Source organism: Cereibacter ovatus (assembly GCF_900207575.1).
Lineage (GTDB): Bacteria > Pseudomonadota > Alphaproteobacteria > Rhodobacterales > Rhodobacteraceae > Cereibacter_A > Cereibacter_A ovatus.
Window position 1 is genome coordinate 56007 of sequence record NZ_OAOQ01000001.1, and the last position, 57671, is coordinate 113677.

The window sequence follows — 57671 nt, forward strand, 5'->3', positions numbered from 1 at the left end:
TTGCCGCGCTTCATCGCCTTGTCGAGCAGCGCCTCGGCATGGGCCTTGCCGCGGTCGGCGGCCTCCTGGCCCGCGTCGATCAGCACGACCTTGATGCCGGCGCTGGCCGCGACATGGGCGATGCCCGCCCCCATCATGCCTGCGCCCAGCACGCCCAGCGTTTTCACCGACTGATCGGGCAGGGCAGGGCGGACGGCGCCTTTTTCCAGCGCCTCCTTGTTGATGAACAGCGACCGGATCATCGCCGAGGACGACGGGTTCATCAGAACATGGGTGAACCAGCGCGCCTCGATCTTCAGTGCGGTGTCGAACGGCACCAGCGCGCCTTCATAAACCGCCGACAGCAGCGCCTTGGCCGCGGGATAGACCCCCATCGTCTTGCCCAGCACCATGGCCGAGGCGCCGACAAAGGTCATGAAGCCCGCAGGATGATAGGGCGCGCCGCCGGGCATCTTGTAACCCTTCTGATCCCACGGCTTCACCAGATCGGCGTCCTTGGCCGCAAGAACCCACGCTTTCGCGCGATCCAGCAGGTCTTCGGGGGGAACCACCTCATCGACCACGCCCATGGCCTTGGCCCCGCGCGGATCGTTCAGTTTGCCTTCCAGAAGCAGGGGCGCCGCCATCATCGCACCCAGCTTGCGGGCAAGGCGCGTGGTGCCACCGCCGCCGGGAAAGATGCCGACCAGGATCTCGGGCAGGCCGATCTTGGCCTTGGGATTGTCGGCGGCGATGATGCGGTGGCAGGCCAGTGGCAGTTCCAGCCCGATCCCCAGCGCCGTGCCCGGCAGCGCGGCGACGATTGGCTTGCCACCCTTCAGCGTCTTCGGGTCCATCCCGGCCCGTTCGATCTTGCGCAGGACGGCGTGCATCCCCATCACGCCGTCAAAGACCGCCTTCGCCGGATCGGCGCCGCCTTCTTCTTTCATGCGGGCGATCACGTTCAGATCCATCCCGCCTGCGAAATCCTTTTTCGCCGAAGTCAGGACAATCCCCTTGACCGCAGGATCGGCCAGTGCGGCATCGATCAGCGCGTCGAGATCGGCAAAGCCGGCCATCGACATGACGTTCATCGATTTGCCGGGCACGTCCCAGGTGATGGTGCAGACGCCAGAGGCGTCGGTCTGGCTGGTGAAATCGGTCATGGTGTCCTCCTTCAGACCCGCTCGATGATGGTGGCGGCACCCATGCCAGAGGCGACGCAAAGCGTTGCAAGGCCGATCGATTTGCCGGTGCGTTCCAACTCGTCCAGCAGGGTGCCGATGATGATCGCGCCGGTTGCTCCCAGCGGATGGCCCATGGCGATGGCGCCGCCGTTCACGTTCACCCGCGACGGATCGATCCCGAACGCCTGCTGGAAGCGCAGAACGACTGCGGCGAAGGCCTCGTTCACCTCGAACAGGTCGATGTCGGAAATCTGCATGCCGCTATCACGCAAAATCTTTTCAGTGACCGGAACCGGGCCGGTCAGCATGATCGTCGGATCTGTGCCCACCTTGGCGGTTGCGCGGATGCGGGCCCGCGGTTTCAGGCCATGCGCCTCGCCAAAGGCGCGGTTGCCGATCAGCACGGCGGCGGCCCCGTCCACGATGCCGGACGAGTTTCCGGCGTGGTGGATATGCTCGATCCGTTCCAGTTCGGGATATTTCATCTGCGCCAGCTTGTCGAAGCCGGGCATCTGCTCGCCCATCTCGCGGAAGGCGGGCTTCAGCGCGGCAAGCGTCTGCATGTCGGTGTCGGGGCGCAGGTAGTCGTCGCGGTCAAGGATGGTCAGGCCGTTGCGGTCCGTCACCGGCACCACCGAGCGGTCAAACCGTCCCTCGCGCCACGCGGTTGCGGCCCGTTTCTGGCTTTCCACCGCCAGCGCATCGGCCTCGTCGCGGGTGAACCCGTAGCGGGTGGCGATGATGTCGGCCGAGATCCCCTGCGGCACGAAATACGTTTTCATTGCAAGCGAGGGGTCCACCGCGATCGCCGCCCCGTCCGAGCCCATGGCGACACGGCTCATCATTTCAACACCGCCCGCGATATAGGCTGCGCCCGCACCGGCACGGATCTGGTTGGCGGCCAGATTGACCGCCTCCATCCCGCTGGCGCAGAAGCGGTTGATCGACAGGCCAGGGATGCGTTCGTCCAGATCCGACAGAAGAACGGCCGAGCGGGCAAGACAGCCGCCCTGTTCCCCGACCTGTGTGGCATTGCCCCAGATGACATCCTCGATCGGGGCGCCATCCAGATTGTTGCGTGCGTTCAATGCGTTCAGCACGCCCGCCGACAGCGCAACCGATGTGACCTCGTGCAGAGCGCCATCGGGGCGGCCGCGCCCGCGCGGGGTGCGCAGAGCGTCGTAGATATAGGCGTCGGTCATCTGTCCTCCTTCTGCCGTGCGGCCGTTTGGGGGCGTTCGGCATGGTCTGGGGTCTGGGATCGGCGCGGCCTTCGCGCGCCGGAAGGGTTCAGAACGCGTCGGCGGAAAGCGCCATCACCGGGCCGGCGCCGCTTTCGATGCGGGCCAGATGTAGGGCCGTGGCGGGCAGATGGCGCAGCATGTAGTAGCGCCCCGTCGCGATCTTGGTGCGCAATGCCTCGGCATCGCCGCGGCCGGCGTCCAGCGCATCGGCGGCGGCTCGGGCCATCCGCGCCCACATGTAGCCAAGGCACAGATGCCCCATCATGGTCATGAAATCGTAAGATCCCGCCAGCGCCTCGTCGGGGTTTTTCATGCCGCGCTCGGCAAAGAACATCGCAGCTTTCTGGCAGTCCTTCGACGCCTGTTTCAGCGGTTCGACAAAGCCTTCAAGGCGCGGATCGTTTTCGTTTTCCTTCAGGAAGCCGCGGATCAGGTGAAAGAACGCCATCGCGGGCTTGCCACCCTCGGCGGCCAGCTTTCGACCCACCAGATCCAGCGCCTGAATTCCGTTGGCGCCTTCGTAGATCATGGCGATGCGGGCATCGCGGGCGAACTGGCTCATGCCGTTGTCTTCGATATAGCCATGCCCGCCCCAGACCTGCTGCGCGGCCACCGCCGATTCAAACCCCTTGTCGGTCTGGAAACCCTTGATCACCGGCGTCAGAAGCGAGATCAGCCCTTCGGCCTCGGCATCGCCCAACCGGACCGAGCGGTCGATCAGATGCGCGCCCCAGAAGGTCAGTGCGCGGGCGCCTTCCAGAAAGCTTTTCTGATCCATCAGGTTACGGCGGATGTCTGGGTGAACGATCAGCGGATCGGCCGGCCCGTCCGTGCTGCCCTGACCGGAAACCGAACGACCCTGAAGCCGGTCACGGGCATAGGCCACCGCATTCTGATAGGCGGCCTCGGCCACGGCATAGCCTTGCAGACCCACGCCCAGACGCGCCTCGTTCATCATGGTGAACATGGCGCGCATGCCCTTGTGCAACTCTCCCAGCAGCCAGCCTTTGGCGCCGTCATAGTTCAGCACGCAGGTGGCATTGCCGTGGATGCCCATCTTGCGCTCGATCTTGCCGACCGAGACGGCGTTGCGTTCGCCCAGCGACCCATCCTCGTTCACAAGGAATTTCGGCACGATGAACAGCGAAATGCCCTTGGTGCCCTCGCCGCCGCCGGGGGCCTTGGCCAGCACCAGATGCACGATGTTCTCGGCCAGATCGTGATCGCCGGCCGAGATGAAAATCTTTTCCCCTGTGATCAGATAGCTGCCATCCGCCTGCGGCTCGGCGCGGGTGCGCATCATGCCAAGGTCGGTGCCGGCGTGCGGCTCGGTCAGGTTCATCGTGCCGGTCCAGTCGCAGGTGACCATCTTCGGCAGCCATGTGCGCTTCTGATCTTCGGTGCCATGGGCATGGATCGCCGAGACCGCGCCATGGGTCAGGCCCTGATACATGTTGAAGGCCATGTTGGCCGAAACGAAGATCTCGCCCACCGCGGTCTGCATCAGATAGGGCAGCCCCTGCCCGCCATAGGCCGGGTCGCAGTCAAGCGCGGTCCAGCCGCCGTCCTTCATCTGGCGGAAGGCTTCGGCATATCCGGTCGGGGTGCGGACCACGCCGTTTTCCAGCCGGCAGCCCTCGGTGTCGCCCACACGGTTCAGCGGCGCCAGCACGTCGCGGGCCAGCTTTCCCGCCTCGTCCAGCACGGCGACGGTGAAATCGGGGTCCAGTTCGTCATAGCCGGGGATGCCGGTTTCGGCAGGTTTCAGAACTTCATGCAGGATGAACTGCATGTCGGCCACGGGGGCGTTGTAGATGGGCATCGTCTTCCTCCCTACTCGGCCGCGCGGCGGAAGGCGGCCAGCGCCTCTTCGCCCCAGGCGAGTTGTTCTTTCAGGTCTGCGATCGCTTCGTCCAGTTCGGCGCGCTGGCGTTCCATCTGGTCCAGCCGTTCGCGTGCGACCTGATAGGTGCGCAGAAGCTGCACCTCTTGCGTGCCGTCGCGGTCGTAAAGGTCCAGAAGCTGGCGGATTTCTTCCAGGCTGAAGCCGAACCGCTTGCCGCGCAGGATCAGCTTCAGCCGCGCCCGGTCGCGGCGGGTGAACAGGCGCCTTGTGCCGTCCCGGATCGGGAACAGCAGTTCCTTCGATTCGTAAAAGCGCAGCGTGCGCGGCGTCACATCGAACGCTTCACACATCTCGCGGATGGTCATCACGTCGCTGGTCATCGGCTCTCTCGCAGGGCTCTGGATCGGGGTTGCCGTTCCAGATGGATCGCAGAGGCAGAGTTACCAGATGTGTTGACGTTGACGTAAACGTGACGTGACGTCAAAGCGTCGCGTGACGCTGTGTCAGCTTTCCGAGGCCGCCAGTTCCGCCGCTGTCGAGTCGCGCAGCGCCTGAAGATCGGCGATGGTCACATCCAGTTCGGCCCGCTGACGGGCCAGTTCGGCCAGTTGCCGGTCGGCCATCTCGATCCAGGCTTCCTGCTGCGGGCGGGTGCCTTTCTGGCGATAGATCAGCAGCCACTGGCGGATTTCCTCCAGACTGAATCCGAAGCGGCGTCCGCGCAGGATCAGCGTCATCCGTGCCACCTCGCGCGGGCCATAGAATCGGGCGCGGCCGTCCTTTTCGGGCTGAAGCAGCTCGATATATTCGTAATAGCGCAGGGTCCGGGGCGTGACCTCGAAACGGGCGCACATTTCCTTGAAGTTCAGACGCAATTCCGACATGGGCACCTCCGGTTCGGGCAGGGTAGATGCATCGCGCGGCTTTCGCAATCTGGGCTTGCGGGCGGCGGTCGATGGGCGATGATGCAAGACCACCACGGAGGTTGCCATGACCGACATCGCCCGCGCCCGACAGTTCATCGAGGCGATCCCCCATTCCCGCGCCCTCGCGATGGAGCTTGAGGACATCGGCCCCGGCCGGGCGGTGATCTCGATGGCGTGGGATGCGCGCTTTGTCGGTGATCCGGCCACCGGGGTGATCCATGGCGGCGCGGTTTCGGCGCTGATGGATACCGCCAGCGGCGCGGCCGTGATGTCCCACCCCGAGGCCGGCGCCACCACCGCGACGCTGGATCTGCGCATCGACTACATGCGCCCGGCCACGCCCGGCCAGCGCATCCGCGCGGTGGCCGAATGCTATCACGTCACCCGCACCGTGGCCTTCGTCCGCGCCACCGCGATGGACGAGGATGCCACCCGCCCGGTCGCCACCGCCGCCGGCGCCTTCACCGTCGAACGCAAGGGGACCGCCCAATGACCCGTCCGCAGCCTGAGCCCGTCCAGGTGGTCAAGCAACGGCGCGACGCGGCGCTGAAGGCGCTGGTGGGGGGCGTGCCCTACATCACCTGGCTTGGCATCCAGTTCGACCGCCGTGGGGATGAGTTGACCGCGATCCTGCCCTTCGATCAGCGGCTGATCGGCAACCCGATGCTTCCCGCGCTGCATGGCGGCGCGACGGCGGCCTTTCTCGAGGTGGCGGCGATCATCGAACTGTCTTGGTCGGTGCTGTGGCACGAGATGGAGCAGGGCCGCCTTGACCCGGCCGCGATCGAGGCCCGCCCGCCACGCCTGCCCAAGACCATCGATTTCACCGTGGATTACCTGCGCTCGGGCCTGCCGCGCGATGCCTATGCCCGGGCGCGGGTGAACCGTTCGGGCCGCCGCTATGCCAGCGTTCATGTCGAGGCATGGCAGGACAACCGCGCCCGGCCCATCGCGCAGGCCACCGGCCATTTCCTGATGCCGGATCGCGAGGGCTGACCGGCGCCCCTCGGACCGGCTGCGCCGGGGCGCGGCGCCTGCGGCCGCCCGCTGCGTTCAGCGCACGAAGCGGAACGCAGCCGAGGCGCTCCAGCCCGCCACCACGGCCAGAACCAGTGACAAAAGCCCGTAGATCAGCGGCTTTTCATGGGCAAGCGCATGGATGAACCGCTCGATCCCGGCTTTCTGCACGCCGATCCGGTCTTCGAACATGTCGACCACGCGGCCGTCGCGGGTCAGGAACACCCGCACGCGGTAATCGCCTTCGGTCAGGTTCACCGGAAGCTGGATGTCGGTGCGAAACAGCGTGCCCTTGGTCAGCCGGACCGCGCCTTCCTGCATCGCATAAAGCCCCTCGGCCCGGCGGATGCGTTCCAGCGCCTCGATGAAAGCGGGGGAGTTCTCGGCCTGTGCGCTGATGCCGATGGCGCGGATCGCCCGCGGGATCGAGATCTGGTGGCGCAGGTTGTCGGTTTCGGACAGCACACGCTCCAGCGGGCCGCTGGTGGCGACGGCGTAAAAGCTGGGGGCGCGGCCGATGCGGACCTTTTCGCGGTTGATCCAGATGCCGAAGCGGCGTTCCTTCTTGCGCACCATCACCTGCGTCGGCGGGCCCTGAACGGTGACGATCACCCCCAGCGCGCCGTCCGGCTGCGGGGTTTCGCGCTGCACCGCGCCATAGATCATGATCTCGGAGCCCTGAAAGTCCGCGGTGATCGACACCCGCGTTTCCGACAGGCCCAGCACGATCCGTTCCTCCTGCGCCAGCGCGGGCGCCGCGATCAGCATCGCCAGCAGCACAAGCGCGCGGATCACGGCAGCACCCCCGACAGGCTGTAGATCTCGGACGGGCGGAACAACAGGTCGGTGGCGATCTTGGCGCAGACCGCCAGCACCAGAAGCGCCAGCAGGATGCGCAACTGTTCGGCCCGCAGCCGGACCCCGATCCGCGCGCCGACCTGCGCGCCGATCACCCCGCCAAGGATCAGCAGCAGCGCCAGCGCCATGTCGACGGTCTGGCTGGTCACCGCATGCATCACGGTGGTGAAGGCGGTGACAAAGATGATCTGAAACAGCGAGGTGCCGATCACGATCTTGGTCGGCATCCCCAGCAGGTAGATCATCGCCGGCACCATGATGAAGCCTCCGCCCACCCCCATGATCGCGGCCAGAAATCCCACGAAGCCGCCCACCATCAGCGGCGGGATCACCGAGATATACAGCCCCGAGGCGCGGAACTTCATCTTGAACGGCATCTTGTGCGCCCAGCCATGCTGACGCGAGCGTTTCACCGGCGCGTGTTTCGACCGCCGCAGCGTGCGCACGCTTTCCTGAAACATCAGCGTGCCGACAAGGCCCAGAAACAGCACATAGGACAGTTGCACGAACAGATCGACCTGCCCCAGCGTGTTCAGCCGGGCAAAGACCGCAACCCCGAAGGCCGATCCGACCACCCCCCCCGCCAGCAGCACCGATCCCATGCGGAAATCGACCGCCTTGCGTTTCAGTTGTGCCAGCACCCCCGACACCGACGAGGCCACCACCTGATTGGCCCCCGTCGCCACCGCCACAGCAGGCGGGATGCCGATGAAGAACAAGAGCGGCGTGATCAGGAAACCGCCGCCCACACCGAACATGCCGGACATGAAGCCGACGATGCCGCCCAGCCCGAGCAGCAGGAAGATGTTTACGGAAACCTCGGCAATGGGCAGGTAAAGCTGCATCGGGGCCGGTCACTTTGGGAAAAGCTGGGGGGTGGAAGGCTTGGGGGGATAGGCTGTCCCCAAGACATGCGCGCGGCGCCCTGTCTTGTCAAACAGCGGGCGGGGCAGGGGCCCTCATCGCAGCCGGCGCAGGAATTCGCGCAACAGCCGTTCCAGTTTGGCTGCGCCAAGGGGGGCCATGGCCTTGGTGTGGTCGTGGCTGATCGCCTCGTCCGACAGGCCCGCGCCCATGTTGGTGATGGTCGAGATCGCGGCGACCTTCAGCCCAAGGAAACGGGCAAGGATCACCTCGGGCACGGTGGACATGCCGACGGCATCGGCGCCCAGACGCTGGGCCATGCGGATCTCGGCCGGGGTCTCGAACGAGGGGCCGGAAAACCACGCATAGACGCCTTGGCCAAGGCCCACCCCGGCCGCCTCGGCGGCCGCAAGCAGGCCCGCGCGCAGTCCGGGGTCATGCGCATCGGTCATCGGCACGAAACGGGCATCCGTCCGCTCCCCGATCAGCGGATTGGCCCCCGCAAGGTTGATATGATCCGACAGCAGCATCAGGCTGCCCGGCGGCAGATCCGCCCGCAGGCTGCCGGCGGCATTGGTGGCGATCAGCGCCTCGGCGCCAAGCTCCTTCAGCACCGCCAGCGGTACCCGCATCGCCGCCGCATCGCCGCTTTCGTAGTAATGCGCCCGCCCGCCCAGCACCGCGACCCGGACGCCTTCCAGATCGCCGATCACCAGTTGCGGATTGTGCCCCGAGACCGTCGCCTGCGGGAACCCCGGCAGATCCGCATAAGGCAGGGCCATGCCTTCTACCGCTTCGGCCAGATGGCCCAGCCCCGATCCAAGGATCAGCCCCAGCCGGACCGGCTGCGCCCCCGCCCGCGCCCGGATCAGATCGGCAAGCATCTCGGGCGGCATGTCAGCGTTCCTTTACATAGGGTTGGCCGCCCGCGCGCGGCGGGATCGCCTTGCCGACGAATCCGGCAAGGATGACCACGGTCAGAATGTAGGGCAATGCCTGCATGAACTGCACCGGAAGCGGCACTCCCCACAGGTCAAGCGACTGATAGCGGTTGGCGACCGCTTCCAGCAGGCCGAACAGCATCGTGGCCGCCAGCGCCTGCCACGGCCGCCATTTGGCAAAGATCAGCGCCGCCAGCGCGATGTAGCCACGCCCCGCCGTCATCTCTTTCACGAAACCCGCCGACAGGCCGCAGGCCAGATAGGCGCCGGCAAGCCCGGTCAGAAGCCCGCAGATCGCCACCGCCGCATAGCGTATCCCCACGACCGAGACGCCCGCGGTATCGACTGCGGCCGGGTTCTCGCCCACCGCCCGCAGCCGCAGGCCGAACCGGGTGCGATACAGCAGCCACCACGACAGGGGCACCAGCGCAAAGGCCAGATAGACCAGCGCCGTATGGCCCGAGATCAGCTCGGCATAGATCAGGCCCAGCACCGGCACCTCGCGCAGCTCCTGCGCGAAGGGCAGGGTGATCGGCTGAAACCGCGCCGCCCCTTCCAGCGAGGGCGTCCGCCCCCCCAGCGCGAACCAGTACTGCCCCAGCAGCACCGTCAGACCCGAGGCCAGAAAGTTGATCGCCACCCCCGAAATCAACTGGTTGCCCCGGAACGTGATCGAGGCCAGCCCATGGATCGCCGACATCATCAGCGCGGCCACCAGCCCCGCCAGCACCCCCAGCCAGACCGATCCGGTGACGAAGGCCACCGCCGCCGACAGAAAGGCCGCCGACAGCATCTTGCCCTCAAGCCCGATATCGAAGATGCCGGCGCGTTCCGAAAACAGCCCCGCAAGGCAGGCCAGCAGCAAGGGCGTGCCCAGCCGGATCATCGAATCAAGGATTTGCAGGGCGGTCGGCAGATCCATCACTTCGCCCCCTTGCGCAGACGCAGGAACAGCGCCTCGACCGGCTGGCGCACCATGTTGTCGAGCGCCCCGGTGAACAGGATCACCAGCGCCTGAATGACGGTGATCAACTCGCGCGGGATCGAGGTCCACAGCGCCAGTTCCGCCCCGCCCTGATACAGAAAGCCAAACAGCAGCGCCGCCAGCAGCACGCCGAACGGATGGCTGCGCCCCATCAGCGCCACCGCAATGCCGATGAAGCCCGCCCCCTCGACCGCGTTCAGCATCAGACGCTCGGCCTCGCCCATCACGTTGTTGATGGCCATCAGCCCGGCCAGCGCGCCGGACACCAGCATCGCCAGCATGGTGATGCGCACCGGCGAAATCCCGGCATAGACCGCGGCGCGATCGGACTTGCCGAAGGCGCGGATTTCATAGCCTGCGCGCGTTCGCCATATCAGCAGCCAGACCGCGACGCAGGCGGCCAGCGCCACGAACAGGCTGACATTGGCCGGAGTGCTGCGCGAAAACGGGATGCCGATGGCGCCAAGGATCTCGCCCAGCGTCGGCAGGTTGGTGGCACCGGGAAAGCGCGCGGTGGCGGGGTCCATGCTGCCGGTGGGGCGCAGCACGTTGACCAGAACGTAATTCAGCACCGCTGCGGCGATGAAGTTGAACATGATCGTGGTGATGACGACATGGCTGCCGCGCCGAGCCTGAAGCCAGCCCGGCAGCGCCGCCCACAGCGCGCCGAAGGCCGCGCCCGCCGCCATGGCCCCGATCAGCGCCAGCGACCAGTGCGGCCATGGCACGAACAGGCAGGCCAGCGCCACGCCAAGGCCCCCCAGCGTCGCCTGCCCCTCGCCGCCGATGTTGAACAGGCCGGCATGGAACGCCACCGCCACCGCCAGCCCGGTGAAGATGAAGTTGGTGGCATAATACAGCGTATAGCCCCACCCATAGCTGGAGCCGAGCGCCCCCGTCACCATCAGCGTCATCGCCTCGACCGGGCTTTCCCCGATGGCAAGGATCACCCCGGACGAAATCGCAAAGGCGATCAGAACCGAGATCAGCGGCACCACGATCGCATCGGCCCACCCCGGCATCGCGTTCATCAGGCGGCCCCCTTGTCGTCATCCACACCCGCCATCAGCAGACCCAACGCGCGCTCGGATGTGGTGGCGGGGTCGCGGACCCCCATGATCCGGCCATCGAACATCACCGCGATCCGGTCGGACAGGCCAAGGATCTCGTCCAGCTCCACACTGACCAGAAGCACCGCCTTGCCGGCATCGCGCAGCCGCACGATCTGCTGATGAATGAACTCGATCGCGCCGATATCCACCCCTCGCGTCGGCTGGCCGATCAGCAGCAGGTCGGGGTTGCGTTCGATCTCGCGCGCAAGGATCAGCTTCTGCTGGTTCCCGCCCGAAAAGCTTTTCGCCGGCAGGTCGCAGATCGGCGGCCGCACGTCAAAACGCGCCATCTTGCCCGCGCAATCCGCGCGCAGCGCGTCATTGTCCATCAACGGCCCGCGCCGATACCGCGGGTCGCCCTGATAGCCGAAGGCCACGTTTTCCCATGCGGTGAAATCCATGATCATGCCAAGGTTCTGACGATCCTCGGGGACATGGGCGATGCCGGCCTTGCGTCGGGCATGGCCGTTGCAGCCGCGCCCCGACAGGTCCAACGCCCGCCCGTTCAGCCGCACATGGCCGGTGCCGCGGGCAATGCCGCCCAGCACATCAAGCAGATCCGACTGACCGTTGCCCGCAACCCCCGCAATCCCGAGGATCTCGCCCGCGCGCACCGTCAGACTGACCCCTTTCAGCCGCTCGATGCCATGCGCATCGCAGACGCGCAGATCTTCGACCTCCAGCACCGTGCGGCCGGGGCGGGCAGGGCCCTTTTCGACCCGCGACAACACCTTGCGGCCCACCATCAACTCGGCCAGCGCCTCGGGGCTGGTGTCGGCGGTGCGCATCGTGGCCACCATCTCGCCGCGGCGCATGACGCTGACATGATCGGTGATGTCCATGATCTCGCGCAGCTTGTGGGTGATCAGGATGATGGTCTTGCCCCGCTCGCTCAGACCGCGCAGGATACGGAACAGATGGTTGGCCTCGGCCGGGGTCAAGACGCCGGTCGGCTCGTCCAGAATCAGGATCTCGGCCTGCCGATACAGCGCCTTCAGGATCTCGACCCGCTGCTGATGGCCGACCGAAAGATCCTCGACCAGCGCATCCGGGTCCACCTCCAGCTCATGTTCCCGTGCCAGCGCCTGAAGCGCCCGCCGCGCCTTGGCCAGCGAGGGCCCAAGCCGCGCGCCGTCCTCGGCGCCGAGGATCACGTTTTCCAGCACGGTGAAATTCGGCACCAGCTTGAAATGCTGGAACACCATGCCGATGCCGGCCCGGATCGCGGCCTGGCTGTCGGGGATCGGCGTGGGGCTGCCGCCGATCAGGATCTGCCCCGCATCGGCGCGATAAAAGCCATAGAGGATCGACATCAGCGTGGATTTGCCCGCGCCATTCTCGCCCACGATGCCGTGGATCGTGCCGCGGGCGACCTGTAGACAGATGTCACGATTGGCCTGCACCGGACCGAACGCCTTCGAGATGCCCCGAAGCTCGATGGCGAAAGGGGCGGCGCCCGGCCGCCCCGCTGCCACATCGGCCTCCATTCAGAACGACGCGGCGGGGCAGGTGTTGTCGGTCATGTAGTCGTGAACAGGCGTCTCGCCCGATTTGATCCGGGCGGCGGCCTCGTCCACGGCGGCCTTCATCTCGGCGGTCACCAGCGCGGCGTTGTGCTCGTCCAGCGCATAGCCCACGCCGTCGCCCTTCAGATCGGCCAAGACCGTCCCGGTTTCGATCGCGGCGCCTGCCGCAAAGGCATCATGCACCGCGATATCCACCCGCTTGATCATCGAGGTCAGCACCTTGCCCGGATGCAGGTGGTTCTGGTTGCTGTCGACCCCGATCGACAGGATGTTCTCGTCGGCCGCAGCCTGCAACACGCCAAGACCGGTCGAGCCCGCCGCGGCATAGATCACATCCGCCCCCTGCGAGATCTGCGAACGCGCCAGTTCCGCCCCCTTCACCGGATCGGCCCAGGCGGCGGGTGTGGTGCCGGTCATGTTGATGACCACCGTTGCATCCGGCTTCACCGCCTTCACACCCTGCGCATAGCCACAGGCGAACTTGCGGATCAGCGGAATGTCCATCCCGCCGACAAAGCCCACCGTTCCCGATTTCGACGCCATCGCCGCCATCATGCCGACAAGGTAAGAGCCCTGATGTTCCGAAAAGATCACCGAGCGGACATTCGGCTGTTCCACCACCGCATCAATGATGGCAAAGCGCGTGTCAGGATAGTCCGGCGCCACCTCGTTCAGCACGTCGCCAAAGGCAAAACCCGTCATCACGATCGGATTCGCGCCCGTCTCGGCCAGCCGCCTCAGCGCCTGTTCGCGCTGGGCCTCGGACTGCATCTCAAGTTCCTTGTAGCTGCCGCCGGTCTCCTGCACCCAGCGTTGCGCCCCGTTATAGGCCGCCTCGTTGAACGACTTGTCGAACTTGCCGCCCAGATCGAAGATCAACGCCGGATCGGCCAGCGCGCCCGCTGCGGAAAGCGCAAACGCGGCCGCACTGCCGGCAAGGGTTCTGATACGGATCATGAAGCTCTCCCGGTTGTGTCTGTGTCGCGCGGCCGGCCATTCGGCTGTCCGTTCGCGGCAGCTTCGGGTCCAATCTAGGGCCGAAGCCCCGGACTGGGTCAACAGGATTCTGCGAGGCAGGCCCAAGACTTCCCGCCCCGTGCCCACCGCGTCAGGACAGCGCCCGGACCATCACCAGCGCATCCCCCCGTGCCCCCTCCGGCGTTGCGAAATAGCCGCGCCGCCGACCGGCCGCGACAAAGCCCGCGCCGCAGTAAAGCGCGATGGCCGCGGCATTGTCCGCCGCAACCTCAAGAAAGGCGTGATCCGCCCCCCGCGCCGCCGCCTCTGCCAGAAACGCGCCGACCAGACGCCGTCCCAGCCCCCGCCGCCGCGCCTCGGGCGCCACGGCCAGCGTCAGAATCTCGGCCTCGCCCGCGACGGCCCGACCCAGCAGGAAACCGCCAGGTTCCGCCAGCAGGAACACCGTCGCATCCGCCAGCAGGGCCGCAAACTCGGCCGCGGACCAAGGCCGGGGCGTGACGAAAACACGCCCATGCACCGCGGCCAGCGCGGCAGGGGTCACAGGATCACCGGCGGCGGATCGGCCGCCGGCGCCGCATCCGCCCCGCGCAGATAGAACGGCGCCGGCCGCGGCTGCGCGGTGCCCAGCCGGCCAAGCGCCACCCGCCCGATCGCCTCGGCCAAAGGATAGGCGGGCGCCACCACATCGGCAAACGCCCCGCTTCCCACCTGCCGGGGCGAACACACCGAAAGCCCGTCGACCGAGGCGATCCGCGCGGCCAGCCTCCCGTCTTGCAGATAGACCTCGCCGCGCCGCGCCGCCTCGATCACCGCGACCGGCGCGGGAAGATCCAGTGCCAGCGCCTCGAACCGCGTGACGCCGATGGCCGGTATCCCCAGCGACAAGGACAGCCCCCGCGCCGCCGCCACGGCAATCCGAACCCCGGTGAAATTGCCCGGTCCGGTGCCCACCGCCAGCGCCCCAAGGGCCGCCCAGCCAATTCCCCCTTCGGCCAAGACCTCATCCAGCAAGGGGATCAACCGCTCGGCCTGCCCCTTCTCCATCGCCTCATGCCGCAGCACGACCAGACGCCCACCACAGAGCAAAGCGGCCGCGCAATGCGCGGCCGATGTGTCGAACGCCAGAACGAAATGCTCAGGCCGCAACCGGACGAACCTCCAACACTTCGGGAATGTAATGCCGCAGCAGGTTCTCGATCCCCATCTTCAGCGTCAGCGTCGAGGACGGACAGCCCGCACAGGCCCCCTGCATGTGCAGATAGACAATGCCGCGATCGAACCCGTGGAAGGTGATGTCGCCACCATCCTGCGCCACCGCGGGCCGAACCCGGGTGTCCAGCAACTCCTTGATCTGCCGCACGACATCCGCATCCGGTCCCTCATGCGCCGCATGACCCGAGGCCGCCTGCTCGCCCTCGATCACCGGCGCGCCGGACTGGTAATGCTCCATGATCGCACCAAGGATCGCCGGCTTGATATGATCCCAGTCGACCGTATCCGCCTTCGTCACGGTCACGAAATCGGTGCCGAAGAACACCGCCGCAACCCCGCCCGCCGCAAAGATGCGCCGCGCCAAGGGGGATCCCGCTGCCGCCTCGGCGCTGGCGAAATCGGCTGTCCCCGCCTCCAGCACCGTCTGACCGGGCAGGAATTTCAGGGTCGCCGGGTTCGGCGTGGATTCAGTCTGGATGAACATGGGGCAGCCTCCGCGATCAGCCCCCGATATGCGCCCGACCACCCCCGAAGTCAAGAAACCGGCCGGCGCCGCTTTCATTCTGGCCAAAATATCCCGGGGTCCGGGGCAGCGCCCCGGCGGCCGGCCATCCGTCCCGACGCTGGCGCCTCAGGTGATCGCCTCCAGCCGCTCCTTCGACATCTCGCCCGGCACGATGGTGATCGGAACCGGCAGATTGCCCGAGTTCCGGCTCAACTGCGTGACCAGCGGCCCCGGCCCCGATTTCTCGGCCGATGCGCCCAGAACCAGAACCCCGATTGCCGGATCTTCCCTGACCTGCGCCAGAATCTCCTGCGCCGGATCGCCTTCGCGGATCACCAACTCGGGATCGATCCCCTGCCGGTCGCGCATCCATTTGGCAAAAACCTCGAAATGGGCCTCGATCCGCTCGCGTGCCTCGGCCCGCATCAGATCCGACACGCCCATCCAGTGCTGATATTCCTCGGGCGGGATGATCGACAGGATCTGCACCCCGGCGCCGGTATGCGCCGCCCGCAGCGCGGCAAAGCGCATCGCGTTCAGACATTCGCGGCTGTCGTCCAGAACGACCAGAAACTTGCGCATGAGGGGCCCCTCCTGGCCCGGGATGATGGCGAAGCCCGCCCCGGCTGACAAGGGTCAGGCGACCGAATGCGCCCAGTCCCAATACAGGCTGCGGGCCAGTTTCGTCACCGGACCGACCGGATAGGCGGTGCCGTCGAACTCGACCACCGGCGTCACCTTGGCGAAGTTGCCCGACAGGAACACCTCGTCTGCCGCGTGGAAATCCTCGAATGTCAGCACCGCCTCGATCACATCGACGCCGTCGCCACGCAGGTTGGCAATATGGCGCGCACGGGTGATGCCCGACAGGAAGGTGCCATTGGCGATCGGGGTAAAGACCACGCCATCCTTCACCATGAAGACGTTGGCGGTCGCCGTCTCGGCCACATTGCCCATCGCATCGGCCACCAGCGCATTGCCATACCCCTTCGACTTCGCCTCGACCAGCATCCGGGCGTTGTTGGGATAAAGGCAGCCGGCCTTGGCGTTGCAGACGTTGTCTTCCAGCACCGGCCGGCGGAACCGGGTGCGGGTCAGCGTGGTCGTGGCTTCGGGTGCGGGCATCGCCACCTCTTCCAGACACAGTGCAAAACCCGTCGCCCCTGTCTTTGGCGCCACCCCCAGGTCCGACCCGTCCAGCGCCCAGTACATCGGCCGGATATAGACCGACTGGCCCGCGCCATAGGCGCGCAGCCCCTCGCGGGCGATGGCCACCATGTCCTCGGTTGTCACCGTCGGCGTGATCATCAGCGCCTCGGCCGAGCGGTTGACCCGGGCGCAATGCGCCTCGAGATCGGGGGCCACGCCCTCGAACCAGCGCGCCCCGTCAAACACGGACGAGCCCTGCCAGATCCCGTGATCGGCGGCCCGCATCACGGCGACGTCGCCCTCGTGCCAGCGGCCTTCGAAAAAGGTGCGGATGTTCTTGCCGAATGCCATGGTGCTCTCCTGCGCTTCGGGCGCCACTTAACCACCGGCCGCGGGCAGGGTCCAGAGAGCGGCCTTTCGCCTCTTCGCGCGATCTCGCCGCAGTCAGGGTGCCTCGGCCAGCAGCGCGGCCAGATCGAGGCGTTGCGTTCCCATTGCCAACGCGCCCGCCGCGTCGCGCGGCCAGTCGGCCGGCGCCCGGTCGCGGTAAAGCTCGACCCCGTTGCCGTCGGGATCGCGCAGATAGACCGCCTCGGACACGCCATGATCGGCGGCGCCTTCCAGCGACAGTCCGGCCCGGATCACCCGTTGGACCGCCGCCGCCAGCGAGGCGCGGTCGGGAAACAGGATCGCGGTATGGTAAAGTCCGGTGGTGCCCGGCGCGGGCGGCCTTCCGCCAAGGCTGTCCCATGTGTTCAGGCCGATGTGGTGGTGATAGCCGCCGGCCGACAGGAACGCAGCCTGGGTGCCGAACTTCTGTTGCACCTCGAACCCCAGAACGCCGGCATAGAAGGCGATCGCGCGGTCAAGGTCGGCCACCTTCAGGTGGACATGTCCGATTCGGGTTTCGGGGGGCAGCATGGTCATGGCGATCTCCTTCAGGGGTTCGGCAAAGCTAATCGGGTGCCCGCCCGCAGGGTAGGTCAGCGCGCGCACAGTGTCTGAGCGGCAGGGCGCGGTTTGCCTGCCGCCCGCCGCCGTGGCATCCATGGCGGAAAGTTGCGCCAAAGGGTGCGGGTTTCGGCGGAATTCCCCCGGTGCAATCATTCGTGAGTTGCCGCCAGCCGGTTGCGGCCGCACCTATGGCGTAGGTCCGGGCAGGAATGTCGGGCCTCAAGAAAAAATCGAACGAGCGGGTATATCTGGATGGAAAAGCTGAACCTCCGCAGGCGGGGCGTTCTTTCTGCTGCCGTGGCATCCCTGACCGGAATTGTGCTTGCGGGCGGCACCAGCACGGGCATGTCCGCGCCGGCCCGCGTGGTTGACTGGCGCGAACATTTCGACCGTCTGAACAACGGTGCGATCCTTGCGGACCTGCGCGAAAGGATGCTGCATTTCTGGCAGGCCGAGGGCGGGGCGCCGCGCAGCTACCGCATTTCCGTTCCGCAAGGGCGCGACGTTCTGCGCCCGGGTATGACGCGGGTGATCCGCAAGGTCGAAGGCCCGACATGGCGGCCGACACCCGCGATGCGCGAACGCAACCCGCGCCTGCCGTCAAGCCTGCCGCCGGGGCCGGGCAACCCTTTCGGCAGCCATGCGCTGTATCTGGATTGGGATCACGTCCGTATCCATGGCAGCGCCGATCCGGCCGAGATCGGCCGCGAGACAGCGCATGGCTGCATAGGGCTGGCCAATGCCGATATCGTCGAGCTTTTTGTCAGCGTGACGGTCGGAACGCCGGTGCGCCTGATCTGAGACCGCTCAGGCGCGCCAGCGGCGGTGGATCCAGAACCACTGGTCAAGATGCTGGCGCACCACCGCCTCAAGCGAGTCGTTCAGCGCCTGGGTCATTTCCTCGGGCGTTCCGCGCGGGATCGGGGCTTCGACGCGGATCTCGAAATCCAGGCCGTTCTCGGCGCGGATCGCATAGACCGGAACAAGGGCCGCGTCATAGCGCAGCGCCAGTTCCGCCGCCGAAAGTGCCGTGCGCGCGGGTTGGCCGAAAAACCGCAGCACAGCGCCGGCGTGCATATGCACATCGACCAGAAGCGCCAGCATCCCACCGCCGCGCAGATGGCGCAGCATCCCGGCCAGCCCCTCTTTTCCGCGGGGAAACAGCGGGGCGCCGATCGCGGTGATGGCACGGACGTAATGGTCGTTGAAATATCGGTTGTTCATCGGCCGGTAGAGTGCCCCCAGCCGGTAGCCGCGCGCCATCAGCGCCGCGCGGCTGGCATCGTAGTTGCCGAAATGGCCGGTCACAAGGATCACCGGCTTGCCCTGCGCATGGGCCATGTCCAACGCCGCAAGGCCCGGCCCGTGGATCGGCTGACGCGCCGCGCGCCGGGCGAACTCTGGCCCCGAATAGATCTCGATCACGGCGCGGCCGACATTGTCGGGCACCGCGCGCGCAAGTCGGGCAACCTCGGCGGCAGGCAATTCGGGCAGCACGCGCGCAAGGTTCCGGCGCACCCGCCGGTCCCAGCCGGCGAAGGGCGCGATCAGCCGCGACATGACCCATCCGCACAGCGGCACACGCCAGCGATAAGGCAGCAGCAGTAGCGCACCGATCAGCATGCGCAACAGCCGGTCCTGCGCCCAGGCCGAGGGTCCGGTTCTTTTCGAGGCCATTCCTTCTTGCGGCTGGCGCCGCCTCCGTTCTGCACGGCCAGACATAGTGAAGCCGATGCCCGATCACAAGCGAGCCCGCACCTCCGCGGCGGGTGTGGGGCAGGGGGACGCGAGGTGTCTGGCCGCCGCCGCACCTCCACGGCGGGTGTGGGGCAGGGGGACGCGATCTGTCCGGCCGCAGCCGCACCTCCATGGCGGGTGTGGGGCTGGGCGGAAGCGAGGTGTCGCCGGCCGCAACCGCCCGGCGAGGCTTTTGCTGGAGACTGGCCTTACGGATCCTCTTCCTCGGAGACCAGAACGATCTCGCCGGCGGTTTCAAGCTGGCGGATTGCGGCCACGACGGCGTTTGTCGCGTCCTCGGCCTCTTTGTCCTTGATGCGGCCGCGGCCGGCGCCCTCTTCTCGCAGCGCCTGCGCCATGCGCTGGGACATGTTCGCCAGCATGAATTCAACCCCTTCGACCAGTTCGGGGCGCGATTGCGCCGCGGCCACCACCGCGACAAGCCGGGGCTGATCCACCGCGCGCACGATTTTCGAAATGTCGCGGCCGGCAACCCGCATCGGCACATGCTGGAAGGTGAAGATCGCCTTGCGCACCTGTTCGGCAAAGGCGGCGTCGGTCTCGTCCAGCCCTTTCAGCACCTCGTCGCGCGTCATCGCGGCCGAGACGTTCAGGATCGCCCCCACCCGTTCCACCGGAGTGGCGCTAAAGGCGCGTGGCGGTTCAGCCTCCAACTGGGTGACAAGCGAGCGGCCGATGCGGCGCACGGTTTCCGGTTCGACATTGCCGGTCATCGACACGGCATAGGCCACCCGCCGGGCCTTTTCGCCCGGAAGCCGCCCCAGAAGGTCCGCGGCCTTCGGCACTGGCAGCTTTGACAGCATCACCGCCGCCACCTCGATGCTTTCTTCCTCCAGCACTCGCAGCAGGCTTTCGGGCGGCATCGTCACCAGCCGTTCCCAGGGATCGCCCTTGGAACTGGCGCCCGCCTGACGGCGCAGCCGGGTCGCGGCGTCGGGGCTGATATGGCCGTCCATCACCGCAATCGCGCCTTCCAGCCCGCCGGGGAATGACAGGCCCACCGCTTCCAGTTCGTTCACGAATTCCTCGACCACGGCGGTCATGGTTTCGCGGTCGACCATTCGCATCCGTGCCATCTGTTCCGTCAGGCCTTCCTGCATATCCTCTGGCAGAGAGGTCAGCGGAATCGGCGTTCCTTCGGCCAGCAGAAGCCGCACGATGATCGCCGCCTTTTCACGGCGCGAGAGGGGGCGCGGCCCCCCCTCGTCCCGGTCGATGGAAACGGCCCGTTGCACGGGCCGGATTCTAGCCAAAGCCTGTGACATGTTGCCCCGAATCGTGATGTCGTTCGCAGGCAGCATGGCGCACGGCAGGTTAATGCCGGCTTAGCTTGATGTGGTCACGCAGGCCCGAAGTGCCGGATCGTAGGTCTGGCCATCGGCGCAGATCAAGGCCGAGTGCTGTTTTCCGGCGGCGCATTCCGCGAATGCCAGCGAAGGCGCCGCCACAAGGGCCAGTGCAGCGAGGGTAAGCTTTGTCATTCAGTCCTCCTGTCAGGGGTGGGATGGCAAAGTTGGCCGTAATCGCACCGGGGGACTGTAGCATGATTCGCCCCGCAGCAAGAGGCCGCGGGGCAAAAGCCGTCGTGAAAGATCAGGCGCCGAACACGCGGGCGAAGATCGTGTCGACATGCTTCAGGTGATAGCCGAGGTCGAATTTTTCCTCGATCTCGGCGGGCGAGAGGGCGGCGGTCACCTCCGGATCGGCCAGCAGCTCCTCCTTGAAATCCTTGCCCTGTTCCCAGACCTTCATCGCGTTGCGCTGGACCAGCCGATAGCTGTCCTCGCGCGAGACGCCCGCTTGCGTCAGCGCCAGAAGCACGCGCTGGCTCATCACCAGACCGCGGAACTTGTTCATGTTCTTCAACATGTTCTCGGGGTAGACCACCAGCTTTTCCACCACGCCGGCCAGCCGGTGCAGCGCGAAATCCAGCGTGATCGTGGCATCGGGGCCGATCGCGCGTTCCACCGAGGAATGCGAGATGTCGCGTTCATGCCAAAGCGCCACATTCTCCATCGCCGGGATGACGGCCATCCGCACCAGCCGCGCAAGGCCGGTCAGGTTCTCGGTCAGCACCGGGTTGCGTTTGTGCGGCATCGCCGACGAGCCCTTCTGGCCGGGCGAGAAGAACTCTTCGGCTTCAAGAACTTCGGTGCGCTGCATGTGGCGGATCTCGATGGCCACGTTCTCGATCGACGAGGCGATGACGCCAAGCGTGGCGAAGAACATCGCGTGCCGGTCGCGCGGGATCACCTGGGTCGAGATCGGTTCCGGCACCAGCCCAAGCTTTGCGCAGACATGCTCTTCCACCGCCGGGTCGATGTTGGCGAAGGTGCCGACGGCGCCGGAAATGGCCCCCGTTGCCACTTCGGCGCGGGCATGGACCAGACGGGCGCGGTTGCGTGCCATCTCGGCGTAGAAGCGGGCGAAGGTCAGGCCCATGGTGGTGGGTTCGGCATGGATGCCGTGGCTGCGGCCGATCCGCACCGTATCCTTGTGTTCAAACGCGCGGGTTTTCAGTGCGGCCAGCACCCGGTCCATGCCCGCCAGCAGCAGGTCGGCCGCGCGGACAAGCTGGATGTTCAGCGTGGTGTCCAGCACATCCGACGAGGTCATGCCCTGATGCACGAAGCGCGCCTGATCGGCGCCGACGATTTCCGCCAGATGGGTCAGGAAGGCGATCACGTCATGTTTGGTCACCGCTTCGATTTCATCGATGCGAGCCACGTCAAAGGTGGCGTCGGCGGCTTTCCAGACCGCTTCGGCGTTTTCCTTCGGGATCACGCCAAGGGCGGCCTGCGCGTCGCAGGCATGGGCCTCGATCTCGAACCAGATGCGGAACTTGGTCTCGGGCGACCAGATGGCGACCATGTCGGGGCGGGAATAGCGCGGGATCATCGGGGCCTCTCCATTTCCTGCGGGCGCGGTCGCCTTAGCGCCCGGGGGGGCGGCTGGCAAGGCCGCGACGGATCAGAGCGGTTCGGCGTCGCGGTAAAGCTCCCATTCCTCGACGGTGTGGCCGCCGGGAAGGTGACAGTAGCCGGACTGGCCGGCGCCCTCGGTGCGGATTTCCAGCCGCCCGCCGCGCTGGGCGCAATAGACCGAGGCCGGATTGGCCATGCCGGGCCGGTGCAACTGGGAAGGGGTCTGCGATGACGAGCCGCCCCCGCAGGCGGGCAGGGCAAGGACAAGGATCAGCGGCAGGGGCAGGCGGATCATCGGGCGGATCATGGGATGGCCTTGAAAAGGGGCGGGCGGGCAGGATGCCGCGCCGGGGACGGGCGAAGGACGGCGCGGATCGTCGCAGGTTCGCGCCCCCTTGGCGAGAGGCCACGACCGTTGCGGCAGCGCAGAAAGTTGCGGGCGTGGCGGCAGTGCACGCCGGCTGCGGATGTGCGGCTTGTGGCGGCGCCCCCGGGGCGGGGGCGGTTCGTCACTTTGCCGGCTGATCGGGCCGGATTGCCATGTGCAGTTCGTGCAGCAGGCGGGTCTGTTCCTCGGCCTTGGGTTTCGACAGCCCCGCCAGCAGCAGATAGGCCACCGGGGTCAGGTAAAGCGTGGCGATGGTGGCCAGCCCAAGGCCGCCGACGATGATCCAGCCCAGAACCTCGCGCGCTTCGGCGCCAGCGCCGAAGGCCAGAACCAGCGGCAACCCGCCCAGAACGGTGGCGATCATCGTCATCATCACCGGGCGCAGCCGGATCGCGCAGGCATCCTCGATCGCGCGGCGCACGGGCAGGCCCTCATCGCGCAACTGGTTGGCAAATTCGACGATCAGGATGCCGTTCTTGGCCATGATCCCCACCAGAAGCACCAGCCCGATCTGGGAATAGACGTTCAGGCTGCCCCCGGTCGCGATCAGCGCGAAGATCGCGCAGGCAAGGCCAAGCGGAACCGTCGCCATCACGATCACCGCCGAAACGAAGCTTTCGAACTGCGCCGCCAGCACCAGAAGCACGATCAGCACCGCAAAACCGAAGGTCACCACCAGCCCGGACGAGGTTTCGCCCAGCGTGGCGGCCTCGGCCAGCGGCTCGATCCGGCTGTCGGCGGGCAGGATGTCGGCGGCCAGCCGCTCGACCTCGGCCAGCGCCTCGCCCAGCGCCATGTCGTCGCTCAGACTGGCGCTGACGGGAACGGATCGCATCTGCCCCTCGCGCGAGAGTTCGGGCGCGACCGCGCGTTCCTGAAGCCGGACAAAGGTCGAGATCGGAACCATCCGGCCGTCGCCCGCCTGCACGAAGATCCGTTCCAGATCGGCGGGATCGTCGACCGGATCGGCGGTGGACAGCATCTGGATGTCATAGCTGGCCTCGTCCAGAAACACGGTGCCGACGGTGCGCCCGTCCAGCACCGCTTGCAGCGCCTCGCCCAGCCCGGTGATCTCGATCCCCAGATCCGAGGCGCGGTCGCGGTCGACCTCGATGAACAGTTGCGGCTGGGTGGTCTCATAGCCAAGGCGCACCTGCCCGAAGGCGGGGTTTTCCTGCATCCGGTCCGCAAGCGCCTGCGCCGAATCGGCCAGCCTTGCATAGCTGTCGCCCACCACCGCGAAACTCAGCCCCTGACCGGCGCCGCGCACGCCCAGCGAATTGGGCTGGATCGCGAAGGCGCGGATGCCGATGATGCGGCCCAGCCCCGCGGTGATCTCGGCCGCGATTTCCTGCTGGCTGCGGGCACGTTCGTCCCATGGCGCCAGCGAAACCACCATGAAGCCGCGGTTGTCGCGCCCGCCCTGTCCGACGATGGCGAAGACGTTGACCACCTCGCCGCGGTCGCGCAGGGGCGTCAGAAGATCCTCGATCTCGCGCATCTTGCCGTCGGTATAGTCCAGCGCCACCCCCTGCGGCGCCTGCACCGACAGCAGGATCACCGAGCGGTCTTCGGGCGGGGTCAGTTCCTGCCGGATGGTGCCGAACAGCAGCACCGCCGTGACCGCAAAGGCCGCCGACAACGCCACCACCACCATGGGCGCCCCCAGCGCCCAGTGCAGCGTGCGGCGGTAAAAGCCCGCAAGCCCCGCACCCAGACGCGCAACCGGACCGGGGTGGGCGGGTTCGCCGCCCGCCTGCAACAGGCGGCTGGCCAGCACCGGACACAGACTGAGCGCGGTGACCGACGACAGCAGGACCGAGATCGCCAGCGTGAAACCGAATTCGCGAAACAGCCCGCCGGTCTGGCCGGGCAGGAACGACAGCGGCACGAAAACGGCGGCCAGCGTCGTGGTGGTGGCGATCACCGCAAAGAACACCTGCTGCGTGCCCAGCACCGCGGCCGCCCGCGGCCCCATGCCCTGCGCGCGGCGGCGCACGATGTTTTCCAGCACCACGATGGCATCGTCGACCACCATGCCGGTGGCCAGCACCAGCGCCAGCAGCGTCAGGATGTTGATGGAAAATCCCGCCAGCCAGATCGCCGCCAGCGTGCCCACCAGCGCCACGGGAATCGCCAGCGTCGGGATCAGTGTGGCGCGCAGGTCGCGCAGGAACAGGTAGATGATCGCCACCACGATCAGCACCGACAGGCCCAGTGCGATCTGAACCTCGTGGATGGCGCCGTTGATGAAGGTGGCATCGTCCGAGGTGACAAAGATCCGCACATCTTCGGGCAGATCGCCTTGCAGATCCGCGACGATGGCGCGGATCGCGGCCGAGATTTCCAGCGTGTTGCTTTGTGCCTGCCGGATCACCCCCATGCCGATGCCGTTCTGCCCGTTGGCGCGCAGGAACGAACTTCCCGGCTCCGGCCCCAGCGACACCAGCGCCACATCGCCCAGCCGGACATCGGGCGCCACTTTCAGCGCCTCGAACTGGGCGGGCGTCCTGATCGCGGCGGTGGTGCGCACCACAAGGCTTTGCCGGTCCGAACTCAGCGACCCCGAGGGCGCGTCATAGGCCACATTGGCCAGCGCCGTGCGCAGGCTGGCCAGCGTCAACCCGCGCGAGGCCAGTTGCATCTGGTCGATATCCACCCGGAAGATCGGGGACCGGTCGCCGTAAAGCTGAAGGTCCGCCACCCCCGGCGCGGCCAGCAACCGGCTTTCCACCTGATCCTCGACCAGTTGGGTCAGTTCCTGCGGCGAGCGGCGGGCTGAGGTCACCGCCACGCGCATCACCGGCTCTGCGTTCGCGTCGGCCTTCACGATCCGCGGCTCGTCGGCTTCATCCGGCAGGCTGTTGCGGATGCGCGCGATGGCGTCGCGCATGTCGCTGGCCGCCACGTCCAGATCGACATCGTCGGCAAATTCCACCGTCACCCGACTTGTTCCGAACCGCGAGGTCGATGACATGGTCTTCACCCCCGCCACCCGGCTGGCGGCGCCTTCGATCTCGTCGGTGATCTCCTGATCGATGGTTTCGGGCGAGGCGCCGTCGAAATCGGTGGTGACGGTGATCACCGGCCGGTCCACATCGGGCAGTTCGCGGATGTCGGCGCCGTAAAGGGCGGCCAGCCCCGCCAGCAGGATCAGCGCATTCAGCACAAAGGCCAGAATCGGGCGGCGGATGAACAGGGCGGTGGCGGAATGGGCCAGTTCGCGCTCGTCGGGGTCGGGAAGGCTCATGGTGTCAGCTCCGCGAGGGGGCGAGGGTGGCGCCAAGGCTGCCGCTGGGCTCGACCACCTCGACCGAGGCGTTGGGGCGCAGCGCCTGAACGCCCTCGATCACCACCAGATCGTCGGGGCGCAGCGCGGCCTGTATCAGCACGGAATCGGCGTTGCGTTGCAAAATCTGCACCTTGACGCGCTGGGCGCGGCCTTCGCGCACCACCCAGACAAAGGCGCCATCCGATCCCCACTGGATCGCCAGCGGATCGACCGCGGGGCGCGGCTCGCCGGGCAGCGAAATGCGGATGGTGAAGGCCATGCCCGGACGCAGGCGGTCCTCGGGGTTGGGAATGGTGGCGCGGATTCGCAGCGTCCGGCTGGCCTCGTCCACGCGGTTGTCCAGCGCGCTGACCGTGCCTTCAAGGGCCGCGGCCCCGGCCGACAGCGGCGCGGCCTGAACCCGGTCGCCCAGTGCGATCCGCCCCACCAGCCGTTCCGGCACCCGGAAATCGACCTCGATGCTGGATCGGTCGTCCAGCCGGGTGATGACGGCGCCGCGGCTGACCTGATCGCCGACCTCGACTTCAAGGATGCCGACCCAGCCCTGCACCGGCGCCAGAACGCGGTGCTGCGACAACTCGAACCGGGCCTGTTCCAGTTCCAGTTCCGCCGTGCGCCGCGCCAGTTCGGCTTCGCGCCGTTGCAGGTCGGTGACCGCGCCCGACGTGCTGAGACGGCTGAGACGTTCCAGATCCTCGCGCGCGTCGGCCAGCACCAGTTCCGCCCGTGCAACCGCGATGCGCGCGGCCTGACTGTCCAGTTCCACCAGCACCGTGCCTTCGGCCACCCGGTCGCCCGAGGCCGCCCCCAGTGCCACCACCCGGCCCTCGATCTCGGGGGCGACGGTCACGCTGCGCCGTGCGATGCCGGTGCCGATGGCGGTCACGATATCGTCGATGCGGCGCTGTTCGGGCGGGCGGGCGATGACGCGGGCCGGGCCGCCCATGCCTGCGCTGCGCGGGTTGGGTGACGCCGTTGCGCCCGTGTCGCTGGTCACGATGCCGATCCGTTCCATCGGCCCCAGAAGGCCCACCCGGTCCAGCAGCGGTCGTGCGGCGGGCACATAAAGCACCCAGATCACCAGAACGGCCGCAGCGATCGCCAGCACCCAAAGGCCCTGTTTTGCCAGTGACATCGCCCCTCCATGTTGTGGCCCATTCCGCCTGACACGTTCGCCGGCGGGGTTTCCGTCGCGCCAGTTGTAGCCCGGAGCCGCGCCCCGGCGCGACCGAAAAGCCCCATCACCGCGACAGTCCGCCCACAATCGCGTGAGCCGCCGCCCCTTCGCGCCTCCATCCGATCACGGGCGGGAACTTGAAAGGCGGCGTTCCATCCTATTCTTCTGCAAACCCGCAATGAGGTTTTTCCATGTTTGTCGTCAGCCCCGCCACCGTCTGGAATCCCGGTGCACTTGACATGCAGCAGGTGCCGCGGCGGATCTTTGGCCGCGTCCTGCTGATCCCGCGCCGCGGCCTGCCGTTCGGGCTGATCTGGCGCATGGTGTTCGAGACGCAGATGCTGCGGTTCATGGCGGTGCTGGCGCCGTTCGTGGTCGCGATGCTGATCTGGCGCGACAGTGCGCTGTCGATCGCGCAGGCGCCGCTTGTGATGATCGCGCTGATCATGTTCTTCGAAACCCGGGTGCTGCGCATCCCCAAGGAGCGCCGGGCAAATATCATCGACCCGGCCGAGGCCGAGCGCGGTCTGGATCTGCTTCAGGTCCGGGGCAGGGCGATCCTGACCCGGATCGCTGCGGGCCGAAAACTGACGGAAGGCACACTGCATCTTGTGGTGGAACAGTCAGACATGGCCTATATCACGCCGCTGACTTTCGTCTCGGTGCAGTCCGAGGTCGGCCCCGAACTGCTGCGCCTGACGCGCGAGGAAGAGACACTGATCCGCCGCAAGCTGTTCGGCGTGCCGTTGACCGAGCGCAGGCTGCTGAAGATCAATCTTTCCCGGAATGAATTTCTGCGTGATGTCGCGCTGGATGTGCGCAGCATCTCGGCCCATGCCCGGCTGGCGGCGCTGGCGGGCTAAGGGCCGCGCGGCGGTCATTCGGCGGCTTGCAGAACCGGAACGCTTTGCCCGCCGACGGGACGTGCGCCCGCGGCCGTCCCGTCGGCAGGCCACCGGGTCGTGTGCGGTGTCGATCCAAAGCTGCCCGTCGCCATCCGGCAGGGCAAATCCGGCCTCGTCGCCCGCGTTCAGGATCATCACCGGATCGCGCCCGCCGGCAGATCCAGCCACAGCCCGAACAGGCGCAGGTCCGCATCCTGCCAGTCGGCTTCCTCCATTTTGCGGCCTGTGGAATGCAGCCATGTCGCCACTGGCGTGTCGTGCTGCACCGGCGAGCCCAGCAGCCGTAGCGACAGATCCGGCACCTGCCCCGGATCGCGGCGCCAGAATGCGCGCAGGTCGTTGCGCGCCGCATCCGCGCCCCGCCAGATGTCAGGCTGCCGCCGGTTGCAGTCCGGGGCCGGGTCCGGGCGGAAGGCGGGGCGGGGTCCGCTCTGAAAAGGGCCGGTTCCCAACCACCCCACCCGGCGCCGGTTCCGCATGGCGGCGCCCCTTCGGCTGGTTTGCGAAACCGATGGGCGGCGCGGGTCGTTGCCTGCCGTCCCTGCCGCACATGGGCATGATCGCGGACATGAAACCTGCCTTGCCGCTTCCGGCCGCTGGTCGGGCCTGCCCTTGCCACCGTCAGGGCAGGGCGGCCCGCATGCCTGCCCAAGCTGGGTCACGCCCTCGCCTGCGGGCCGTCAAGGATCGCACACCCTGACGTCCGCTTTCCCCGGCTGTCGCGAAAAAGCCTTCAGCGCCGGCTCTCCCATGCGCGCACCAGCGCCGCTGCCATCTCGGCCAACTGGCGCCGGCTGCCCATTTCCATGTGTTCGCTTACCGCGCCGATGCGCGACAACTCTCGCGAAAGCTGGTCGGTATGGCCGATGACGGCGCCGACCCCGGCCTTGCAGTGCCCCAGTTCGAACTGCGAGCCAAGAAAGTATTCCGGCGCGCCGGGGCGGCCGCCCACCGGATGCAGGAACAGAAGGTTGTCGAACGGGCTGCCGTCCGCGCGATGATTGCGCAGTATCACCTGCGCCTCGCGTCCGGCGGCCAGTGCGGCGCGGATCTCGGCCCGCGTGGCGGTGTTGTCGTCGTCGCACTGAAGAAAGCGGCAGTTCAGACCCAGAACCTGCCCCTCGGTATAACCTGTCAGTCCGAGAAATGCCGGATTGGCCAGAACCAGCGGCTGTTCGGGCAGCGACATGTCCACAAGGGTCAGCGCCACGCCAGAGCGTTCAAAGACGGCGCGGATCTTGTCGAACTGCTTCTGATCCATCATGCGGCGCCCCCCGGGAAGGCAAAGCCTATGTCCGCCCCGAAGCCAGTTCCAGACGAAAGTTTCAGGGCATGACGGAAAACCCTTCCACGCCGCTTGCAGAGGGCGGCGCCTCGGCGGTCGGACCCGAGGCGTTTCAAAGCCTGCCGGGCGCGCTACGCCCGTCGGATCGTTTTGCGCTGATCCTTGTCCAGCATCTTGATCGCGAACACGAAAGCCTGCTGCCCGAAGATGGCCGAATTTCGGGGCATGGCGGGCAACGCGATCATCGGCCGCTCGATGTCCGAGGTGCATCCCGATCTGGCGGGGCGGATGGTTGGCGCGATCCGGCGGGTGTTCGCCAGCGGGGCGCCGGTCCTGCGTCAGATGCTGCGCGGCCGCACGCCTTTGGCCCCCCTCCGAGTCTGCGAGTTCGACAGGTATCGCGTGCATCGTGCCGTGGGCCTGAACGTGGCCGAGATGACCCGCCTGCCGCAGCTTCAGGCCGATCTGCGCCGCATCATGCGAGAGTTGCAGCACCGGGGGAAGAACATGCCGTCCCATGTCATCGCGCTGATGAACCGGGCCCGGCGCGAACAGGGCAACCCGCAGGACATCCTTGATACGCTGGCGCAGCGCATCCGGGCGCTGGTCCACATCCACAATCGGGAACTCGGCCCCAACCTCGCTGCGCGACATTCCGGGGGTGGAATCGACCGGGGTTTACGGCGACGCGCCGGTGACGCTGCGCGGCCCCGACATGCGGCTGAATGCGGGGGCGACGCTCGGTCTTGGGATGGGTATTCACGAACTGGCGACCAACGCCGCCAAATACGGCGCCGTCTCGCGGTCCGAGGGGCATGTTGCGGTGCGCTGGTCGCGGGGGCAGCGAGGGATTCCGCCTGACATGGGAAGAACGCGGCGGCGCGCTGGTCTTGGCGCCCTTGCCCCAAGGGTTCGGCGGGCAACGGATGTGCTCGATGGTCGAGGGATCGTTCGATGGCCCCATCGAAGGCCATTGGGAACCCGTTGGATTGCGCCTCGTTGTCGCCTCGCCCTGGAATGCAGCAACTGAAGTGGATTGTGACAGTGACCTGGACCCCCTCCGACATGCGGATCCTTTACCTTGAGGACGAAGCGATCATCGCGATGGAGACGGTCGAGACCCTGCGCGAGATGGGGTTTCAGCAGATCGACATGGCCTACTCGCTGCCCGCGGCCGAGCGGCTCGTGGCCGATGCACGGCCCGACATCGCGCTTCTTGACGTGAACCTCAGCCATGGGCGCACCTCGATCGATCTGGGTCAGCGCCTGCTGGGCGAGGGGGTGCCGGTGGTGTTCGCCACCGGCTACGCCAGCGGCAGCCTGCCCGCCGACCCCCGCGCCACGGTGATCGAAAAGCCTGTGACGCCGGGCGCGCTGGAACGCGCCCTGACCGAGGCCGCCGCCCACCCCGAAAGCTGACGCCCCCGGGGGCCAAGCGGGTTCAGCGCGGGGCCATTTCGCTGGCTGCCCTGCGGTCCGGCCACGACCCGGTTCAACGGGAAAGCGTTGATGAATCGTCTGAGCATTCTTCTCATCGGGATGACTTGCGCTGTCATCGCCGGCGGCATCGTGATCCTTGCATTCACCTTCGGCTGGCATGGCTGGGCGCCGATCATGCGGGGCGTGGCGCCGGGGCTGTTCTGGCCCGCGGGCTGGATGATTTCTCGCCGGATCACGCGCACCGATCCGCAATGGGATGAACCCCGCGCCGAAATCGCTTCCCAAGCCCGACGCGCCCCAAGTCTGATGTGACGGGGCACGACCCTCGCCCGTCGCGTGCAGTCCGGCGGATCAAGACCCCGCCCCGTCGGCCGGGCGCGGCGGTTGCCACGGATGGTGAAAAATCCCATATCAAGAAAACATTTCGCACATGGCGCGATTCGCATTACGCTGGATAAGTCATGAGTTGTTAGTGACCTGCTCCATTCAGAGTAGAACCCGAAAGATCATCCATGACGGACGTGAAGGGTTCATCTGGCCAGAATTGGGCCGATTTAGATACATATGCCGGCTTTTCGGCGCTGACAGCCGAGAAGCCCAGCGATCTGGGTGCGATCGAGATCCCGGACCTGAAGCTGCCCGCGGGCGGCGGCGCGATCCGTGGTATTGACGAGAAATTCTCGGTCAATGCCGCTAACGGCACCGCATCGATCACCATTGCGCTGCCGCTGACGCCCGGGCGCGACGGGTTCGGGCCAAAGCTGGCGCTGGGCTATTCCTCGGGGGCGGGGGATGGGCCGTTCGGGCTGGGCTGGTCGCTGTCCCTGCCGGCGATCCAGCGCAAGACCGACAAGGGGCTGCCGCGCTATCTCGATCCGCCGGACGAGGATGTGTTCACCATCGCCGGGTCCGAAGATCTGGTGCCCGAACTGGTCGAAGCGGCGCCGGGCGACTGGCAGCGGGCCGAAGCGGTGGTGGGGGCGCTTCGGGTCTGGCGCTACCGCCCGCGGGTGGCTGGCGATTTTTCGCGAATCGAGAATATCGACGATCCCGCCCGCGGTGTGTGGTGGAAAGTGACCGATCGCGCCGACACGGTCACGATCTTCGGCCGCGACCCGGCGGCGCGGCTGGCCGATCCCGCCGATCCCCGCCGTATCTTTCGCTGGCTGCCCGAGTTCAGCCATGACAACCGCGGCAACTGGATCGCCTACGGCTACCGGGCCGAGGATGGCGCGGGGATGCCCGACACCTCGGCCGAGGCGAACCGCCGTTCGGGCCGGGCACGGTTCACCGACACGCATCTGAAGCGCGTCCGCTATGGCAACCATGTGCCGTGGTTCCCCGATCCGGCCGCGCCCTATGATCCCGCCGCGCCGGCCGATCCCGCCTGCCATTACGAACTGGTGTTCGACTATGGCGAACATGACGCCGCCGCGCCCACGCCCCTTGCCACCCCGGGTCAGGACTGGCTGTGGCGCCCGGATGCGTTTTCCAGCTACCGCGCCGGGTTTGAGGTTCGCACCGCGCGGTTGTGCCGGCGTATCCTGATGTTCCATCACTTTCCCGGCGAGGCGCTGGGGGCCGATGCCCTGGTGCGATCGCTTGACCTTCACTATGCGCCGGTCTCGGTCAATGGTGTGGGGCAGGCGGCGGCAAGCCTTCTGGTCGCGGCCGAACAGGCGGGCCATGTGCGCCGCGCCGACGGCAGCTATTCCCGCAAGACGATCCCGCCGCTGGGGTTTCACTATCAGCCGATCGGCTGGGACATGCACCCGCGCGAGATCGCGCCCGAGGATCTGGTCGATGCGCCGTCGGGGCTGACTGCGCCCTATCGTCTGGTCGACCTGTATGGCGAGGGCATCGCAGGCATCCTGTGCGAGGCCGGAAATTCGTGGATCTACAAGCACAACCGCGGCCCCGATCCGCTGACGGGCGCGCCACGGTTCGAACGCGGCCAGACTTTGGGGGCGCGGCCCAACGTGGCGGGCCTTGCGCAGGCGGCGGTGACGCTGGAAGACCTCGACGCCAGCGGACAAAAGCAGATCGTGGTGAACGCGCCGCAACGGGGTGGTTATTTCCAGCTTGACGCCGTGCAGCAGTGGCAGCCGTTCCGCGCCTTTCCGATGGCGCCGAACCTGGATTTCCGCGACCCCTTGCTGCGGCGGATCGATCTGACGGGCGACGGTCGGCTGTCGATCCTGCTGGCCGAGGACGAGGCGCTGGTCTGGCATGTTTCGCGCGGCAAGGACGGTTTTGGCCCGGCCGAGCGTGTGCTGCGCGCCTTCGATGAGGAAAACGGCCCCGCGGTGATCTTTGCCGAGGCGGAGCAGTCGGTGTTTCTGGCCGACATGAGCGGCGACGGACTTAGCGACATCGTCCGCATCCGCAATGGCGATGTCAGCTACTGGCCGAACCTTGGTCATGGCCGCTTCGGTGCCCGCGTCGCGATGTCGGCACCACCTTTGTTCGATCTGCCTGACAGGTTCGATCCTGCCCGTCTGCGGCTGGCGGACCTGACCGGCACCGGGCCGGCCGACCTGATCTATCTGGGGGTCGAGGGCTCGCGGGTCTGGTTGAATCAGGCCGGAAACGGTTGGGGCGATCCGGTGGCCATCCCTGGCCTGCCGCCGATCGACAGCGTTCACTCGATTGACATCGCAGACATTCTTGGACGGGGCACGCCCTGTTTCGTCTGGTCGTGCGCGATGCCGGATGCTGCGCTGCGCTTCATCGATCCGATGGGCGGGGCCAAGCCGCATCTGCTGACGCGCTACACCAACAACATGGGCAAAGAGACGCGGATCGACTATCGCTCGTCAAGCGTGGACTATCTGCGCGACCGCGCCGCGGGTCAGGACTGGGCCACCCGCCTGCCGTTCCCGGTGCAGGTCGTGGCCCGGCATCAGATCAGTGAGGCGATCTCGGGCGCCCGCGTCACCAGCCTTTTCAGCTATCATCACGGCTATTGGGATGCCGAAGAACGCGAATTCCGCGGCTTTGGTCGGGTTGACCGCACCGATACCGAAGATTTCACCCGCTGGGCCGAAGGCCAGCCGGGCGGCCCGCTGACGGTGGGGCAGGATCAGTTTCAGGCGCCGGTGCTGACCCGGACATGGTATCATGTCGGGGCTTGGGACGATGCGGGTCGGCTGGTGTCGCGCTTTGCCGCTGAATTCTGGCCCGCCGCGCATGACCGTGCCTTCCCCGCCGAGGCGCTGGGCCAGATCGAGCCTGCACTGCCCGAGGGGCGCCTTGTGGCCTCGACCCGCATTGCCGATCCCGCCGCCCTCGCGCGGCTGTCGCCCGCCGAACGCCGCGAGGCGGCGCGGGCCTGCAAAAGCCTTGTGCTGCGTCAGGAAATCTTTGCCCTCGATGCGCCGGCGGTGGGGGGCTCGGCTGAGGATCTGCGCCGGCAGATGCTTCCGTTCAGCGTCGATACCCACAGTTGCCACGTTCAGCTTTTGCAGCCGCGCGGGCCGAACCGCCATGCGGTGTTCGTCGTGGTCGAGGATGAAGCGATCAGCCTGCATTACGAACGCAACCCCGTTGATCCGCGCATCGACCATGCGATCAATCTGGAAATCGACGATCTGGGCAATGTGCTGGAAGCGGCGCAGATCAGCTATGGTCGCGACCCGGTGGCCGCGGCGGTGGCTGCGGATGCGATCTCTGCCAGCGTCAGCGATTTTTCCGGCTTTGACGATCCGGCCGCGCTGGATCTTGCCTTTTCGGGTGCCATCGACCGCGCCGAGGCAAGCCAGACCCGCACATGGATCACCGTGGCCCGCACGCGGTTTTCCAACGACATCGACACCCCCGCGCATTGGCGCACCCGGCTGCCGGTCGAGGTCGAACGCTTTGAGATCACCGGCCTGTTTCCCGCCGCCCACCTGTTCACGCAAGACGAGTTGCGCGGCGTTCTTGGCGATGCGCGCTCGGCCCTGATCGCCTATGACGCAGCACCCGCCGGCGGGGTCGAACGGCGCCGGATCGAACATTCGGTCAGCCTTTATTATGACGCGGGGTTGCAGGCGGCCCTGCCGTGGGGGCAGATCGCGGCGCATGGGCTGGTCTGTCAGTCGCTGACCAAGGCGCTGACGCCTGCGCTTTTGACGGCGCTGTTTGGCCCGCGCCTGCCCGCAGGCCCCGCGACCGAGGCGCGGATGCAGGCGGCGGGCTACCTTCACCACGACGGCGACGCCGACTGGTGGGTTCCCTCGGGCCATCTGCGCTATCTTGATCCCGGCGAGGGGCTTGCCGAGGCCCGCGCCCGGTTCCTGCGGCCACGCGGCCATGTCGATCCGTTCGGTGCCGAAACGCGGGTCGCCTATCACAAGGATTATTTCCTGCTGCTCGGATCGGTCACCGATGCTGCCGGCAACCGGGTTCTGGCCGAGGCGTTCGATTTCCGCGCCATGGCGCCGACCCGGCTGCGCGATCCGAACGACAACATATCCGGGATCGTGTTTGACGAACTGGCGCTGGTGACGGCGCAGGCGTTTCTTGGCAAGGATCTGGACGGCGACGGGCTGGCGGAACTGGAGCCGGCCGACGATCTGGCCGGGCACGGCGCCGACAGCGGCGCCGATGCCGCCCTTGTGGCGGACTTTCTGGCCGCGACGGATTCGCAGGTGATGGAACCCATCGCCCGTCAGCTTCTGCGTCAGGCGACGATGCGCTTTGTCTATGACCTGCACGCCTTCCGGCTGAACGGGCGCCCGGCGGTGGCGGCAAAGATCGTGCGCACCCGCCATCATGCCGACGATCCCGCCGCGCCCTTGCATCTCAGTTTCGACTATACCGACGGCTCGGGCGCATTGGCGATGACCAAGACCCAGGCCGAGCCGGGCCCGGCGCAGACTGCCGCTCTGAACCCCGATGGCAGCGTCACGGTTCTGGCCATCGACACCGCCGCGCAGGTGCCCCCCCGGCTGCGCTGGGTGGGCACGGGCCGGACGGTGTTGAACAACAAGGCAAAGCCGATCCGCGAATATCAGCCCTATTTCGCCGTCTCGCCTGCGTACGAATCCCTGCCCGAACTGGTGGCCACCGGGGTCAGCGCCACTCTGACCTATGATCCGCTGGGCCGGCTTTTGCGCACCGACCTGCCCGATGGCACCCATCTGGCCACCCGTTTCGATCCCTGGTCGGTCACGCGGTTCGATCCCGGCGACAGGGTGGCGGCATCGCGCTGGCATGACGACCGCATCGCTCGTCGCATCGATGCGCAGTTGCTGGCTCAGGGCCGCGACCCCCTGCGCGAAGCCGAGGCCGCCGCCGCCGCGCTGAGCTATGCCGACACGCCGGCGACGGTCCTGCTGGATTCGCTCGCGCGGCCGGTTCTGGCGCTGGATCACGCCGGGTTCGACGCAGGAGGGGGCGCGGTTCTGTTCGCCACCACGATCCTGCGCGATGTCGAAGGCAACGTGCATGAGGTTCTGGACGCCCGCGGCAACCGCCCCGTCGCCTGGGGTCACGACATGATCGGGCGCCGACTGGTGCAGCAGAACATGGATTCGGGCCGGCGCTGGGTGCTTCAGACCGTCACCGGCAACCCGCTGGTGAAATGGGATGAACGCGGGCACGAACTGCGGTTCGGCTATGACGCGATGCAGCGCCCGGTCAGCCAGCATGTGCTCGGCGGCGACGGGCCGGTGCCGCTTGATCATGTGGTGATGCGCGCCGACTATGGCGAAGGCTTGCCCGATGACCGCCGCCACGGGCTGCGCGGCCGGATGGCGCGGCGCTGGGATACCGGCGGGCTCGAGGAATGGCGCCGCTTCGACGGCAAGGGCAACCTGATCGAAAGCACGCGCCGCTTTGCCCGCGACTATCGCGCCACGGTCAACTGGTCCGGCGATCTGTTCGCCCCGCTGGAGGCCGAAACCCATGTGACGCGGCACGACCATGACGCGCTGGGCCGGCTGGTGCGCATCACCGCCGCCGACGGCAGCGTGACCGAACGCTTCTATTCCGAGGCCAACCTTCTGACCCGGGTGGTGGTGACCCCGGCAGGCGGAGTGCCTGAAACCGTGGTGCGCGCGACCCGCCACGATGCCCGTGGTCAGCGGCTGGCGATCGAGCTGGGCAACGGCACCCGCACGGATTATCGCTACGATCCTCTGACCTTCCGGCTGATCGGGATCACAAGCACCACCTCGGCCGGGGTGCGGGTGCAGGATCTGGCCTATACCCATGACTGCGTGGGCAATCTGACCCATCAGGAAGATCGTGCCCAGCCGGTGGTCTATTTCGACAATGCCCGCGTGGTGGCCCTGTCGCGCTACGGCTATGATGCGCTTTACCGGCTGATCCGGGCCGAGGGGCGCGAACATGCCGGCCAGACCGCCAACGGGTTCGGCGCGCTCGACAACTGGGACGATGGCGCGCAGACGCTTTTGCATGCGCCGGGCGATGCGATGGCGTGGCGGGGCTATGTGCAACGCTATCGCCACGATCCGGTGGGCAACCTGCTCAGCCTGGCCCATACTGCCACCGGGGGCAGCTACACCCGCAACCATGTCTACGAGGCCGCGACCAACCGCCTGATCCGGACCGAGATCGGCGCCGATGTCTATCCTTGCGATCATCACCCGGCGCATGGGTTCATCCGGGCGATGCCGCATCTGCCGCTGATGGTCTACAGCCACCGCGACGAGTTGCGCGCCAGTGCAAGGCAGGTGGTGGCCGCAGGCACGCCCGAGACGACATGGTATGTCCATGACCACGACGGCCACCGCATCCGCAAGGTGACCGACAATGCCGCGGCCGGCGCCGCCGTTCCCACCCGCAAGGCCGAGCGGCTGTATCTGGGCGGGATCGAGATCTTTCGCAGCCATTCGGGTGCCACCGCGGGACTTGAGCGCCGCAGCCTGATGGTGATGGACGATCTTGCGCGGGTGGCGATGATCGATCTGCGCAACGGGGTGGATGACGGCACGCCCGCGCGTGTCACGCGGTTTCAGATCGCCTCGCATCTGGGTTCGGTCGGGCTGGAACTGGACAGCGCCGAGCGGCTTCTGGGCTATGAGGAATTCCACCCCTTCGGCACCACCGCCTATCGGGCCACCGGAACCACGCTGCCGGTGGCCGAGCGGCGTCACCGCTACAGCGGGATGGAGCGTGACGAGGAAAGCGGCCTGTCCTGTCATGCCGCACGCTATTACGCGCCATGGCTTGGGCGGTTCCTGAAGCCTGACCCGGCGGGGCTGGCCGATGGGGTCAACGATTACCAATATGCCTCGGGCAATCCGGTCAGGATCAGCGATCCAGCCGGTCTTGGCGGCTGGGACCGCTTCTGGGGCGGGGTCAAGATGGTGGGCGGTGCGCTGGAAACCGTGGCGGGGGGCGCGCTGGTTGCGGCGGGGGTTGCCTCGTCCGAGATCGGCGTCGGCATCCCGCTGGCGGCGGCTGGCGTGTTCGTCACTGCGCATGGCGCCGATGTGACGGTGTCGGGCGCCCGCACGATGTGGAACGGCGCGCCGGTGGATACGCTGACGTCGCAAGGGCTTCAGGAAGTCGGGATGAGCCGGACCGCCGCGAACCTGACCGATGCGGGGATCAGCGTCGTGGGCTCGCTGGGGTCAAGTGCGATTGTGCAGTCGGGGCGGGTGTTGACGGTGGCCGAAGGTGCGGCCGTCGCCGGTGACGATGCCGTTCAGGTGATCCGCGGATCGGAACAGGCCGCGGCCGCGGTTGCGACGCGGACGGGCAACAATCTGGTGCATCTGTCGACCGCCGAGAACACCGCCGCGATGGTCAGCACCCAGACGCTGGGGCGGGGCGGCACCATCTATGCCGGCCCGTCGGGGCTGGCCACGGCCTCGGACGCGCAGGTGCTGTTGCGCACCGGCCTGACCGGCAGCCAGACGCCCAACGTCCTTCTGATCCCCGAACGGGCGGCGGGCGCGTTCCAGACCCCCACGGTCATCGGGCCGATGACCGCATGGCAGCGCATGTCCGGCACCGTTCATTCGGTCGGCGCAGGTGAGATCAATCTGGCGACCGGGCTTTTCACCCGCACGGGTGCTGCCACGAACCAGATTGTCATTCAGGGCATTGACGTGACGATGGTGGCGGGGGTGCGCGCGACGCCCGAACTGATGCTGTCGGTCGGTCGACCCGCAGCCGGCAGCCCCGAGGCGCTGTCGTCAGGCCCGTCGATGGAACCCCCGATCCTGATTGTCCCCTTCCCGTGGGAGCCGACCGCCCCGACAGGCCCGACCGTGGACGAGCCCCTTGAAATGCCGGACGAGACGCCGATGGCCAGCTATTCCGAAGACCCCGCCGCGCAGGTCTGCACTGCCGACGGCTATTACGACACCATCGAAGAGGTTTGTTACGCCTATTGACCCGCCCGGCGCCGGGCGGCCGAGCGTTTGGAAAAGGATCAGGGATCATGTCTTTCCTGCTGTCGGGCTTTCTGGTGACCGTATCGACTGTCAGAGGTTTCTCGGGCGCCATCGTCGAGGCCTGGGATGCCTCGGGCGAGATCGCCCGGCCCCTGGCCTCGGGGCCGGTGGACCGCGGCGGCAGCTTCACCCTTGTCTTTTCCGCGGCTGCGGCCGAGCTGGTCCGAAAGCAGCGCAAGGTGCTGGATCTGCGTGTCACCCGTCAGGGCATGGCGCTGCGTCTTGATCCGCCCTTCCTGTGGAAGCCGGGCGACCCGGCCGAGGGGCTGCGCCTGCTGCCCCTTCTGGCCGCGGATGGCCGCGACCCTGCGGGCGGTCGCAGCGTGCATGGCCGGATCACCGGGCCGGACAGGCGCGCGGCCAGCGGCGTCGTGGTGCGCGCCCATGACCGCGACCTGCGCGCCGAACGGCTTCTGGGCGAGACGGTGGCGGGCCGGGACGGCCACTATGCCATCGGCTATTCCGCCGCCGGTCCCGGGCGTGGGGGCAAGGCCGCGGCGGATCTGGTGGTGCGGGTGTTCGATGCCACCGGCAAACGTCTGCTGCACGACCCCGCCCCCGAGTTGATCCTGTTCGCCGCCGGCCCCGAGACCCGCCACGACATCCGGCTGACCGAAGCCCCGAAGCCCGCCCTGACCGAGTTCGAGGCGCTGGCCCGCGATCTGGCACCGCATCTTGGCAGCCTCGGCCCCGCCGATCTGGCCGAAAACCGCACCCATCGCGACGTGACCTTTCTTGCCAACGGCTCGGGTCCGCGCGCCGACCGGATCGAGGTTTTCGCCGTGGCGCACCGGCTGGGCGCCATGCTGGGCACCGATCCCGCGCTGGTCTATGGCCTGCTGCGGACGAATGCGCTGGTTCATTCCACACCTGCGCCGCTGCGGCCGGTGCGCTTCAGGATCGGCATCAACGACGACACGCGCAGCCTGATGCTTGAAGCGGCATTGCTGCCGGCCGACCGGATCAAGGCCGCGATCCACAGCGCCACCGACGAAGCGATCATTCCCGCCGCCGCGACGCGCAAGCTGCCCGAGATGCTGGCCCGGCTTGAGGCGCTGGCCCCCGGCGCGGCCAGGGAACTTGACGAGATCCGCCGCAGGGCCTGTGCCGAACTGGCGGAAAAACTGCTGACCCCGCAGAATGCGGCCCGTATCGAGGCGCTGCTGAACACGCCGCAGCGCGATCTGCCGGGGGTGTTGCAACGGTTCCTGTCGGGCGAATTGCTTGACCTTGACGCGCTGACACGCGCCCCCGGTCCGGTGCCCGGCAGGGGTGGGGCAGGGGCGGGGCGGCTTCGCGGCTCTTTGCTGGCCAGCGGGATCGCTCGCGCCGGTCTTGCCGAAGCGGCGGGCCTGCGCGGCGCCCCCCCCGAGGCGGCCCTTGCCGGACTGACCGAACCGGCGCTGCGCGAGGCGGTGAAGAAGGCCGCCCCCGATCTTGGCGCCCGCGCGCTGGATCGGCACAGCCGGCGGGTCATGCGCTCGGTGCGTGCCCGCCACCCGACCGCGGCCTTCCGTGCCCGGCTGGACGAGGCGCAGCCCCCCGTGCGCGATGCCGCCCGCGCCCGGCATGTGCTGAATACGGTTCGGGATTTCGACCTTCGGCGCAGCAATCTGGACCGGGTGTTCGCGGACGCCCGGCTTGACTCGCCCGCCGACCGACAGCTTCTGGCCGAAATGAAGTCGCTGCAACGGGTGCTGCGCCTTGCCCCCGACCTTGACCGGGCCGAGGCGCTGGTTGCGGCGCGGCTGCGCAGCGCGGCCGACATCCTGCGCATCGGCCGGGGCCGGTTTCTGACCGAACTGGCCCCCAAGGCCGGGCTGACCGAAGCCGAGGCGCGGGCCACCTATGCCCGCGCCGAGGCCAGCCATACCGCGGCGCTGATGATCGCCGGCGAGGCGCGCGATCTGGTGGCGGCGGGGCCGGCGGCGGCGCCCTCGACGTCGGTCGATGCGCTGACGGCTGCGACTGCGCCCGGCTTTCCCAATGTGGCCTCGCTGTTTCTGGCCACCGACGGCTGCCAGTGCGGGCACTGCCGCTCGGTCTGGTCGCCGGCGGCCTATCTGGTTGAACTGCTGGAGTTTCTGGGCCGTCGCGGCATGGTGGACCTGACGCAGGTTCCGCCCGCCCCGGTCAATCTTGCGCGCGAAAACCTGTTCGCCCGCCGCCCCGAGATTGCCGATCTCGATCTTGACTGCGCCAATGCCGAAACACCGCTGCCCTATATCGATCTGGTCTGCGAGATCCTTGAAGCCGAGATCGCCCCCGATCCGGGGGTCGTCCACAATGGCGCGGTGGCGGCCCCCGCGCCGGCGCCGGCGGCGCTGCTGGCCACGTTGCGCGCGGCCGGATGGCGGATCTCGGATGCGGCCATCGTGCAGCCGGCCGATGCCAGCGGGGCGCTGATCCTGCGCGACCCGGCGCTGACGGCGCGGCTTGTCAGCACCGGCGCCAATGCGTGGCGGGTGTTCCGCACCCGGCAGACCCGCGCAAGCGCCGCGGAACTGGCCGCGGCGCCTGAACATGTCAACACAGCCGCCTATGCCGCGCTGAAAGCCGCGCAGTATGCCTTTGCCCTGCCGTTCGATCTGGATCACGTCGAGGCCAGCGCCTATTTCGACCGGTTCGGTATCGACCGGGCCGATCTGATGGCGCATTTCTCATCCGCGGCCGGCCCCTCGGCGCTGGCCATCGCGGCGCAGCGGCTGGGCCTGATCGAGTCGCTGCGGGCACTGATCGACACGCCGGCAGCGACGGCGGCGGGGCAGTCCGCGATCTGGGCCATCCCGGCGGCTCAGGTGGTGGCGCACATGACCGTGGTCGCGACCTTCCTTGAAAAGACGGGCCTTGATTATGCGGCTCTTGACCGACTGCTGCAACTGGGCTTCATCGACCCGGACAACCGCCATTTCATCCGCCATCTCGATCTGGGCTGCGATCTGGCCCAGAAAGAGGTGGCGGGGCTTGATCTGCCGCTGCTGGACCGGGTGCACCGCTTCCTGCGCCTGCAACGCGCGACCGGCTGGGGCGATGTCCCCCTTGACGCGGCGCTGAGCGATCCCGCAATCGGCGGCGTGGCGCTGGATGGCGCGAAACTTGTGGCGCTGGCGCAGCTTGCAACCCTTGCGCAGCGGATCGGGCTGACGGTGGACGAGCTTGTCGCCTGTTTCGGCCGCATCCCGCATCAGCAGATGACCGGCCCGGCGCCGCTGTCGTTCCATCACCGCACCTTTCTTGACAAGTCGCTTTTGGGAACCGTGACCGAGGGCCTGCGCCCCGAGACGGTGGCCGCCGGGGCAGGCACGCTGTCGGCACTGGCCGAGCCGCTGACCGCGATCCTGAAGCTGACGGCCGACGGCTTCGAACGCCTGCGCGCGGGCCTGACCGACGATGGGCTGAACTTTGCCAATCTCAGCCGGCTGTATGGCGCCTCGCGGCTGCTGGCGCGGTTGAAGCTGTCGCCGGCTGATCTGCTGACCATGATCGACCGGACAGGCGTCGATCCGTTCACCGGGCCGGCCGCTATGCTTGATTTCATCGACCGGGTGCAGATTGCCCGCAACGGCGTGGTGAAGATCGCCGACATCGGCTGGATGCTGGACCATTCCGGCGCCGATCTGGCGGTAAAGGCCATTGCCGACGACCGGATCGCCCAGATCCTGACTGATCTTCAGGCCGCAAGCCAGACCGCCTTTGCCGCCACCCGATCGGCCTTTGATGCCGGGATGACGGCGGACGAACTGCGCGCCCCGATCCGCGAGGCGCTGCTTCGGCTGCCCGATCTGGGCGAGGCGGGTGCAGCCACGGTGCTGCGGATGTATGACGCGGGATGGATCTCGCCGCCCGACCCGGATGCTGCGGCGACGCTGGCGGCACTGCTGGGCGGGGCCTTCGACACCACGGCGCTGGCCGCGACGCAGGCGGCGGTGGCCGCCGCGGCCCCGGCTGCGCTGGAAGCTGCGCGGCAGGCCATGGCCGAGCGGCTGCTGTCGGACATCGCCGCCCATCTGCACGCCCGCGCCAAGGCCGAAACCCTGACCGAGGTGCTCTCGGCCGCATTCCGGCAAGAGCCCGATCTGGTTGCCATCGTGCTGGCCCATGCCCGGCTGATCCAGCCCGGCCCGCAGACGCCGCTGCTGGCGCAGGTTCTGACCGACAACGCCTTGATCGACACCGCGGGCGATCCGGCGGTGCCGCCCGCGGTCAGTGCCGCTGCCTTCCCCGATCAGGCCGGCGCGTTGCGGCTGTTGCACAAGCTTTTGCCCTTGGCGGCGGCGCTGCCGTTGTTGCCGGCGGATCTTGACTGGATGCTGGCCCATGGCGCCGATCTTGGCTGGCCGCGGCTTGATGCGCTGCCCCATGACGCGGGCCATGCCGCGATCACGCAAACGGATTGGGAAGGTCTGATCCGTGCGGTGGCGCTGTTCGCGGTCTGGCCGCCGACCGCCGACCCGGCCGACAGCACCGCCGATATCACGCTGCGCGATACGCTGGCGCTGCTGCTGCCGGGGGCCGTGCCGACGCGGGCCGATTGGCTGGACAGGCTGGCGCTGCTGACCGGGCGCGACCGCGCCGAACTGGATGCGCTGGATGCCCATTTCGGCTTTTCGGTGCCCGACCTGACCGCCTGGCGCGCCCCCGCGACATGGGAAAGGTTCGCCGCCGCACTGGCCGATCTGCGCAAGCTGACGCTGCCCCCGGCTGATGCGGTGGCGCTGTGCCAGCCCGGCGTCGGCCCGGCCGAGACCGCACGCCTGCGCATCGCGCTGAAGGCGCGGCATGACGATGCGATCTGGCTGACCACACTGGCCGAGATCACCAACGCGATCCGTGGCCGCAAGCGCGATGCGCTGGTGGCCTTCCTGCTGGCCGAGCGTGCGGAATTTGCTACGCCCACAGACCTTTACGACCATTTCCTGATTGATGTGGAGATGGAGGCGAAGATGCCGTCCTCGCGCATCGTGCAGGCGCATGGCACGATCCAGACCTTTGTCGAGCGCAGCCGGATGAGGTTTGAACCCCGGGCCGCCGCCGACAGCGCCGATCCCGGTTGGCAGCAATGGGTCTGGATGCGCAACTATCGGGTGTGGGAGGCCAACCGCAAGGTCTGGGTCTATCCGGAAAGCTGGATCGAGCCGGAACTTCTGGACGACAAGTCCGAACTGTTCGTCGCGCTGGAACAGGAACTGCTTCAGAACGAGGTGACCGAAATCACCACCGAAGATGCGTTCATCCGCTATATGGAGCGTCTGGACGACATCGGTTTTCTTGAGGTGGTGGCGGTCTTCTATCAGACCGACATCCTGGTGATGCATGTCTTTGCCCGCACCAAGGGCGGCGATCCGGCGCAATATTATCACCGCACCTTCGAGAAGGAACGCTACTGGACGCCCTGGCGGCTGGTGGAGCTTGATATCTCCTCGGACAATCTGCTGGCCTTTGTGCGCAATGGCCGGCTGACCCTCGCTTGGCCGGTGATCGCCGAGGAAACCGACCCCGACGCCGAGGTGACGACGCCTGCGGTCTCTGGCTCGCCCAGCAGCGGCCCGATGCAGCATCCGGCGTCTCGGTTGCGCATCCAGATGGCGCTTAGCGAATGTGCGGGCGGGCTGTGGAAGCCCAAGAAGATCTCGCAGGATGCGGTGGTCTCGCCTGCGGCCTACACCACCGACCGCGCCGAACTGGACGCGTCCCGGCTGAACCTGATCTACAGCGAACTGTCCGACCAGATCTTCGTGTTCGTCACCACCGAGGATGGCGACGAACCGGCCCACCAGACCCGGGGCATCTTCAACGTCGCCGGCTGCAAGGGCTATCCCGAGGTCGCCTCGAATGTCAGCTTCTGGATGCCTGACTTCTATCCCGACTACAAGGATACCTGCCTGCGCAAGCAACGCTATCTGGAAGCGGGCTGGGACAAGGACGACACGCTGGCAATCCGCAACGTGCTGACGCCTTGGAGCTTTGTTCCCCGGCTGACCAGAACGCCGGGAACCTTCCGCGTCACGCATCCGCACCAGTTCACTGGGCTGGATCTGGTTTACACCCTTCTGCAACTGTGGTGGCTGCAATCGCAGGGTGTCACTTCAGTGGCCTACAGCCGGCATGTGAAGCTGCCTCTTGGCACCTGGCTGCCGTATTTCCTTGAAAACAGCACCTCGGCCTATGTCGTTGTGCCCGGGCTTTATTCGGCCGATCCGGTGGATGCGACCCGGCGCACCGCGTCGGATTTCCTTCAGTTCCTGCGCGACCTGCTGGCCTTGGTGCGGAAATACCTTGCGATCCTGACCGTGACACCTGCGCCCGATCCGGCCGATGTCTGGGAGGATTTTCTGGCCGATCCCGATTTCATCCATCTGATGGATGAACTGACCGTCTATCAATCGCTGGACTATGGCGAAAAGTTCGCCAACCTTTACCACCCGCTGATCTGTCCGTTGCGCAAGACGCTGAATACGTCGGGCGTGGGGGCGATGATGAAACGGGGCCAGCAGTTGCAGGTCACATCCTTTGACTTCGCGACCGAGTTCGCCCCGACCGGGCTGGTTGCCCGGCCCTATCCGGTCGAAGATGTCGATTTCAGCGCGGACGGCGCCTACAGCCCCTACAACTGGGAGCTGTTCTTCCATGCGCCGTTGATGATCGCGCGCAGGCTGGCCTCGGAGCAGCGGTTCGAAGAGGCGATGACGTGGTATCACCGCATCTTCGATCCGACCGGCACGCTGCCGGGCGACGCGCCACAGAAATACTGGGTGACCAAGCCGTTCTTCCAGACCGCGGATGCCGATTACCTTGCGCAACGGATCGACACGATCCTGACCAATCTTGCCGACCCGAATTCGGCCGAGCGGCATGACCTTGAATTTGCGGTCAGCCAGTGGCGCGAAAAGCCGTTCCGGCCGCATGTTGTGGCACGCTTTCGCACCGTGGCCTACCAGCGCACGGTGGTGATGAATTACATCGGCACGCTGATCGACTGGGGGGACCACCTGTTCCGTCAGGACACGATGGAAACGATCACTCAGGCGATCCAGCTTTATCAACTGGCCGACAAGCTGCTTGGCCCCAAACCCGCCACCGTGCCGCCCCCGGTCGAGGTCACGCCGATGACCTACAGCCAGTTGTCGGCGGATCTGGACGCTTTCGGCAATGCGCTGGTCGATCTGGAAAACGTGCTGCCGGATCTGTCCGCGCTGCCCGAAGGCGGGGACGAACTGCCGCCGCCGCCGGTCACGCTGACCAGCCTGTATTTCTGCATCCCGCCGAACGACAAGGCGCTGGCCTATTGGGACACGGTGGCCGACCGGCTGTTCAAGATCCGCAACAGCCAGAACATCGACGGGGTCGAACGTGTGCTGGCGCTGTTCGCACCGCCGATCGATCCGGGAATGCTGGTGCGCGCGGCGGCGGCGGGGATCGATCTCGGCTCGGTTCTGGGGGGGCTGGCGGCGCCGCTGCCACCCTATCGGTTCCGCGTGATGGCGGCACGCGCCGCCGAACTGGCGCAAGAGGTGCGGGCGCTGGGTCAGGCGCTGCTGTCGGCGCTGGAAAACAAGGATGCCGAGGCGCTGGCCCTGCTGCGCAACGATCTTGAGGTGAAGCTGCTGAAAGCGCAACGCGACCTGAAGGTGATGGAGATCGACGCCGCCGACGAACAGATCGCGGTTCTGGAACGCACGCGCGAGGTGACGGCGGAACGGCAGGCGTTCTATGCCGCCTTCGAGATGATCAACGCCAACGAGGCGCTCAGTCTGGACAAGCTGCGCGAGGCGCAGGACTATCAGACCGCGGCGCAGATCGTGCGGGCGACGGGCGCTGTGCTGGGCATCATCCCCGATTTCTCGATTGGCGGGCATGGGGCGGGCGGTTCGCCTGCGGTTCATGCCACCTTTGGCGGCAGCACGCTGGCGCAGGTCGCAGATGCCGCGGCCACGGTTCTGGCGATGGTCAGCGGCCTGTCCAGCTATCAGGCCACCCGCGCCACCACGCTGGCGGGTTTCGACCGGCGCTGGGATGATGCGCAGTTGCAACGGCGGCTGAGCGGTCGCGATCTGGCGCAGATCGATCAGCAGATCGTTGCGGCCGGTCTGCGCCGCGAGATCGTGGCCCGCGATCTGGATGTGCATGACATCCAGACCGGCAATGCCGAGGCGCTGTCGAAAACCATGTCCGAGCAATACACCAACGGCCAGCTTTACCAGTGGATGGCGAACGAGATCACGCAGGTCTATTACCGCGCCTACAAACTGGCCTTCGACACCGCCCGCAAGGCCGAACAGTGCTATCGCCACGAACTTGGCTCTGGCGAAAGTTTCCTGTCCTTCGGCTATTGGGACAGCCGCAGAAAGGGTCTGCAATCGACCAACAAGCTGCTCCACGACATCAAGCGGATGGAAGCGCGCTATCTTGAACAGAACCGGCGCGAATATGAACTGACCAAGCATGTCTCGTTGCGCAGGCTTGATCCGCTTGCGCTGGCACGGTTGACCACCACCGGATCTTGCCTGTTCGATCTGCCCGAGGCGCTGTTCGACCTTGACCATCCGGGGCAGTATTTCCGCCGCATCCGCGCGGTCTCGGTGTCGATCCCCTGCGTGGCGGGGCCCTATGCCTCGGTCAGCGCGCGGCTGACGCAGGTTTCGAACCGCTACCGCGCCAGCACCGCCAAAGCCGCAGGTGCCGCCACGCCGAAAGAGGAATACGAGGAAGCCCCCGGCAACGATCCGCGCTTTGTCTATAACGTGGGGGCGGCGCAATCGGTGGCGACCTCGTCGGGGCAGAACGATGCGGGCCTGTTCGACCTTGACTTCCGCGATGACCGCTATCTGCCGTTCGAGGGCACCGGCGCGGTGGGAAGCTGGCGGCTGGATCTGCCCGATGTGATCCGGCAGTTCGATTATTCCACCATCTCGGATGTGATCCTGCATGTCCGCTATACCGCGCGCGAGGGCGGCAGCAGCCTGCGGGGGCTGGCGCAGACCTCGCTGGCCGAGAAGCTGCAAGAGATCGCACAGGGCCTGTCCCGGTCCGGGCTGCATCTGGTCATGGACATCCGCCGCGACGCATTCGACGCCTGGCACCAGTTGAAAGCCACCGGCAGCGCGAATGTCACGATCCCGTCCGGGCGGCTGCCCTATTTCGCGCAAGGGCTGAACCCGGCGCTGGGCGCGGTGACGGTTCTGGCCCGTGTCGCCGGCGATCCGGCGGCCTATACGGTGACGGTGAACGGCACCGATCTGGCGCTGGGCTTCAGCGACACGATGGGGTTGAACCTGAACGATGCCGCGGGGCTTGCGCTGGATGTGCCGTTCCCGCTGGCCATCGCGGCGGGCGATCTGGCGGCGCTGTCGGATCTGAGCCTTGTGGCCAAGGTGGATTTCACCTGACCGGGCGGCGCGGGTGGGGCCGTCCCGCGCGCGCCCCGCCCGCGCGCGGCCCTGTCAGGCGTTGGTGCGCCGCCCGCCCAGATGCAGCACAAGCGCGCCCACCATCAGCGCCGAGGCCAGAAGGAACGGCGCACCGGGGAACTGGACCGCGGCGCCCTCATGGGTGAACAGCCGGAAGGTTGCCGTCATCATCAGCGGCGAGACGATCATCGCGATCGCGTTCAATGACGCCAGCAGGCCCTGAAGCTCTCCTTGCGCATCCGGCGTGGTGCCGCGCGACAGGATGGATTGAAGCGCCGGCGTGACCACGCCCCCCAATGCGGTGACCGGGATCAACAGCAGCGCCCCCAGTCCCGAGGTCAGGAAGGCAAATCCCGCCAGCGTGGTGATATCGACCCAGATCCCCCAGAAGGCGGTGCGATGTTCGCCAAAGCGCCGGATCGCCGGGCCGACCAGGGCCACCTGACCCACCGCAAAGCTGATGCCGTAAAGCGCAAGCGAGGCGCCGATCATCGTGGCGCTCCAGTCGAAGCGGGCATGGCCATACCAGGCCCAGACCGCCGGATAGACGTTCATCGCAATGCCAAGGATCAGGAACACCAGCAGCGACCGGCGCAGCCCCGGCAGATGTGCCACCGCCCGGAACGCGCCAAGGGGATTGGCGCGACGCAGCGAAAAGGTGCGGCGCGTGGCATCCGTCACCGTCTCGGGCAGGATGAACCAGCCCAGCGTCAGGTTCAACACCGCCATCAGCGCCGCGGCATGGAACGGCGCGCGGATGTCCAGACCCGCCAGCAGCCCCCCCATCGCCGGCCCCAGCACGAAGCCGATGCCAAAGCCCGCCCCGATCAGCGCGAACCGTTTGGCGCGGTCCTCGGGCGGGGTCACGTCGGCGATGAAGGCTGATGCCGTGGCATAAGTGGCCGAGACGATGCCTGCCACGATCCGCGCCGCCAGCAGCATCCAGATTGTCGGCGCCAGCGCCATGGCAAGGTAAGTGCCCGACATGATGACCAGCGAGCCCAGCAGGATCGGCCGGCGCCCGAAGCGGTCGGACAGGCTTCCGATGGTGGGCCCGAACAGGAACTGCATGACCGCGAACGAGGCCGACAGCAGCCCGCCCCAGATCGCCGCCTCGGACAGGGGGCGGCCCGTCACCTCAAGGATCAGCTCGGGCAGGACGGGAAAGATCAGCCCGATGCCGATGGCGTCCAGCGTGACGGTGATCAGGATGAAGGCAAGGGCAAGCCGTGGGTTCGTCATATGGGGTCCGCGTCAAGAGACGCGCGGACCCTAGCCGCGCGCCGGGGCGCAGGAAAGCGGATTTGCCGCCACCGCGATGAGACGTTTTGCCAAGGTCTCGGGGCAGGCGAAGAATGGCGAATGCGAGGCGTCAAGGGTGCTGACGGTGCCCTCAGACCAGCCTTCGGTCATGGTCTGCTGATAGTCGGGCGGGATCGCGCGATCTTGCAGGCAGCGGATGTAGTGCCGCGGGACCGATCGATAGCGGTCGGTCAGGGTGATGGGCTGTTCCTGCGGCAGGATCGGCTGTGGCCCCAGCCGGGTGGCGGCGAAGGCGCGGGCCTCGGGGGGGCAGTCGTGATACAGCCGGTCGTCGGTCAGGGCCGGATCGAAGGTAAAGCTTTGCCGGTCGGGCGCCACACGGATCGCATCGCGCAGCGGCTGGCCGGGGCCGGCGCGGCGCATCTCGGCCAGCGACAGCCCGTCTTTCGGCGCATAGGCGCAAAGATAGACCAGCCGGGCGATCCTGTCCGGCGCCGTCTCGGCCGCGGCCGAGATCGGATAGCCCGCCATCGAATGGCCTACCAGCGTCACCGGCGTCTCGATCGCGGCAAGGATCGCGCGGGCATAAAGGTCCAGCGTCACGTCTGAAATCGGTGTCGGGTCCGCGCCATGCGAGGGCAGGTCGATCGCGCGGGCGCGGTGCCCGGCGGCCTGAAGATGGGGGATCACGTCGCGCCAGCACCATGCGCCGTGGCACGATCCATGGATCAGCAGAAAGTCAGACATGGCCGATCTGTTCCAGAAAGGCGGTTATCGCGGCCGCGGTCTCGGCCGGTTTGTCGATGGCGGTCACATGGCCCGCGCCCCGGATCATCTGGAACCGGCTGCCCTTGATCAGGGCCGCGGTCTCGCGCACCAGATCGGGGGGCGTGGTGCCGTCCTCGGTTCCGGCAATGGCCAGCGTGGGCAGCGTCAGACCCGATGTGGGGGTGTAGAAATCGGTGCCCGCAAGCGCCGCCGCGCAGCCGGCATAGCCCTCGGGATCGCCCGCGACAAAGCGTTCGCGCCAAAGCTGGCCCTTGGGGGCGGCACGGACCGCGGGCGGAAACCAGCGTTGCATCGTGGCATCGGCCAGCGATTCAAGGCCATAGCTGCGCACCTGATCGATGCGGTCCTGCCAGATCTCGGCGGTGGCGATCTTGGCCGCGGTGCCACACAGCACCAGCCCGCGGATCAGATCCAGCCGCTTGACCGCCAGCCCCTGCGCGATCATCCCCCCCAGCGAGCAGCCGACAAACACCGCCTCGTGCAGGGCCAGCGCATCCATCAGCCGTTCCGCATCGCGGATCAGCGCCCCCATCGCATAGGGCGGCTCTGGCACAGTGGATTGCCCGTGACCGCGCAGGTCGTAGCGCACAAGGCGCAAGCCCTGCGGCAGAAGCGGGATCACCGCATCCCAGATCCGCAGATCCGATCCCAGCGCATGGGCAAAGACCACCGGCGCCCCGGCCGGATCGCCTTCGTCGAGGTAGTGGATGCGCAGATCGCCGAAATCCTTGTCTGGCATGTCATGGCCTTCCGTTCGCGAAGCGTGAATGGCAGGGGGTGCGGGTGGTCATGGGGCAAGCCGGGCCAGCGCCTGTGCGAACAGCTGTGGATCGACATTCCCGCCCGAGGCGACGCAGATCACCGCCTCGTCCTGAAACGCATCGGGGCGGAACAGCGCCGCCGCCAGCGCCACCGCGCCGCCCGGTTCCAGCACGATCTTCAGCCGCAGGAAGGCCAGCGCCATCGCCGCCATCGCCTCGTCGTCGCTGACGGCAAGGCCCGGGCCGCACAGCCGCGACAGGATCGGGAAGGTCAGGCGTCCCGGCTCTGGCGTCACGATGGCATCGCAGATCGACCCCGACAGCGCCGGGTTTCGCAGGATCTGCCCGGCGGCAAGGCTCTGGGCGGTGTCGTCGAACCCGTCGGGTTCCGCGGTGCGCACGCGCAGGCCGGGGGCTGTCGCCTCAAGTGCCAGCGCCACGCCTGCACTCAGCCCGCCGCCGCCGCAACAGACCAGCACATCCGCGCGGGTCACGCCCTGCTCTGCGGCCTGTTCGGCGATCTCCAGCCCCACGGTGCCCTGACCGGCGATCACCAGCGGATCGTCGAACGGCCGGATCAGCGTCAGGCCGCGTTCGGCGGCAAGCGCCGCGCCGATCGCGTCGCGGTCCTCGGTCATGCGGTCATAAAGCACCACGCTTGCCCCCAGTGCGCGGGTATTGTCGATCTTCAGCCTTGGCGCGTCGGCGGGCATCACGATCACCGCGGGCACGCCATGCAGACCGGCGGCATGGGCCACCCCTTGCGCATGATTGCCCGAGGAATAGGCGATCACCCCCCGCGCCCGTGTCGCGGGGTCCAGCGCCGACAGGGCCGACCACGCGCCGCGCGCCTTGAACGAGCCGGTGTGCTGAAGGCACTCGGCCTTGACCAGCACCCGACGTCCGGCGATCCGGTCCAGAAACACCGAGGACAGCAGCGGTGTCCGCCGCACATGGCCCTGAAGCCGCGCCGCCGCGGCCCGGATCATCGCGATATCGGTCATGCCAGCCGCCCCAGCCAGTCGCGGATCGCGACAAGGCTTTCGGGTTCGTCCAGAAACGGGATATGGGCGCGGCCCGGCACGTCGGCAAAGACCATGTCGGGGCGGCGGCGGCGCATCTCGGCGGCGGTTTCCTCTGACAACAGGTCCGAACTGGCCCCCCGGATCAAGGCCAGCGGCAGGTCCGCGCAGGCATCGAACAGCGGCCAGAGGTCCACAGGTTTGCCCTGAAACGCGGCAAGGAAGGCCCCGCGCAGGGCGGGATCATAGGTGATGCGCAGGCCCTCGGGCGTCTCGTGGTAATGCAGCCGCGCCTCGGCCAGCCAGCGGTCGGTCGGCACATCGGCAAAGCCGGTCATCAGCCGGGGCAGGGCGGTGGCCAGTTCCCGATGCGTGCGCGCGGTGGGATTGCGGCCGACATAGTCAAAGATTCGCTCAAGCCCCGGGCGGTGGATTTCGGGGCCGACATCGTTCAGACACAGCCCCGCCACCCGGTCATGGGCCACCGCGGCCAGCATCATCCCGATCAGCCCCCCGCGCGAGGTGCCAAGGATCGCGGCCCTGCCCACCCCCAGATGGTCCAGAAGGTCCAGCGCATCGCGCGCCTCTTGCGGGACGGTGTAGCTGGCCGCCCCCGTCCAGTCCGAGGCGCCACGGCCGCGATAATCGGGCCGGATCAGCCGCACGCCGGCCAGATGCGGCGCAACATAATCGAAATCGCCGCCGGTGCGGGTCAGCCCCGGCAGGCAAAGCAGCGGCAGGCCCGCGCCTTCGTCGGTGAAGGCAAGGCGGGCGCCGTCGCTGGCGGTGAAGAACTGTGGCATGGGGCCTCGTATCGGGCTGTGCGCGGCGCGAGCGTTGCACAGCTTTGCGAAACGTTAAAGCCCGCGCTTGCCGGGCGGGCAGTCACGCCCTAAACCTCGCCCGACCAACAGGAGGACGGGACGCATGGCACGAAAACCCACGACCCAGCTGGAGGATCGTCCCAAATCGAGACAGATGGGCGCGCTGCGGGGCCTTGTGCCGTTTCTGAAGCCCTATCGGTTGATGACGCTGGGTGCGCTGGGGGCGCTGGTGCTGACGGCGGTCATCAGTCTGATCCTGCCGGTGACGGTCCGCCGGGTGGTCGACGGCTTCATGGAGAACAACGCGGCCCTTCTGGACGAATATTTCGCCGCCGCGCTGATCATCGCCGCGGCGTTGGCGCTGGGAACCGGGCTTCGCTACTACCTTGTGACCCGTCTGGGCGAAAGGGTGGTGGCCGACATCCGCCGCGCGCTGTTCGACCGGATGATGGGGATGAGCCCCGCCTTCTTCGAACGCGTCATGACCGGCGAGGTGCTGTCGCGGCTGACCACGGACACCACGCTGATCCTGTCGGTGATCGGCTCGTCGATCTCGGTGGCGTTGCGAAATCTTCTCATCCTGATTGGCGGCTTGGTGCTGTTGCTGGTCACCTCGACCAAGCTGACGGGGCTTGTGCTTTTGATCGTGCCGATGGTGGTGGTGCCGATCGTGATCCTTGGGCGCAAGCTGCGCCGGCTGTCGCGCGAGAATCAGGACTGGATCGCGCAAAGTTCGGGCGACGCCTCCGAGGCGCTGCTGTCGGTGCAGACGGTGCAGGCCTTCACCCACGAAAGCCAGTCGCGGGCGCGCTTTGGCGATGTCACCGAACGGTCGTTCCTGTCGGCCAAGGAACGGATCGGGACGCGGGCGATCATGACGGTGATCGTGATCTTTCTGGTGTTCACCGGCATCGTGGGCGTGCTGTGGGTGGGCGCGCGCGACGTGCGCGCCGGCGACATGACGCCGGGCGAGATGGTGCAGTTCCTGATCTATGCCGTGATGGTCGCGGGATCGGTCGGCGCCCTGTCGGAAATCTGGAGCGAGCTTCAACGTGCCGCCGGTGCGACCGAACGGCTGAACGAATTGCTGACGGCTGACGATCCGGTGCGCGACCCGGCCCGCCCCGTGGCGCTGCCGCGGCCCGTCAAGGGCGAGATCGCGTTTCAGGACGTGCGCTTCCGCTATCCCGCCCGCCCCGAGGTTTCGGCGCTGGACGGGGTGGATCTGGTGGTGCGGCCCGGCGAGACGGTGGCGCTGGTCGGGCCTTCGGGCGCGGGCAAGACCACGATCCTTCAGCTGCTGCTGCGGTTCTACGATCCGCAGCATGGCGCGGTGAAGATCGATGGCATTGACCTGCGCGACATGACGCGCGACGACTTTCGCCATGCCATCGCACTGGTGCCGCAAGACCCGGTGATCTTCGCGACCTCGGCGCGGGAAAACATCCGCTTCGGCCGGCCTGATGCAACCGATGCCGAGGTGGAACAGGCCGCCCGTGCCGCCGCCGCGCATGATTTCCTGAGCGTGCTGCCGCAGGGCTATGACACCTATGTGGGCGAACGCGGCGTGATGCTGTCGGGCGGGCAGAAGCAGCGCGTGGCACTGGCCCGTGCGATCCTGCGCGATGCCAAGATCCTGCTGCTGGACGAGGCGACCTCGGCGCTGGATGCGGAAAGCGAACGTGCGGTGCAGACCGCGGTCGAGGCGATGGCGCATCACCGCACCACGCTGGTGGTGGCGCACCGGCTGGCCACGGTAAAGCGCGCCGACCGGATCGTGGTGTTCGATCAGGGGCGGATCGTCGCCACCGGCACCCATGAGGCGCTGGTGGCCGAGGGTGGGCTTTATGCGCGGCTTGCGCGGCTTCAGTTCACCGACGGGCAGATCTGATCGGATCGGTCCTGACGTTGCGTTTGTTGCGGCGGGCCGGCTTGCTGTCCGCGACAAAAGCGACCATCGTTTTCCCAAATAAGGGGCCCCCGGCAAACGTGGGCCGGGAGGAGGAAAGATGGGTAGCTTTGCCAACGCCGCCGATCTGCGCGCGATCGAGGCCGAAGGCGCATGGGCGGAACTTGACGTTGCGCGCACCATGCACCGTTTTCTGGACCGCGCCGCCGCAGCCCATGGCGATCGGCCCGCGGTCACGTTCCAGTTGCTGTCGGCGCCGAAAAGCCGGGCCGAGACGCTGACATGGGGCGATCTGCACCGCAAGGTGACACAGGCCGCGAATCTGTTTCGCAGCCTTGGCGTCGGGCCGCGGGATGTGGTGGCCTTTGTGCTGCCGAATACGACCGAGACGGTGGTGACGCTTCTGGGCGGTGCGGTGGCGGGGATCGTGAATCCGATCAACCCCTTGCTGGAGGCTGACCAGATCGCCGCCATCCTGCGCGAGACGCGGGCGAAGGTGGTGGTGACGCTGCGCGCCTTCCCCAAGACCGATGTGGCGCAGAAGGTGTCCTTGGCGCTGTGCAATGCGCCTTCGGTGAAAACCGTGCTCGAGGTGGATCTGCTGCGCTATCTCGGGCCGCCGAAAAGCCTGATCGTGCCGCTGATCCGGCCGAAGAACCCGGTGCGCCACAGCGCCCGTGTGCTGTCCTTTGCTGCCGAGATCGCGAAACAGCCCGAACGGCTGGGCTTTCCTGACCCCGAGGAGGATCGCGTGGCGGCGTTCTTCCATACCGGGGGCACCACGGGGATGCCGAAGGTCGCCCAGCACAAGGTGTCGGGGATGGTCTACAACGGCTGGTGCGGCAAGCGGCTGCTGTTCCAGCCCACCGATACGGTGATGTGTCCGTTGCCGCTGTTCCATGTCTTTGCGGCCTATCCGATCCTGATGTCGATGATCGCATCGGGCTCGCATGTGGTGTTTCCGACGCCTGCGGGTTACCGCGGCGAGGGGGTGTTCGACAATCTGTGGAAGCTGATCGAACGCTGGCGTTGCACCTATCTGGTGACGGTGCCGACGGCGCTGGCGGCACTGATGCAGCGGCCGCTGGATGCCGATGTCAGTTCGCTGCGCGGGGCGTTTTCGGGCTCGGCCCCGCTGCCGGTAGAGTTGTTCAACCGCTTCGAGAAAGCGACAGGGGTGCAGATCGTCGAGGGCTATGGGCTGACGGAATGCACCTGTCTTGTGTCGGTCAATCCGCCCGACGGCGCGAAAAAGATCGGATCGGTCGGGCTGCCGTTTCCCCATACCCATGTCCGCATCCTGCATTCCAACGGCGCGGGGCAGGTGACGCGGGAATGTGGCGTGGATGAGGTGGGCGAGATCTGCGTGGCCAATCCGGGGGTGTTCGAGGGCTCGACCTATACCGAAGAGGACAAGAACCATGGCCTGTTCGCCGAGGATCGCTATCTGCGAACGGGCGATCTGGGGCGGATCGATGCCGAGGGCTACCTGTTCATCACCGGGCGGGCCAAGGATCTGATCATCCGGGGCGGCCATAACATCGATCCCGCCGAGATCGAGGATGCGCTGATGAGCCATCCGGCGGTCAGCTTCGTTGGCGCCATCGGCCAGCCCGACGCTTTCGCTGGCGAACTGCCCTGCGCCTATGTGGAACTGGTGCAGGGGGCTGAGGTCACGCCGGCCGAATTGCTGGACCATGCCCGCGCCCGTATCCACGAACGCGCGGCGGTGCCCAAGCATGTCGAGATCCTGCCGGAACTGCCCAAGACCGCGGTGGGCAAGGTGTTCAAGCCCGACCTGCGCCGCCGCGCCATTGCGCGGGTCTATGACCGCGCGCTGGAGGAGGCCGGGATCGAGGCGCGGGTGGTCGATGTGGTCGAGGACCGCACGCGTGGCCTTGTGGCGCGGCTGGAGCGGGTGGGGCAGGTCGACGAGGAGAAGCTGGCCCATGTGCTGGGGGAATATACCCGGCCGTGGGACTGGGTGTGAGCGTTGCAGCGGGGGCTGTCTGCCCCCGCACCCCCGAGGATATTTCAGCCAGAATGAAGGGGGCATTGAGATGACGGGTCATGTCACGGCCGGCGCGCCCCCGGGGAGACTTGAGCCAGAATGAGGGGGTGCGGCCGCGTGGTCTGGTGGGTCAGCTTTCGAGCCAGATCGTCACCGGGCCGTCGTTCACGAGGCTGACCTGCATGTCGGCGCCGAAGCGGCCGTTGGCGGTGGGGATGCCGTGGCTCTGCATTCGGGTGGTGAAGTGGTGGTAGAGCCGTTCGCCTTCGTCTGGCGGGGCGGCGGTCGAGAAGCCGGGGCGGTTGCCGCGGCTGGTGTCGGCGGCCAGTGTGAACTGGCTGACGATGAGGGCGGTGCCGCCGATGTCGGTCAGCGAGCGGTTCATCTTGCCGTTCTCGTCCTTGAAGATGCGCAGTTTTGCGATCTTTGTGGCCAGCGTGTCGGCATGTGGTTCGCTGTCGCCCTGCATGGCGCAGACGAGGATCACGAGGCCGGGGCCGATTTGGCCCAGGGTTTCGCCGTCGACGCTGACCGAAGCCTGGCTGACGCGCTGGACAAGGGCGCGCATCAGAGTTCGTCCGCCCAGGGCGGGTTGGCGCCGGGGCGCGAGACGGTGATCGCGGCGGCGCGGGTGCCGAGCGAGAGGGCGGTGTCGAGGGTTTCGGGCGGCAGGGTGGCGACGGCGGCTTTGGACAGGGCGCCGGTTTCGTGCAGGGCGGCGAGGACGCCGGCGTTGAAGGTGTCGCCTGCGCCCACGGTATCGGCCACCTCGACCGGGGTGGTGGCGCAGAAGCGGTCATGCGTGGCGGTGATCGCGCG

The 57671-nt window shown here is 67.2% G+C and carries 45 protein-coding genes (2 of these 45 cut by a window edge); 11 read left to right on the forward strand and 34 right to left on the reverse strand.

Annotation, left to right across the window (positions count from 1 at the left end):
- The 5 genes from CRO07_RS00265 to CRO07_RS00285 form a co-directional block, all read right to left on the reverse strand.
- On the reverse strand, positions 1–1145 hold the 5' portion of the coding sequence (locus tag CRO07_RS00265) for a 3-hydroxyacyl-CoA dehydrogenase NAD-binding domain-containing protein (RefSeq protein WP_097028693.1). It extends 1057 nt beyond the left edge of the window; only the first 1145 of its 2202 coding nucleotides appear in the window; it begins with the start codon at positions 1143–1145; its stop codon lies beyond the left edge, outside the window.
- A gap of 11 nt (positions 1146–1156) precedes the next feature.
- Positions 1157–2368, reverse strand: coding sequence for an acetyl-CoA C-acetyltransferase (locus CRO07_RS00270; RefSeq protein WP_097028694.1), 1212 nt, complete (start codon positions 2366–2368; stop codon positions 1157–1159).
- Positions 2369–2456: 88 nt separating this feature from the next.
- Positions 2457–4232 (reverse strand): acyl-CoA dehydrogenase C-terminal domain-containing protein, encoded by a 1776-nt coding sequence (locus tag CRO07_RS00275; RefSeq protein ID WP_097028695.1) that lies wholly within the window; start codon positions 4230–4232, stop codon positions 2457–2459.
- Positions 4233–4243: 11 nt separating this feature from the next.
- Positions 4244–4636, reverse strand: coding sequence for a MerR family transcriptional regulator (locus CRO07_RS00280; protein WP_097028696.1), 393 nt, complete (start codon positions 4634–4636; stop codon positions 4244–4246).
- Between the two features lie 123 nt (positions 4637–4759).
- Positions 4760–5140 (reverse strand): MerR family transcriptional regulator, encoded by a 381-nt coding sequence (locus CRO07_RS00285; protein WP_097028697.1) that lies wholly within the window; start codon positions 5138–5140, stop codon positions 4760–4762.
- Positions 5141–5246: 106 nt separating this feature from the next.
- On the opposite strand from CRO07_RS00285, the gene CRO07_RS00290 reads away from it, so the two are divergent.
- Positions 5247–5675 carry a PaaI family thioesterase gene (locus CRO07_RS00290; protein WP_097028698.1) on the forward strand — a complete coding sequence of 143 codons (429 nt, stop codon included), beginning with the start codon at positions 5247–5249 and terminating at the stop codon, positions 5673–5675.
- Positions 5672–6178, forward strand: a complete 507-nt coding sequence (locus CRO07_RS00295) for a PaaI family thioesterase (protein WP_097028699.1) — start codon at positions 5672–5674, stop codon at positions 6176–6178. The genes CRO07_RS00290 and CRO07_RS00295 overlap by 4 nt, the downstream gene beginning before the upstream one ends.
- Positions 6179–6235: 57 nt before the next feature.
- Here the strand turns inward: CRO07_RS00295 and CRO07_RS00300 are convergent, their stop codons facing one another.
- The 13 genes from CRO07_RS00300 to CRO07_RS00360 all read right to left on the reverse strand — a co-directional run bounded on the left by CRO07_RS00300 (position 6236) and on the right by CRO07_RS00360 (position 17259).
- A complete protein-coding gene (locus CRO07_RS00300; RefSeq protein WP_097028700.1) occupies positions 6236–6994 on the reverse strand; it encodes a TIGR02186 family protein in 759 nt (252 codons plus the stop codon).
- Positions 6991–7902, reverse strand: coding sequence for a sulfite exporter TauE/SafE family protein (locus CRO07_RS00305; protein ID WP_097028701.1), 912 nt, complete (start codon positions 7900–7902; stop codon positions 6991–6993). Before CRO07_RS00305 ends, CRO07_RS00300 begins: the two co-directional genes overlap by 4 nt.
- Before the next feature lie 114 nt (positions 7903–8016).
- The gene (locus CRO07_RS00310) at positions 8017–8817 is read right to left on the reverse strand and encodes a purine-nucleoside phosphorylase (RefSeq protein WP_097028702.1); all 801 of its coding nucleotides are present in this window, start codon (positions 8815–8817) and stop codon (positions 8017–8019) included.
- A gap of 1 nt (position 8818) precedes the next feature.
- Positions 8819–9784, reverse strand: coding sequence for an ABC transporter permease (locus CRO07_RS00315; protein WP_176504452.1), 966 nt, complete (start codon positions 9782–9784; stop codon positions 8819–8821).
- Positions 9784–10878, reverse strand: a complete 1095-nt coding sequence (locus CRO07_RS00320) for an ABC transporter permease (RefSeq protein WP_097028704.1) — start codon at positions 10876–10878, stop codon at positions 9784–9786. Before CRO07_RS00320 ends, CRO07_RS00315 begins: the two co-directional genes overlap by 1 nt.
- Positions 10878–12446 carry an ABC transporter ATP-binding protein gene (locus tag CRO07_RS00325; RefSeq protein WP_097028705.1) on the reverse strand — a complete coding sequence of 523 codons (1569 nt, stop codon included), beginning with the start codon at positions 12444–12446 and terminating at the stop codon, positions 10878–10880. The genes CRO07_RS00320 and CRO07_RS00325 overlap by 1 nt, the downstream gene beginning before the upstream one ends.
- Positions 12447–13442 (reverse strand): BMP family lipoprotein, encoded by a 996-nt coding sequence (locus tag CRO07_RS00330; protein ID WP_097028706.1) that lies wholly within the window; start codon positions 13440–13442, stop codon positions 12447–12449.
- A gap of 151 nt (positions 13443–13593) precedes the next feature.
- On the reverse strand, positions 13594–14007 hold the full coding sequence (locus CRO07_RS00335) for a GNAT family N-acetyltransferase (RefSeq protein WP_097028707.1): 414 nt from the start codon (positions 14005–14007) through the stop codon (positions 13594–13596).
- Positions 14004–14612, reverse strand: a complete 609-nt coding sequence (gene tsaB / locus CRO07_RS00340; RefSeq protein WP_097028708.1) for a tRNA (adenosine(37)-N6)-threonylcarbamoyltransferase complex dimerization subunit type 1 TsaB — start codon at positions 14610–14612, stop codon at positions 14004–14006. Before tsaB ends, CRO07_RS00335 begins: the two co-directional genes overlap by 4 nt.
- Positions 14602–15162 carry a NifU family protein gene (locus CRO07_RS00345; protein ID WP_097028709.1) on the reverse strand — a complete coding sequence of 187 codons (561 nt, stop codon included), beginning with the start codon at positions 15160–15162 and terminating at the stop codon, positions 14602–14604. The genes tsaB and CRO07_RS00345 overlap by 11 nt, the downstream gene beginning before the upstream one ends.
- Before the next feature lie 147 nt (positions 15163–15309).
- A complete protein-coding gene (locus tag CRO07_RS00350; protein ID WP_097028710.1) occupies positions 15310–15765 on the reverse strand; it encodes a universal stress protein in 456 nt (151 codons plus the stop codon).
- Between the two features lie 54 nt (positions 15766–15819).
- Complete coding sequence (locus tag CRO07_RS00355; protein ID WP_097028711.1) at positions 15820–16683, reverse strand: branched-chain amino acid aminotransferase; 864 nt, start codon at positions 16681–16683, stop codon at positions 15820–15822.
- Positions 16684–16776: 93 nt separating this feature from the next.
- Entirely contained in the window at positions 16777–17259 is a 483-nt protein-coding gene (locus CRO07_RS00360) for a VOC family protein (protein WP_097028712.1), read from the reverse strand.
- 372 nt (positions 17260–17631) lie between these two features.
- Between CRO07_RS00360 and CRO07_RS00365 the strand changes: the two genes are divergently transcribed.
- Complete coding sequence (locus CRO07_RS00365; RefSeq protein ID WP_235840889.1) at positions 17632–18087, forward strand: L,D-transpeptidase; 456 nt, start codon at positions 17632–17634, stop codon at positions 18085–18087.
- 6 nt (positions 18088–18093) lie between these two features.
- Here the strand turns inward: CRO07_RS00365 and CRO07_RS00370 are convergent, their stop codons facing one another.
- From CRO07_RS00370 to CRO07_RS00400, 7 genes are all read right to left on the reverse strand, one after another.
- Entirely contained in the window at positions 18094–18963 is an 870-nt protein-coding gene (locus CRO07_RS00370) for a lysophospholipid acyltransferase family protein (protein ID WP_097028714.1), read from the reverse strand.
- A gap of 269 nt (positions 18964–19232) precedes the next feature.
- A complete protein-coding gene (locus CRO07_RS00375) occupies positions 19233–20309 on the reverse strand; it encodes a flagellar motor switch protein FliG (RefSeq protein WP_097029021.1) in 1077 nt (358 codons plus the stop codon).
- Positions 20310–20369: 60 nt separating this feature from the next.
- Positions 20370–20525, reverse strand: coding sequence for a hypothetical protein (locus CRO07_RS18580; protein ID WP_097028715.1), 156 nt, complete (start codon positions 20523–20525; stop codon positions 20370–20372).
- A gap of 112 nt (positions 20526–20637) precedes the next feature.
- Complete coding sequence (gene purB / locus CRO07_RS00385; protein ID WP_097028716.1) at positions 20638–21942, reverse strand: adenylosuccinate lyase; 1305 nt, start codon at positions 21940–21942, stop codon at positions 20638–20640.
- 72 nt (positions 21943–22014) lie between these two features.
- Positions 22015–22275: a putative hemolysin gene (locus CRO07_RS00390; protein WP_235840890.1), complete on the reverse strand. Its 261-nt coding sequence runs from the start codon at positions 22273–22275 to the stop codon at positions 22015–22017.
- Between the two features lie 202 nt (positions 22276–22477).
- A complete protein-coding gene (locus CRO07_RS00395) occupies positions 22478–25606 on the reverse strand; it encodes an efflux RND transporter permease subunit (RefSeq protein ID WP_097028717.1) in 3129 nt (1042 codons plus the stop codon).
- 4 nt (positions 25607–25610) lie between these two features.
- A complete protein-coding gene (locus CRO07_RS00400) occupies positions 25611–26783 on the reverse strand; it encodes an efflux RND transporter periplasmic adaptor subunit (protein ID WP_097028718.1) in 1173 nt (390 codons plus the stop codon).
- A 233-nt stretch (positions 26784–27016) separates the two neighbouring features.
- On the opposite strand from CRO07_RS00400, the gene CRO07_RS00405 reads away from it, so the two are divergent.
- Positions 27017–27688, forward strand: coding sequence for a hypothetical protein (locus CRO07_RS00405; RefSeq protein WP_097028719.1), 672 nt, complete (start codon positions 27017–27019; stop codon positions 27686–27688).
- 176 nt (positions 27689–27864) lie between these two features.
- Here CRO07_RS00405 and CRO07_RS00410 read toward each other — a convergent pair whose 3' ends face one another.
- The gene (locus CRO07_RS00410; RefSeq protein ID WP_097028720.1) at positions 27865–28209 is read right to left on the reverse strand and encodes a hypothetical protein; all 345 of its coding nucleotides are present in this window, start codon (positions 28207–28209) and stop codon (positions 27865–27867) included.
- A 254-nt stretch (positions 28210–28463) separates the two neighbouring features.
- The gene (locus CRO07_RS00415) at positions 28464–28994 is read right to left on the reverse strand and encodes a PAS domain-containing protein (protein WP_235840891.1); all 531 of its coding nucleotides are present in this window, start codon (positions 28992–28994) and stop codon (positions 28464–28466) included.
- A gap of 246 nt (positions 28995–29240) precedes the next feature.
- On the opposite strand from CRO07_RS00415, the gene CRO07_RS00420 reads away from it, so the two are divergent.
- The 5 genes from CRO07_RS00420 to CRO07_RS00440 all read left to right on the forward strand — a co-directional run bounded on the left by CRO07_RS00420 (position 29241) and on the right by CRO07_RS00440 (position 48252).
- Positions 29241–29876, forward strand: coding sequence for an HWE histidine kinase domain-containing protein (locus CRO07_RS00420; RefSeq protein ID WP_235840892.1), 636 nt, complete (start codon positions 29241–29243; stop codon positions 29874–29876).
- Positions 29877–30059: 183 nt separating this feature from the next.
- Entirely contained in the window at positions 30060–30434 is a 375-nt protein-coding gene (locus CRO07_RS00425; protein WP_235840893.1) for a response regulator, read from the forward strand.
- Between the two features lie 90 nt (positions 30435–30524).
- Entirely contained in the window at positions 30525–30767 is a 243-nt protein-coding gene (locus CRO07_RS00430; RefSeq protein WP_235840894.1) for a hypothetical protein, read from the forward strand.
- A gap of 200 nt (positions 30768–30967) precedes the next feature.
- Positions 30968–38806 (forward strand): SpvB/TcaC N-terminal domain-containing protein, encoded by a 7839-nt coding sequence (locus CRO07_RS00435; protein WP_097028722.1) that lies wholly within the window; start codon positions 30968–30970, stop codon positions 38804–38806.
- Positions 38807–38853: 47 nt separating this feature from the next.
- Entirely contained in the window at positions 38854–48252 is a 9399-nt protein-coding gene (locus CRO07_RS00440) for a Tc toxin subunit A-related protein (RefSeq protein WP_097028723.1), read from the forward strand.
- A gap of 54 nt (positions 48253–48306) precedes the next feature.
- On the opposite strand, the gene CRO07_RS00445 is transcribed toward CRO07_RS00440, so the two are convergent.
- From CRO07_RS00445 to CRO07_RS00465, 5 genes are read right to left on the reverse strand one after another with little or no spacing between them, the layout of a single operon-like run.
- Positions 48307–49515, reverse strand: a complete 1209-nt coding sequence (locus CRO07_RS00445) for a TCR/Tet family MFS transporter (protein WP_097028724.1) — start codon at positions 49513–49515, stop codon at positions 48307–48309.
- Between the two features lie 30 nt (positions 49516–49545).
- The gene (locus CRO07_RS00450; protein ID WP_097028725.1) at positions 49546–50283 is read right to left on the reverse strand and encodes an alpha/beta fold hydrolase; all 738 of its coding nucleotides are present in this window, start codon (positions 50281–50283) and stop codon (positions 49546–49548) included.
- Positions 50276–51064, reverse strand: coding sequence for a 3-oxoadipate enol-lactonase (gene pcaD / locus CRO07_RS00455; RefSeq protein ID WP_097028726.1), 789 nt, complete (start codon positions 51062–51064; stop codon positions 50276–50278). Before pcaD ends, CRO07_RS00450 begins: the two co-directional genes overlap by 8 nt.
- Positions 51065–51112: 48 nt before the next feature.
- On the reverse strand, positions 51113–52090 hold the full coding sequence (locus CRO07_RS00460; RefSeq protein ID WP_097028727.1) for a threonine ammonia-lyase: 978 nt from the start codon (positions 52088–52090) through the stop codon (positions 51113–51115).
- Positions 52087–52911 (reverse strand): alpha/beta fold hydrolase, encoded by an 825-nt coding sequence (locus CRO07_RS00465; protein ID WP_097028728.1) that lies wholly within the window; start codon positions 52909–52911, stop codon positions 52087–52089. The genes CRO07_RS00460 and CRO07_RS00465 overlap by 4 nt, the downstream gene beginning before the upstream one ends.
- 124 nt (positions 52912–53035) lie before the next feature.
- Between CRO07_RS00465 and CRO07_RS00470 the strand changes: the two genes are divergently transcribed.
- Positions 53036–54823 carry an ABC transporter transmembrane domain-containing protein gene (locus CRO07_RS00470; RefSeq protein WP_176504453.1) on the forward strand — a complete coding sequence of 596 codons (1788 nt, stop codon included), beginning with the start codon at positions 53036–53038 and terminating at the stop codon, positions 54821–54823.
- Positions 54824–54941: 118 nt separating this feature from the next.
- The gene (locus CRO07_RS00475) at positions 54942–56831 is read left to right on the forward strand and encodes an acyl-CoA synthetase (RefSeq protein WP_097028730.1); all 1890 of its coding nucleotides are present in this window, start codon (positions 54942–54944) and stop codon (positions 56829–56831) included.
- Positions 56832–56982: 151 nt separating this feature from the next.
- On the opposite strand, the gene dtd is transcribed toward CRO07_RS00475, so the two are convergent.
- Positions 56983–57420, reverse strand: coding sequence for a D-aminoacyl-tRNA deacylase (dtd, locus tag CRO07_RS00480; protein WP_097028731.1), 438 nt, complete (start codon positions 57418–57420; stop codon positions 56983–56985).
- Positions 57420–57671: the end of a carbohydrate kinase family protein gene (locus CRO07_RS00485; protein WP_097028732.1), read on the reverse strand. 669 nt of this gene lie beyond the right edge of the window; 252 of the gene's 921 nt are visible here — the last part of the coding sequence; the start codon falls outside the window, past its right edge — the gene reads right to left on this strand; the stop codon is at positions 57420–57422. Before CRO07_RS00485 ends, dtd begins: the two co-directional genes overlap by 1 nt.

Bases quoted from the DNA above. Each gene is read 5' to 3' on its own strand.
- CRO07_RS00365 (WP_235840889.1), top strand. From the start codon at position 17,632: ATGTCCGCGCCGGCCCGCGTGGTTGACTGGCGCGAACATTTCGACCGT.
- CRO07_RS00395 (WP_097028717.1), bottom strand. From the start codon at position 25,606: ATGAGCCTTCCCGACCCCGACGAGCGCGAACTGGCCCATTCCGCCACC.
- CRO07_RS00405 (WP_097028719.1), top strand. From the start codon at position 27,017: ATGTTTGTCGTCAGCCCCGCCACCGTCTGGAATCCCGGTGCACTTGAC.
- dtd (WP_097028731.1), bottom strand. From the start codon at position 57,420: ATGCGCGCCCTTGTCCAGCGCGTCAGCCAGGCTTCGGTCAGCGTCGAC.
- CRO07_RS00360 (WP_097028712.1), bottom strand. From the start codon at position 17,259: ATGACCATGCTGCCCCCCGAAACCCGAATCGGACATGTCCACCTGAAG.
- CRO07_RS00325 (WP_097028705.1), bottom strand. From the start codon at position 12,446: ATGGAGGCCGATGTGGCAGCGGGGCGGCCGGGCGCCGCCCCTTTCGCC.
- CRO07_RS00400 (WP_097028718.1), bottom strand. From the start codon at position 26,783: ATGTCACTGGCAAAACAGGGCCTTTGGGTGCTGGCGATCGCTGCGGCC.
- CRO07_RS00270 (WP_097028694.1), bottom strand. From the start codon at position 2,368: ATGACCGACGCCTATATCTACGACGCTCTGCGCACCCCGCGCGGGCGC.
- CRO07_RS00410 (WP_097028720.1), bottom strand. From the start codon at position 28,209: ATGCGGAACCGGCGCCGGGTGGGGTGGTTGGGAACCGGCCCTTTTCAG.
- CRO07_RS00445 (WP_097028724.1), bottom strand. From the start codon at position 49,515: ATGACGAACCCACGGCTTGCCCTTGCCTTCATCCTGATCACCGTCACG.
- CRO07_RS18580 (WP_097028715.1), bottom strand. From the start codon at position 20,525: ATGACAAAGCTTACCCTCGCTGCACTGGCCCTTGTGGCGGCGCCTTCG.
- CRO07_RS00350 (WP_097028710.1), bottom strand. From the start codon at position 15,765: ATGCGCAAGTTTCTGGTCGTTCTGGACGACAGCCGCGAATGTCTGAAC.
- CRO07_RS00415 (WP_235840891.1), bottom strand. From the start codon at position 28,994: ATGATGGATCAGAAGCAGTTCGACAAGATCCGCGCCGTCTTTGAACGC.
- CRO07_RS00305 (WP_097028701.1), bottom strand. From the start codon at position 7,902: ATGCAGCTTTACCTGCCCATTGCCGAGGTTTCCGTAAACATCTTCCTG.
- CRO07_RS00435 (WP_097028722.1), top strand. From the start codon at position 30,968: ATGACGGACGTGAAGGGTTCATCTGGCCAGAATTGGGCCGATTTAGAT.
- CRO07_RS00275 (WP_097028695.1), bottom strand. From the start codon at position 4,232: ATGCCCATCTACAACGCCCCCGTGGCCGACATGCAGTTCATCCTGCAT.
- CRO07_RS00370 (WP_097028714.1), bottom strand. From the start codon at position 18,963: ATGGCCTCGAAAAGAACCGGACCCTCGGCCTGGGCGCAGGACCGGCTG.
- CRO07_RS00460 (WP_097028727.1), bottom strand. From the start codon at position 52,090: ATGACCGATATCGCGATGATCCGGGCCGCGGCGGCGCGGCTTCAGGGC.
- CRO07_RS00330 (WP_097028706.1), bottom strand. From the start codon at position 13,442: ATGATCCGTATCAGAACCCTTGCCGGCAGTGCGGCCGCGTTTGCGCTT.
- CRO07_RS00440 (WP_097028723.1), top strand. From the start codon at position 38,854: ATGTCTTTCCTGCTGTCGGGCTTTCTGGTGACCGTATCGACTGTCAGA.
- CRO07_RS00310 (WP_097028702.1), bottom strand. From the start codon at position 8,817: ATGCCGCCCGAGATGCTTGCCGATCTGATCCGGGCGCGGGCGGGGGCG.
- CRO07_RS00450 (WP_097028725.1), bottom strand. From the start codon at position 50,283: ATGTCTGACTTTCTGCTGATCCATGGATCGTGCCACGGCGCATGGTGC.
- CRO07_RS00375 (WP_097029021.1), bottom strand. From the start codon at position 20,309: ATGTCACAGGCTTTGGCTAGAATCCGGCCCGTGCAACGGGCCGTTTCC.
- CRO07_RS00320 (WP_097028704.1), bottom strand. From the start codon at position 10,878: ATGAACGCGATGCCGGGGTGGGCCGATGCGATCGTGGTGCCGCTGATC.
- CRO07_RS00420 (WP_235840892.1), top strand. From the start codon at position 29,241: ATGGCGGGCAACGCGATCATCGGCCGCTCGATGTCCGAGGTGCATCCC.
- CRO07_RS00430 (WP_235840894.1), top strand. From the start codon at position 30,525: ATGAATCGTCTGAGCATTCTTCTCATCGGGATGACTTGCGCTGTCATC.
- CRO07_RS00465 (WP_097028728.1), bottom strand. From the start codon at position 52,911: ATGCCACAGTTCTTCACCGCCAGCGACGGCGCCCGCCTTGCCTTCACC.
- CRO07_RS00280 (WP_097028696.1), bottom strand. From the start codon at position 4,636: ATGACCAGCGACGTGATGACCATCCGCGAGATGTGTGAAGCGTTCGAT.
- purB (WP_097028716.1), bottom strand. From the start codon at position 21,942: ATGATCCCGCGCTATTCCCGCCCCGACATGGTCGCCATCTGGTCGCCC.
- CRO07_RS00470 (WP_176504453.1), top strand. From the start codon at position 53,036: ATGGCACGAAAACCCACGACCCAGCTGGAGGATCGTCCCAAATCGAGA.
- CRO07_RS00315 (WP_176504452.1), bottom strand. From the start codon at position 9,784: ATGGATCTGCCGACCGCCCTGCAAATCCTTGATTCGATGATCCGGCTG.
- CRO07_RS00290 (WP_097028698.1), top strand. From the start codon at position 5,247: ATGACCGACATCGCCCGCGCCCGACAGTTCATCGAGGCGATCCCCCAT.
- pcaD (WP_097028726.1), bottom strand. From the start codon at position 51,064: ATGCCAGACAAGGATTTCGGCGATCTGCGCATCCACTACCTCGACGAA.
- CRO07_RS00355 (WP_097028711.1), bottom strand. From the start codon at position 16,683: ATGGCATTCGGCAAGAACATCCGCACCTTTTTCGAAGGCCGCTGGCAC.
- CRO07_RS00345 (WP_097028709.1), bottom strand. From the start codon at position 15,162: ATGTTCATCCAGACTGAATCCACGCCGAACCCGGCGACCCTGAAATTC.
- CRO07_RS00285 (WP_097028697.1), bottom strand. From the start codon at position 5,140: ATGTCGGAATTGCGTCTGAACTTCAAGGAAATGTGCGCCCGTTTCGAG.
- CRO07_RS00475 (WP_097028730.1), top strand. From the start codon at position 54,942: ATGGGTAGCTTTGCCAACGCCGCCGATCTGCGCGCGATCGAGGCCGAA.
- CRO07_RS00390 (WP_235840890.1), bottom strand. From the start codon at position 22,275: ATGATCCGCCCGATGATCCGCCTGCCCCTGCCGCTGATCCTTGTCCTT.
- CRO07_RS00295 (WP_097028699.1), top strand. From the start codon at position 5,672: ATGACCCGTCCGCAGCCTGAGCCCGTCCAGGTGGTCAAGCAACGGCGC.